At 61.8% G+C, this 45157-nt stretch carries 41 protein-coding genes and 1 pseudogene; 22 read left to right on the top strand and 20 right to left on the bottom strand.

Annotated features, from left to right (window positions below; all coding sequences use genetic code 11):
• The first annotated feature begins 3 nt into the window (after positions 1-3).
• Positions 4-99 carry an integrase core domain-containing protein gene (locus NH448_RS23705; RefSeq protein ID WP_366077885.1) on the top strand — a complete coding sequence of 32 codons (96 nt, stop codon included), beginning with the start codon at positions 4-6 and terminating at the stop codon, positions 97-99.
• A 27-nt stretch (positions 100-126) separates the two neighbouring features.
• Here NH448_RS23705 and NH448_RS17070 read toward each other — a convergent pair.
• The 3 genes and pseudogenes from NH448_RS17070 to NH448_RS17060 all read right to left on the bottom strand — a co-directional run.
• A pseudogene (locus NH448_RS17070) lies at positions 127-348 on the bottom strand (ATP-binding cassette domain-containing protein); the annotation flags it as partial.
• A gap of 223 nt (positions 349-571) precedes the next feature.
• The gene (locus NH448_RS17065; protein WP_253029106.1) at positions 572-1216 is read right to left on the bottom strand and encodes a GntR family transcriptional regulator; all 645 of its coding nucleotides are present in this window, start codon (positions 1214-1216) and stop codon (positions 572-574) included.
• A 104-nt stretch (positions 1217-1320) separates the two neighbouring features.
• Entirely contained in the window at positions 1321-2958 is a 1638-nt protein-coding gene (locus tag NH448_RS17060; RefSeq protein ID WP_124802346.1) for a BCCT family transporter, read from the bottom strand.
• Positions 2959-3286: 328 nt separating this feature from the next.
• Between NH448_RS17060 and NH448_RS17055 the strand changes: the two genes are divergently transcribed.
• The 4 genes from NH448_RS17055 (at position 3287) to NH448_RS17040 (ending at position 8829) form a co-directional block, all read left to right on the top strand.
• On the top strand, positions 3287-4945 hold the full coding sequence (locus NH448_RS17055) for an FAD-dependent oxidoreductase (protein ID WP_253029105.1): 1659 nt from the start codon (positions 3287-3289) through the stop codon (positions 4943-4945).
• On the top strand, positions 4946-6055 hold the full coding sequence (locus NH448_RS17050) for a mandelate racemase/muconate lactonizing enzyme family protein (protein ID WP_213228398.1): 1110 nt from the start codon (positions 4946-4948) through the stop codon (positions 6053-6055).
• Entirely contained in the window at positions 6052-7539 is a 1488-nt protein-coding gene (locus NH448_RS17045; RefSeq protein WP_253029104.1) for an aldehyde dehydrogenase family protein, read from the top strand. The genes NH448_RS17050 and NH448_RS17045 overlap by 4 nt, the downstream gene beginning before the upstream one ends.
• Before the next feature lie 351 nt (positions 7540-7890).
• Positions 7891-8829: a LysR substrate-binding domain-containing protein gene (locus NH448_RS17040; RefSeq protein WP_253029103.1), complete on the top strand. Its 939-nt coding sequence runs from the start codon at positions 7891-7893 to the stop codon at positions 8827-8829.
• A 171-nt stretch (positions 8830-9000) separates the two neighbouring features.
• On the opposite strand, the gene NH448_RS17035 is transcribed toward NH448_RS17040, so the two are convergent.
• The 4 genes from NH448_RS17035 to NH448_RS17020 all read right to left on the bottom strand — a co-directional run bounded on the left by NH448_RS17035 (position 9001) and on the right by NH448_RS17020 (position 12952).
• Positions 9001-10638, bottom strand: coding sequence for a BCCT family transporter (locus tag NH448_RS17035; RefSeq protein ID WP_181248556.1), 1638 nt, complete (start codon positions 10636-10638; stop codon positions 9001-9003).
• A 170-nt stretch (positions 10639-10808) separates the two neighbouring features.
• Entirely contained in the window at positions 10809-11396 is a 588-nt protein-coding gene (locus NH448_RS17030; protein ID WP_108131673.1) for an HD domain-containing protein, read from the bottom strand.
• On the bottom strand, positions 11397-12539 hold the full coding sequence (locus tag NH448_RS17025) for a TauD/TfdA family dioxygenase (protein ID WP_253029102.1): 1143 nt from the start codon (positions 12537-12539) through the stop codon (positions 11397-11399).
• Positions 12540-12757: 218 nt separating this feature from the next.
• Positions 12758-12952 carry a hypothetical protein gene (locus tag NH448_RS17020; RefSeq protein ID WP_253029101.1) on the bottom strand — a complete coding sequence of 65 codons (195 nt, stop codon included), beginning with the start codon at positions 12950-12952 and terminating at the stop codon, positions 12758-12760.
• 512 nt (positions 12953-13464) lie between these two features.
• Between NH448_RS17020 and NH448_RS17015 the strand changes: the two genes are divergently transcribed.
• The 6 genes from NH448_RS17015 to NH448_RS16990 all read left to right on the top strand — a co-directional run bounded on the left by NH448_RS17015 (position 13465) and on the right by NH448_RS16990 (position 18604).
• Entirely contained in the window at positions 13465-14010 is a 546-nt protein-coding gene (locus tag NH448_RS17015; RefSeq protein ID WP_253029100.1) for a MarR family transcriptional regulator, read from the top strand.
• A gap of 87 nt (positions 14011-14097) precedes the next feature.
• The gene (locus NH448_RS17010) at positions 14098-15294 is read left to right on the top strand and encodes an NAD(P)-binding domain-containing protein (RefSeq protein ID WP_253029099.1); all 1197 of its coding nucleotides are present in this window, start codon (positions 14098-14100) and stop codon (positions 15292-15294) included.
• A 282-nt stretch (positions 15295-15576) separates the two neighbouring features.
• Positions 15577-16437 carry a transporter substrate-binding domain-containing protein gene (locus NH448_RS17005; protein ID WP_083970166.1) on the top strand — a complete coding sequence of 287 codons (861 nt, stop codon included), beginning with the start codon at positions 15577-15579 and terminating at the stop codon, positions 16435-16437.
• Positions 16438-16504: 67 nt separating this feature from the next.
• Positions 16505-17173 (top strand): amino acid ABC transporter permease, encoded by a 669-nt coding sequence (locus tag NH448_RS17000; protein ID WP_045990953.1) that lies wholly within the window; start codon positions 16505-16507, stop codon positions 17171-17173.
• A gap of 16 nt (positions 17174-17189) precedes the next feature.
• Positions 17190-17930 carry an amino acid ABC transporter ATP-binding protein gene (locus tag NH448_RS16995; protein WP_157032932.1) on the top strand — a complete coding sequence of 247 codons (741 nt, stop codon included), beginning with the start codon at positions 17190-17192 and terminating at the stop codon, positions 17928-17930.
• A 5-nt stretch (positions 17931-17935) separates the two neighbouring features.
• On the top strand, positions 17936-18604 hold the full coding sequence (locus tag NH448_RS16990; protein WP_253029098.1) for an amino acid ABC transporter permease: 669 nt from the start codon (positions 17936-17938) through the stop codon (positions 18602-18604).
• Positions 18605-18726: 122 nt separating this feature from the next.
• Here the strand turns inward: NH448_RS16990 and NH448_RS16985 are convergent, their stop codons facing one another.
• Together NH448_RS16985 and NH448_RS16980 are read right to left on the bottom strand one after the other, a co-directional pair.
• Positions 18727-19161 carry a hypothetical protein gene (locus NH448_RS16985; RefSeq protein ID WP_045990950.1) on the bottom strand — a complete coding sequence of 145 codons (435 nt, stop codon included), beginning with the start codon at positions 19159-19161 and terminating at the stop codon, positions 18727-18729.
• A 260-nt stretch (positions 19162-19421) separates the two neighbouring features.
• Entirely contained in the window at positions 19422-20342 is a 921-nt protein-coding gene (locus NH448_RS16980) for a LysR substrate-binding domain-containing protein (RefSeq protein ID WP_045990949.1), read from the bottom strand.
• 381 nt (positions 20343-20723) lie between these two features.
• Here NH448_RS16980 and NH448_RS16975 point away from each other — a divergent pair, with 381 nt between their 5' ends.
• The 5 genes from NH448_RS16975 to NH448_RS16955 all read left to right on the top strand — a co-directional run bounded on the left by NH448_RS16975 (position 20724) and on the right by NH448_RS16955 (position 25964).
• Positions 20724-22418, top strand: coding sequence for a hypothetical protein (locus NH448_RS16975; protein ID WP_253029097.1), 1695 nt, complete (start codon positions 20724-20726; stop codon positions 22416-22418).
• Between the two features lie 514 nt (positions 22419-22932).
• Positions 22933-23079, top strand: a complete 147-nt coding sequence (locus tag NH448_RS16970) for a hypothetical protein (RefSeq protein WP_156088600.1) — start codon at positions 22933-22935, stop codon at positions 23077-23079.
• Positions 23079-24500, top strand: a complete 1422-nt coding sequence (locus tag NH448_RS16965) for a CoA transferase (RefSeq protein WP_083970165.1) — start codon at positions 23079-23081, stop codon at positions 24498-24500. Before NH448_RS16970 ends, NH448_RS16965 begins: the two co-directional genes overlap by 1 nt.
• Positions 24501-24752: 252 nt before the next feature.
• Positions 24753-25514 (top strand): enoyl-CoA hydratase-related protein, encoded by a 762-nt coding sequence (locus NH448_RS16960; protein WP_045990964.1) that lies wholly within the window; start codon positions 24753-24755, stop codon positions 25512-25514.
• Positions 25515-25595: 81 nt separating this feature from the next.
• Positions 25596-25964 carry a tautomerase family protein gene (locus NH448_RS16955; RefSeq protein ID WP_045990948.1) on the top strand — a complete coding sequence of 123 codons (369 nt, stop codon included), beginning with the start codon at positions 25596-25598 and terminating at the stop codon, positions 25962-25964.
• A 196-nt stretch (positions 25965-26160) separates the two neighbouring features.
• Here the strand turns inward: NH448_RS16955 and NH448_RS16950 are convergent, their stop codons facing one another.
• The 4 genes from NH448_RS16950 to NH448_RS16935 form a co-directional block, all read right to left on the bottom strand.
• Complete coding sequence (locus tag NH448_RS16950; protein WP_045990947.1) at positions 26161-27795, bottom strand: BCCT family transporter; 1635 nt, start codon at positions 27793-27795, stop codon at positions 26161-26163.
• Between the two features lie 167 nt (positions 27796-27962).
• Positions 27963-29156 (bottom strand): mandelate racemase/muconate lactonizing enzyme family protein, encoded by a 1194-nt coding sequence (locus NH448_RS16945; protein ID WP_231498532.1) that lies wholly within the window; start codon positions 29154-29156, stop codon positions 27963-27965.
• Positions 29153-30358 (bottom strand): iron-containing alcohol dehydrogenase, encoded by a 1206-nt coding sequence (locus tag NH448_RS16940; RefSeq protein WP_045990946.1) that lies wholly within the window; start codon positions 30356-30358, stop codon positions 29153-29155. Before NH448_RS16940 ends, NH448_RS16945 begins: the two co-directional genes overlap by 4 nt.
• Before the next feature lie 10 nt (positions 30359-30368).
• Entirely contained in the window at positions 30369-31862 is a 1494-nt protein-coding gene (locus tag NH448_RS16935; protein ID WP_045990945.1) for an aldehyde dehydrogenase, read from the bottom strand.
• Positions 31863-32035: 173 nt separating this feature from the next.
• Between NH448_RS16935 and gcvA the strand changes: the two genes are divergently transcribed.
• Positions 32036-32935, top strand: a complete 900-nt coding sequence (gcvA, locus tag NH448_RS16930) for a transcriptional regulator GcvA (RefSeq protein ID WP_045990944.1) — start codon at positions 32036-32038, stop codon at positions 32933-32935.
• Positions 32936-32974: 39 nt separating this feature from the next.
• Here the strand turns inward: gcvA and NH448_RS16925 are convergent, their stop codons facing one another.
• Entirely contained in the window at positions 32975-33874 is a 900-nt protein-coding gene (locus NH448_RS16925; RefSeq protein ID WP_045990943.1) for a LysR substrate-binding domain-containing protein, read from the bottom strand.
• Between the two features lie 111 nt (positions 33875-33985).
• Between NH448_RS16925 and NH448_RS16920 the strand changes: the two genes are divergently transcribed.
• The 3 genes from NH448_RS16920 (at position 33986) to NH448_RS16910 (ending at position 37168) form a co-directional block, all read left to right on the top strand.
• Positions 33986-34876: a phytanoyl-CoA dioxygenase family protein gene (locus tag NH448_RS16920; protein ID WP_045990942.1), complete on the top strand. Its 891-nt coding sequence runs from the start codon at positions 33986-33988 to the stop codon at positions 34874-34876.
• A gap of 35 nt (positions 34877-34911) precedes the next feature.
• Positions 34912-36162 carry a Xaa-Pro peptidase family protein gene (locus NH448_RS16915; protein WP_108131689.1) on the top strand — a complete coding sequence of 417 codons (1251 nt, stop codon included), beginning with the start codon at positions 34912-34914 and terminating at the stop codon, positions 36160-36162.
• A 142-nt stretch (positions 36163-36304) separates the two neighbouring features.
• Complete coding sequence (locus tag NH448_RS16910; protein WP_045990941.1) at positions 36305-37168, top strand: glycine betaine ABC transporter substrate-binding protein; 864 nt, start codon at positions 36305-36307, stop codon at positions 37166-37168.
• Between the two features lie 342 nt (positions 37169-37510).
• Here the strand turns inward: NH448_RS16910 and NH448_RS16905 are convergent, their stop codons facing one another.
• On the bottom strand, positions 37511-38245 hold the full coding sequence (locus NH448_RS16905) for an FCD domain-containing protein (protein WP_045990940.1): 735 nt from the start codon (positions 38243-38245) through the stop codon (positions 37511-37513).
• 289 nt (positions 38246-38534) lie between these two features.
• Between NH448_RS16905 and NH448_RS16900 the strand changes: the two genes are divergently transcribed.
• Both NH448_RS16900 and NH448_RS16895 read left to right on the top strand, forming a co-directional pair.
• Entirely contained in the window at positions 38535-39881 is a 1347-nt protein-coding gene (locus tag NH448_RS16900) for an APC family permease (RefSeq protein ID WP_045990939.1), read from the top strand.
• Between the two features lie 118 nt (positions 39882-39999).
• The gene (locus NH448_RS16895; protein ID WP_045990938.1) at positions 40000-40938 is read left to right on the top strand and encodes an acetamidase/formamidase family protein; all 939 of its coding nucleotides are present in this window, start codon (positions 40000-40002) and stop codon (positions 40936-40938) included.
• Positions 40939-41047: 109 nt separating this feature from the next.
• Here the strand turns inward: NH448_RS16895 and NH448_RS16890 are convergent, their stop codons facing one another.
• The 5 genes from NH448_RS16890 to NH448_RS16870 all read right to left on the bottom strand — a co-directional run.
• A complete protein-coding gene (locus NH448_RS16890) occupies positions 41048-41737 on the bottom strand; it encodes a DsbA family oxidoreductase (RefSeq protein WP_045990937.1) in 690 nt (229 codons plus the stop codon).
• A 93-nt stretch (positions 41738-41830) separates the two neighbouring features.
• Entirely contained in the window at positions 41831-42631 is an 801-nt protein-coding gene (locus tag NH448_RS16885) for an SDR family oxidoreductase (protein ID WP_253029096.1), read from the bottom strand.
• 277 nt (positions 42632-42908) lie between these two features.
• Complete coding sequence (locus NH448_RS16880) at positions 42909-43778, bottom strand: ABC transporter ATP-binding protein (protein WP_253029095.1); 870 nt, start codon at positions 43776-43778, stop codon at positions 42909-42911.
• Entirely contained in the window at positions 43778-44731 is a 954-nt protein-coding gene (locus tag NH448_RS16875; protein WP_253029094.1) for an iron ABC transporter permease, read from the bottom strand. Before NH448_RS16875 ends, NH448_RS16880 begins: the two co-directional genes overlap by 1 nt.
• 161 nt (positions 44732-44892) lie before the next feature.
• Positions 44893-45157 (bottom strand): iron chelate uptake ABC transporter family permease subunit (locus NH448_RS16870; RefSeq protein WP_253029093.1); only part of this gene is annotated, 265 nt, incomplete at its 5' end.

Below are 45157 nucleotides of genomic sequence, written 5' to 3'. Positions count from 1 at the left end.
ATCGTGATCGAGCGCTGGATCCGGTACTACAACGAAGAGCGACCACATCAGTCTCTGGGCTATGTGGCACCCCGAGCACACCTCGCATTAACTGGATGAGGTGTGCAGAAACCAGGGGGTCATTACAAACTGGTCCTGGCGCAACTTGCCCAGGCGAGTGGTGGCGTCCTTCATCACCTGGCCGCTGGTCGGCTCGAGGTCGCCCCCGAGGATCTTCATCAGGGTCGACTTGCCACAGCCGTTGGCCCCGATCAGACCGTAGCGGTGGCCCTGGCCGAATTTGACAGAAACGTTTTCAAACAGCGGCTTGGGGCCAAACTGCATGGTGATGTTGGCGGTAGAGAGCACGGCGGAGTATCTCGCGGGATGAACATGAATGAGAGACTTGGGCCGGCACGGCAAGGGGCTTCGACCAAAGTGGAGGGCGCATTGTACGCGTCTGACCCGGTGGCTAGCTACTCGAGAACCGGTCGGCACCGGCAGCTGCCGGCCGGCGGGGCAGGGAAGGCCTTTGAAACGCGGAGTGAATCTTGGCGGTACGTCGTGAGAGGGGAGGGGTGGCAGGCTCGGTTTAGCCTCGTGTGTTGGTGGGCGTGTGTAAACGGGTGAAGCGGTCTCGTGATACCGTCAAGTGCTTGTCCAGCTCCCGCTCGGCCAGGAAGGTGTTGCGCTTCAGGGCGTTGGCAATATCGTAGTGGCCGGCGTTGGATAGATCGAAGGTGCGGGTCATGTTGTTGCGAGCGAGGCGGATCTTGTCTGCTACCAGGCGATAGGAGTCAATGAGGTATTGATTGCCGGAAGATTCGATCAAGGTCATGTGGTATTGGTAGTCGAACGCTTCATAGCTCAGCCAGTCTTCTTTCGAGATGGCTTCATCCATCTGATGGCACAGGGTCAACAGACTGTCTGAGAGGGATAACACATCTCGAGACATGTGCAGGGCGCCAATCTCCATCATCTTTCGGTACGCCATGAGCTGTTCAAGCTCGGTCAGCGTGGGGTTCCAGATCCTGTTGCCGCTCTTGGGTGAAATGGTGATCAGCCCTTCATGCTGCAGGCGTTTCAACGCCTCGCCTACCGGGCTGCGTCCAATCCCGAGGCCCTCGGTCAATTCCTTGATCGAGATCTTCTGGTCCAGGGCATAGGTGCCTTTCAGGACGCGATCCTTGATGATGGTATATGCCTGCTGCGACATCGACTCGGCACCCTCGGCCATCCTTCTTCTCCTGTTCTTGCTCTTTAGACCGTATCCGTTCCGCCGTGACAACGGGCGAGGTGCCAATGACACCAAGCCCGTGTGTTTTACTGTCGATCGTGGACTTAGTCCAGTTCTGGCGATACTGCGCCGGTATTGACTGGTGCATCGATGCCAGTGGTGGTCGGCGTTAGATACTTCTTGCCATCGATATCTCGCACCGCCGTTTCGTTGAACAGATCCCGATTCAGCATCAGCATGAAGCTACGTCCGACGATGGCGATGACGAAGCACAGCGGGAACCCCGTCAGGATCGATATCGTCTGTAGTGGCGTCAAGCTTTCTGGATTGAGGAAGTAGAGCGCTGTGGAGACCAGCCCGACCAGCACCAGCCAGAAAGACGCGTTATAGCGTGACGCCTCCTGCTCGGGAAGCAGGGTCTTTTGCGTCGCCGAGGCTAGTGAATAGCCGACCGCACATTGACCGCTGACATAGGACAGCAGGGCTACCAGACCGAACACCACGATGAACAGTCCTGCGGCAGGCAGTTGCTCGAGCATGGCCTTCACCACCTCGCCGCGACCCGCCTCGTTCATCACCGCGATGAGGTCCAGTTGGCCGCTGGTCTGGAGGTGGATGCCGAATGCCGGAAAGACCATGTAGAACACCATGCAGCCCAGCGACCCGGCCACCAGGCCGGCGAAGACGATTCCCCGAATGGTCCTGCCACGCGATATCTTGGCGATGAAAAGTCCGTAAGGCAGGGCGTAGACGACCCACCAGGAGAAGTAGAAGATCGTCCAGGCTTGGGGAAAGCCGGTATTGCGAATAACGTCTGTGGCGAAGCTCATGTAGACGAAGTTCTGGAGCATCAGGCCCAGCCCGTCTACCGATTGGTTGAGCGTGAAAGACAGCGGGCCACACGCCAGGACGCCCACCAGCAAGGCAATATCCAGGCGGACGTTGAAATTGGACAGGCGAGCGACGCCTTTCTGCAGGCCGAGGATCAGCGCCATCATCGGAATGGCGGTCCACAGAAATATCACAAAGACGTCGAGTACCGGGTTGCCTGCCTGCATGCCAAATGCGTAGGCGAAGGTGCTCGAAATAAGCGGTGTGCCAAGGGCGATCGACGTCATGACGCCGCCGATGATGCCGAACATATACAGAAAGTTGATGGCGTGACCGACCAGGCCATCGGCCCAGCGCCCTAGCACCGGGCGAGTCAGTTCACTGAGTTTCAGGTTGCGTTGCTTGCGGACGTACATGGCATAGCCGATCGGTATCGCGCAGGCGATATACCAGGCCCATGCCGAGGGGCCCCAGTGAAACATGCCGAACGCGCTGGCCCAGCGTGCCGCCTCTGCACTACCGGGCTCGGCGCCGAAGGGAGGCGACTGCATGATCCAGATCCATTCGGCGGCGCTGAGGTACAGCAGGCTACCGCCGGTGCCCGAGGTGAAGATCATGCCCAGCCAGGTGAGGGTCGAGAATTCTGGACGAGTGTCGCGGTCTCCCAGAACCACCTTGCCGTAACGCGACATCGCCAGATACAGGCAGAAGCTGATCGCGCCGATGGTGGCCAGCAGGAAGAACCAGCCAAGTTCGTTGGTGGTGAAGGCGTGAATCTGATGGAGGAGGCTCCCACTCTGCTCGGGCCAGAGGGAAAAGACCAGAGCCAGTAGCAGGGTGAGGAGGAGTGCAGGCATGAACACCGCTGGATCGATGCCGGCGATTTCCTTTCTTATTTTCTGATAGCGCATGGGCGAAGCCTTTGCAGGTGAAAACAAAAACCCTGTCGAAGCAGGGGGCAGGCGTGTTGTGGTTATCTAAAATGCTAGTTTAGGGATTGTCTTTCAACTGCTGTGCGAGGGTGATGTCGTGTTAGAGCGAGAGATGTCACTGAGTGATCCCTTGAATTTCCATAAAAAACAAACATATGAAGGTTTGTTGTGTTTTGGTTAAAGGTTTTTCGCTACGACAAAAGTCTATGCTGCTGTGATGCGTATGACTATTTCGCGTCTTCACAACACCAAAACTAGAATGTTAGATTGTGGTCAGTCATCACCTTTCCTGGCTGGAGCAGCCCGCATGGTTTCAGAGGTCGACATCATCATCATTGGAGCAGGCTCCGCCGGCTGTGTACTGGCGGAAAGGCTGTCACAGGATTGCGATCGACAGGTGCTGGTGATCGAGGCAGGAGCACGCGGCAAGACGCCGACAATCTCGGTGCCGGCAGGGTTCGTCCATCACTTCAACAGTTCTCGCTACAACTACTGCTATCGCTCCGAACCTGAGCCCGAGCTGGGGCAGCAGCGGGTTTACCAGCCCCGGGGGAAGGGGGTTGGTGGCTCCGGTGCGATCAACGCCATGATCTACGTGCGTGGTGATCGGCGAGACTTCGATGACTGGGCTGCGGTCAGCTCTCCACGTTGGTCCTATGACGCTGTCCTGCCCTATTTTCGGCGCCTGGAGCGACACCATAGCGAGGACACACGGTATCACGGTCGTGATGGAAGCATTGGGGTCCTTTCCACCCGGGATAGTGCCCCCGAGCTTTGCCATGCCTTCTTCGCTGCCTGTGACGCGTCTGGACTGCCGAATAATCATGACTTCAACGGCGAGCGCCTGGATGGCTATGGCTTCTACGACATGAATGTTCGGGCCGGCCTGCGTTCATCGAGCGCTCGGGAATACCTGACCCCGGCGCTGAAGCGCTCGAATCTGTCGCTGATGACGCAGACCCAGGCGAGGCGACTGGTGTTCGAGGGGCGACGTGCCGTCGGTGTCGAGGTCGCGTGCGGTGGCGAACGACGCATGATCAAGGCCCGCCAGGAGGTAATCCTGTGTGCCGGAGCGGTGGATTCCCCGAAGTTGTTGCAGCTTTCTGGCGTTGGTGACGCCAAGGCGTTGGCGCGACTGGGCATCGACAGTGTCATCGACAACCCCAGAGTTGGGCAGAATCTGCAGGATCACTTGTGCGGCAGTCTGTTCTTCGAGAGTCGCGAGCCGACACTCAACGTGACGCTTGGCCGGCTGACGGGCAAGTTGCGGGCTGGCTGGGACTACGTGAGTCGCCGCCAAGGTCCGTTGGCCTTTGGCGTCAAGCACGCTGGCGCCTTTGTCCCCCTCGAGCGGACGAGGGTGTCGGGTCACGGGGAGCACTCGGTGCAAGAGAGTGGCGACGGTCACGCCAAGGCGCAGGTGTTCTTCAATCCCATCTCCTACGCCCTGCCGGAGGAGGCCGGGGGGCGCCTGGTGTTGCATCGGCACGCCGAGGTGTCGCTTTTCTACAATGTCTGCCGACCCTACAGTCGCGGCTCCGTGACGCTGAAGAGCGCTGACCCCGACGATGCGCCGGCGATTCACAATCGTTACCTGTCCGATGCTCGTGACAAGGCAGAACTGCTCGCGGCCTTTCGTCAGGTACGCAGTCTAGCCAGCGCGGGGCCGCTCAAGGACATCCTGGTCGATCACCGCGGATACGCCGATATGCACAGTGACGAGGCCATTCTCGACGACTTCCGGGCGTCGTGCGGGTCGATCTACCACCTCTGTGGAAGCTGCGCCATGGGTACCCGGCTCGAGAATTCGGTCGTCGACCCGTCACTCAAGGTTCACGGAGCCGAGGGCCTGAGGGTCGTCGACGCGTCCATCTTTCCCAACATTACCTCCGGCAATACCCAGGCCCCCACCCTGATGGTGGCCGAGGTGGCCGCCGACATCATTCGCCAGTCCTGGAACACTTAGATGAAAATCAAGAAGGTCGAATCTTTCTACAGCGAGGACGTTGGTATCGTCCGCGTCACCATGGCCGACGGCAGCCAGGGCGTGGGCCAGGTGTCCACCTACAACGCCGACATCAGTGTCGAGATCATGCATCGTCAGGTGGTTCCCTTGTTCGAGGGGCGCGACATCAACGGGATTGATGATATCGCTGACAGCGTGGCCCTGGTGCTGGAACGCCAGCACAAGTTTCTGGGCTCCTATCTCTATCGCGCGCTGTGCGGTGTCGAGACGGCGCTGTGGGACTGGCTCGGCAAGGCTCATGACAAGACGGTCTGCGAGCTACTCGGTGGTACGGTTCGACCGCTCAGGGTCTATGCCTCCAGCATGAAGCGCGACATTACCCCCGAGCAGGAAGCTGAACGCTTTCTACGCTTGCGTGATCGCCACGGCTATGACGCTTTCAAGTTTCGTGTGGGCGCCGAGTGCGGTCGTAACCAGGATGAATGGCCGGGGCGCACGGAGGCGATCATCCCGACCATTCGTCGAGCCATGGGGCCTGACGTCGACCTGCTGGCCGACGCCAACAGCTGCTTTCGCCCAGAGCGCGCCATCGAGGTAGGGCGTCTTCTGCAGGACAATGGCATCCAGCATTTCGAAGAACCCTGCCCCTATTGGGAAATGGAGTGGACTCGCCAGGTCACGGCCGCGCTGTCGCTGGACGTGACAGGGGGCGAGCAGGATCACTATCTGCCGGCCTGGCAGAAGATGATCGATGACCGCGTGGTCGACGTACTGCAGCCAGACATCTGCTACATGGGCGGCATCACACGCACCCTTCAGGTGGTGGAAATGGCCCGCAAGGCTGGGCGTGTCGTGACCCCTCACACCGCGAATCTCAGCCTGGTGACCATCTTCACCCTGCACCTTCAAGGGGCCATCGACAATGCTGGCCCTTATCTCGAGTTTTCCATCGAGGAAGACGACTACTATCCCTGGCAGTACGGCATCTATGACAACTTCCCGGTGGCCAAGGATGGCAAGGTTGCCATCCCCGACGAGCCAGGCTGGGGCATCCGCGTGCGCCAGGACTGGCTGGAATCCGCCCACTACCGAGCGAGCGAATTGACATGACAGCACTCAAGACTCTTTGCGAGAAAGCCGGCGTGATCGATCCGACGCCGCACCTTACGCCGCAGCACTTCATTGACGGGCGGTGGCATACGTCTACCTCGGGCGAGACTATCGAGGTTACCGATCCCGGCAGCGAGAGCACGATTGCGCACATCGCCAGGGGCACCCCGGAAGACGTCGAGGCTGCAGTAACCGGCAGCCAGCGTGCCTTCGAACACTGGCGCCGCCTTGCGCCTGCCGCGCGGGCCGAGCACCTCTTTCGTCTCGCCGACACGGTGCGCCGTAATAGCGAACTGCTCTCGGTCATCGAGTGTCTGGATTCGGGCAAACCCTACGCCGAGGCCGAAGCCGATATTCAAGGGGCAGCGTCACAGCTCGCCTACTATGCAGGGCTAGCCGACAAGATCGAGGGAAGCACCACCCCCCTGGGCGACGGGTTTGTCTCGATCAATCGTCGCGAGCCGGTGGGGGTGACCGCCCACGTCGCTCCGTGGAACTTTCCGCTGTTGACCGCCGTACGCGGGATCGCCCCGGCACTGGCGGCCGGCTGTACTGCGGTCGTCAAACCGTCCGAGCTGACGTCGCTGTCCACGCTGGTCATGGCGGCCTTGTTCAGCGAAGCCGGCCTGCCCGACGGTGTGGTCAATGTCGTGACCGGCTATGGTCACGATATTGGCGATGCCCTGACATCCCATCGTCTGGTTCAGCACGTGACCTTTACCGGTTCGGTTGCGACCGGGAAGCAGGTAATGAAGTCAGCTGCCGACAATGTTTCCAGCGTGCTGCTGGAGCTGGGCGGCAAGTCCCCTGCCGTGGTGCTGGCCGACGCCGATATCGACAAGGTCGCCGAGGACATGGTCTGGGCGATCTACTACAACGCAGGCCAGGTATGCACCGCCGGTTCACGCCTGGTGATCCACGAGTCCCAGCACGAAGCCTTCATGCAGGCCTTTCTGCCGCGAGTGGCGGAGCTGACATTGGGACATGGCCTCAAGGGACGAGACATCGGCGCCATCAACTCCGCCGGCCACCTGGCCAAGATTGCCTCCTTCGTCGACGACGCCAAGGCGCGCGGCTTGACCATCCGCTGTGGCGGAAATGTTACCCGTGACCCTGAGAGCGGCAAGGGGCTCTTCTTTGAGCCCACCGTGATTGATCGACTGGAGCGTGATGATCGACTGGTGCAGGAAGAGATCTTTGGTCCGGTCCTGGCGGTGCAGGTGGTCGCCAGCGATGAGGAAGCCCTCGCGATTGCCAATGGCACCGACTACGGCCTTGCCGCCTGTGTCTACAGCCGCGATGTCGCCAGGGCGCTTAGACTTGCCGCCGAGATCGATGCAGGTCAGGTCACCATCAACCAGTACTTTGCCGGCGGAATATACGCACCGGTCGGTGGCACCAAGCACTCAGGGTTTGGCCGAGAAAAGGGCCTTTTGGCACTCGACAATTACCTGAGGAACAAGAACGTGACGGTCAAGCTCTAGGGCTTGTCTGAAAAGTGCCTTCGCTCGTCGACTTTTCGGACAGCGCCTAGCGTCCCTGGACGGCTGAATGATACCGCGCCACCCGTGTGGTGGTGCGGTATCGAGCGCTGTTCACCCGTCTTCCCCATGCCAAACGCTCGGCCAGGTGGTACTTGGCCGAGCGCCCCTCTTGCCTGGCATCTTCCTGCCGGTTCCCTCACCATATCCCCTTCAGATCACCGCACCCTTCGCGGCGCGCTCGCCAACCGCCTGCCTTGCACTGGATGGCTGGTGCTATCTGCCGTTGTCTGCCGCTGTCTGTCACCCCAGGGGCATCCCTGCAAACTACCCGGCCCATCACATCTTCTGCCTATGAACCCCAACCCCGCTTCCATGAAGTCGCTGATCGCCTTTGAGGCCACGGCCCGGCTCGGCTCCATGACCGCCGCCGCGGAGGCCGAGCGAACCACCCAGCCGACCATCTCCCAGCGAATCCGGGGGCTGGAGGAATACCTGGGGTTGGTACTGTTCGACCGGCACGGCGGCCGGCTGAGCCTGACCGTCGAGGGCGAGCGCTTCTACCGCGAGATGGCGCCGAGTCTCACCACCCTCAGAGACACCTGTGATCGCTTCGTGCGCCACGGCCAGGGGCCAGCGCCAACGGTCGTCATCGCAGCCGATGCGGGTTTTACCCACCTGTGGCTGTTGCCTCGGCTACCGGCGCTCAAGCGGGCCTTTCCCGACTTCAGCTTTCACCTGATGCCGATCGACCGCTCGGACGATCCGCAGCTGCTGGCCGCCGACATCGCGATTCGTTTCGGGCCTTATCTGCCCCAGGAAGAAGGACGGCTAGTGGCCCGGGAGGCGGTCTTTCCGGTGTGCAGCCCTGACTACGCGCAGGCACATGGGCTATCCGGCCCCCTGTCGGCACAGGACCTGTCACGGCTCTCGCTGTTGCACCAGGACATCAGGAATCCGCGCTGGCTCGACTGGGCCCAGTGGTGCCGCCATGCGGGGCTCTCTCCACCCCCGGCGGAGGATATCTTCGCCTACCACAACTACGCGCTGTTGCTGAACGCGGCGCTGGCGCATCAGGGCGTGGCGCTGGGCTGGTCGAATCTGGTCGAGGAGTATCTGGTCACCGGCCAGCTCACTGCCCTGGGACCGCAGGTCACGCGGGAAGACTATGGCTACTGGCTGAGCGTCAAGCACCAGCGCAGCGCGGTCACGGAGCCGGTCAGGGACTGGCTGCTGGACGCGGTGCATCGTGGCGAGGGTGCCACCTCGGGAGACCCGGGGCGGTTGCGCTGAGGGGGCGCCAGATCGGGGTAGATAAGACGCACTGACGAAAAGCAGGGCATGCGTTGGGCGTGGATGCGTTCGCCATGGTGATGGCAAAGGTGCAGAGAGGAAGAGAGGTGACGAGGATCGAGAGGGACGGGGCACAGGACCCCGTGCCCGATGTGGGCACGGGGCGGCCTGTCAGCGCCGGCGCGGGCGCAGTCGGAAGCCTTGGCGATAGGGATCGCCGGGTTCGCGGAACAACGAGAGCAGCACGCCGAGGGTCATGACCAGGATGACCACGCTGACCGGCAGGGCGGCAGCGATCAGGGCGGTCTGCAGGGCGGAAAGCCCACCGACCACCAGCAGCACGGCGGCCACCAGGCCGATCACCACACCCCAGAAGACGCGGAACAGCTTGGGCGGATCGTCATCGCCCAGCGACAGGATGGTGGTCAGCACCAGGGTGCCGGAGTCGGATGAGGTTATGAACCAGCTCATCAGCAGGAACACCATCATGGCCGACAGCACCCAGCCGAAGACGCCGGAGCCGACGATCCCGTCCGCGGTGGCGAACAGCGCAGACGGCAGATCCCAGGCGCGCACCATCTCCATGATGCCGGCAGTGCCGGCGCCACCGGCGGCGTTCAGCTCCTGGTGGATGGCGTTACCGCCGAAGATGACCAGCCAGACAAAGGCCAGCAGCGTCGGTACCAGCAGCACACCGAGGACGAATTCGCGCAGGGTGCGGCCCTTGGAGATGCGCGCGATGAACAGCCCGACGAAGGGAGCCCAGGCGAGCCACCAGCCCCAGTAGAAGATGGTCCAGGCCTGCTGCCATTCGCTGGTACCGGATTGCTCGGCGTACCACAGGCCCATGGGAATGACCTCGGTGGCGTAGTCCGCCAGCGTTTCGCCGAAGGTCTGGATCAGCCACAGGGTCGGCCCGCCGAACAGGAAGATGCCGATCACGACTGCGGATACCCAGATGTTGAGCACCGAGATGATGCGGATGCCCTTCTGCACGCCGCTGACTACCGAGATGATCGACAGCGTCGAGATCACCGCGATCAGCACCAGTTGGGTCGGCAGGCCATCGTCGATGCCGAACAGCTTTTCCAGTCCCACGCCCATCTGGCTGACGCCGAGTCCCAGCGAGGTGGCCACACCAAACACGCAGCCCAGCACGCCGAAGATGTCGAACAGATGCCCGGCGGGCCCGAAGATGCGATCGCCGATAAAGGGGTAAAGCGCCGATCTTAACGCCAGCGGCAGGCCCTTGCGGTAGGCGAAGTAGGCCAGCGACATGCCGACGATGACGTAGATCGCCCAGCCGTGCAGCCCCCAATGGAAGACCGTCACCCGCAGCGCGTCGATGGCGCGCTCATGCCCGATGGCGGTGGCCCCGGCCATGTCTGCGTGGGGGTTGTTGGGGTAGCCGAAGGAGTCGGTATTATCGAGATAGAAGATCGGCTCGGCGACACCGAAGAACAGGATGCCGATACCGATGCCGGCGGAGAACAGCATCGAGAACCAGGCGAAGTTGCTGAACTCCGGTCGGCTGTCGTCGGTGCCCAGGCGGATGCTGCCGTAGCGACTGCAGACGATAAAGGCGCAGACCACCAGCAGGGCGACCACGGTCACCAGGTAGTAGCCGCTGAAGGTGCCCTCGATCCAGGCGCGTGCGGTGCCGAAGACCACGGCGGCGGTGTCGGAACTGAGACCGGTGAACAGTACGAAGAGCAGGATCAGCGCCCCTGACGTGATCGTCATGCCGCGGTGCATGCCCTGGAAGGGGCCGCGTTGTTCGAGTTCGGTCACCTTGTAGTCGGTGCCCATTACCGCGTGGGGATTGTCGTCGGGGGGAGACCCCGGGGAAGATGATTCTGGAGTAGCGATAGTCTGTGTCCTCTTGAGCCGGACCTCGGGCCGGCGATCCCGCTGCCGCTACCGTGAGCGGCCTTGTCGGCGCGGCGGCTCGGGGCGAGCCGCCGCGTCAGACCTGTGGCTCATGGCTCCAGCGGATGCTCCTCGCCGATCACCTCCGGATCGAAGGGCTGGCGAGCGAAGATGCGCCGCAGCATGGGCTCGAAGTGTTCCAGTGGTGGCGTCGGATAGTCCGGATCGAACGCCGCCTGATCGTAGCGTTCACAGAAGTTCACGCAACTCTGGTACCAGGGATGGTCCCGGTAGCGATCGCGTTCGTGCGGATCCTCTCCGAAGTGGTGCGCATAGTACACTTTTTGGAACAGTCCGTGGTGATGGATCACCCAGGTCACTTCGGCGCGCACATAGGGCCGGATGATGGCGGCGGCTAGCTGGGAGTGGTTGTAGGGCGCCAGGTCGTCACCGAGATCGTGCAGCAGCGCGGCCACGATCATGTCCTCGTCGGCACCGTCGGCTTCGGCCCGTGCCGCCGACTGCAGCGAGTGTTCCAGGCGCGTCACCTGGTAGCCGCTCAGGCTGTTCTCGAGTCGGCGCAGCGCGTCCAGCAGGCGGTCGACCAACCCCTGGTTGAAGTTATCTTCGAGTTGCTCGAGAAAGACGTATTCCTCCCGAGTCCCGTCCTTCATCTGGCGAAACGTGACCTTTTCCATTCAGGCGACCTCCTCGATGGACGCATGTTGCTTCAAGAGACTGGCGAAGCGCTCCCGCGGGCCGTCGGTATCCAGGTAGCAACCCTGCAGGTGGCGCTGTCCTTCGTTGCTGTCATAGCTGGTGCGGCCGTGTAGTACGCGACTGTTGTCGAACAGCATCAGTTCGCCGGCGCCGAGCGCGAAGCGTACCTCGTAGGTCGGGTCGGCAAACAGCTCGCCAAGGCGCTGGCGGGCGCGGTGGAACAGCCGTGTCTCGGCGTCGGAGAGCAGAGGCAGGCCATCCAGGCGCGGGCTGTAGTGAACGCCGGTGGGGCGACCGTCGTCATCGGTCTGGATCATGGTGCGCTGGGTCACCAGCTGGGTGCCGGCGTCGACGAAGCGAAAGCGTACCGGGGTATGTTTCAGTAGCTCGTAGCCCTCGGGGGTCTCCTGGCGTAGCCGCTCGAGAACCTTGAGGCTGTCGACCAGGGTGGACAGGCCGCCGCTGGTCTCGTTGACCAGACAGTGCAGCAGCTGGATACCCGGCACCGGGTTGCGGTAGGGGTTGTCGGTGTGGGGACCAAGCGCCACGCTGCGATAGGCTAGGTCATTGCCGCTGGGGCGTGAATAGACCTCGAAATAGCGACCGAAGTTGGTTTCCTTGACGTAGCCATAGTGGCTGCCGACCTGAAGGATGCGTTCCGGGTCGGTGGGTACCTTGTAAAGCACCAGATAGCCGTAGCGTAGATAGGCATCCAGTGACTCGCGAAAGACGTCGGGGTCGTCAAGCACCTGGGTCCAGTCAAAGCGCACCTTGTTCTGATCGAGCGAGGCGTCCCAGGGTTCGGCGGCCGGAAACAGCTCGCTCTCACCGAGTTCCTCGGCCAGGACGCGCAGGTCGTAGGTCTCGCGATGGCCGTCGCTGAAGGCCAGCGCCACCTGCTGCTCATCGACCTGGGTCGCCTGGGTCAGCGCCAGATTCGCGTCGATAGCATGGGAGTCGAACAGCCGTTGCTGGGTCATCGGCTCCAGTTGATCCGGCGCCTGGGTGCGTTCGCGCAGCCACAGCGGGCTGATTTCGCGGGACTGCTGGCCGTCGATGACAACGATGGCCGGGGGCTGTTCTTGGATGACGAACTCAGGGCGGGAGGTTGGCTTTCGCATCGCGGGTCTCCGGTGTCTGGCAAGCGTTCGGCGCGCATGCTGAGCCATCTCCCGGCGACGGAGTAGAGGCGCTGGCTTATCCTCCACCATGCATTTTCTTTATACCCGTGATGGCAAAGCGCCCGGCAGTACCGGACGCCTGAGGGAGACGCTGTAATACGCACAGATGGGTTCGTGGCCGTCAAGCTAACCTGGATTTGGCTCCAGGCGACAGCTCTCTACGGCCGCCAGTTGTCGCGAGTGTTATCCGGTGTCGAGGGGTGGCGTAAGCGGCTGTCGAGACCCGCAAGAATCACGTCGTTGCGAAATTCCGCGCGCACCAGATCGTCCTGTGTCAGACACAGTGTCTTGAGTTGGGCGGACGGCTTGGAAGAGGTGGTGAGGCTGCGAGCAGGGCGGGTGGAAGTGGTCATGTCTGTCTCCTGGTCCCCTTGTGAGTCGGCAAGCGCCGACCCAGGGGTTAGGAGTCGCACGCCGCTTTAGCTGCACTTGTATTCCGCCCGCAAGTTGGTGCTTAAATCGGCGGCGTTACGTTGTTCGGTAATAAAAAGTGTTCGGGCAACAAAAAACCCGCTCAGCAATAGCTAAAGCGGGCCTCTGGCGTCGCTTTAGCTGCATTTTTTAAAGCGCCCGCAAGCTGAGATTCAAATCGGCGCAGACCTCAACCTATCCCGCAGGTGACCGGCTGTCAATGAGGTCGTAGCAGCTTGCTTGAGCGTTCTCTCGTTCCCTTCTATATGGCGATGCCGCTCGCCGAAGGCGCGGAGCTATCGAATCATCAGTGCGTAGCTCGGCCCGGGGGGCGCAGGACCGGCAACAGGCGCCCGGTGTGAAGAAAAGGGGAGAAGGAGGGGCAAGAGAGCGGCTTGACCCACGCAGGGCCGTCATTTACGTTGCAGATACCAACTAAACTGCCTGAGACACGATGCCTCTCCAAAGCGATAGCGACAACCAAAGCGATAGCAACAACCCTCTCGACCTCCCGAGCGGTGAGAACCTCGATCGGGATGCTCGAGCGCTCTATGACGCACTCAATCAGCTGATTCGGGTCCACCAGTTTCGAGATCGCGATCGCATCTGCGGCTATGACCTCTCGGTGGCCCAGTGCTATGCCCTGGAGACCCTGGTCCATCAAGGGCCATTGCGCCTGCAGGGGCTGGCAAGCGAAATGTACCTGGACAAGAGCACGGCGAGTCGCGTGGTGGACGCCCTGGTACGCAAGGGACATGTCGACCGGGTTGCTGATCCAGTAGATCGACGTGCCGCACTGATTCGCCCCACGGTGCAGGGAGAAGCGCTGTACCAGACGATACGCGCCGACCTGATCGCTGAAGAGCGGGCGATGCTCGAAGGACTCACCCCGGATATGCGTCAGGCGGCGCTGACCCTGATACAGCAGTTGACCCAGTCCGCGCAACGGCGCTGTGGTCCGGGGCCTGGGACCCTGAGTGCTGTCGAGGACGAGACCTGAGTTTTTTTGCCCATATCGTTGGTACTAACAACTTATGTCGGGTTCGAGGCACTCCCGCCTAGATGCCACTCATTGAAGGAGCGATAGATGAATCAGACAAGCGGCAGGATCGCGATTATCGGAGGTGGCCCCATCGGGCTCGCCGCCTGCGCCCATGCGCTAGCGCATGGACTCGATCCGGTAGTCATCGAAGCGGGTACGGGCGTCGGTGAGCATCTGCGGCAGTGGGGGCATGTGCGAATGTTTACGCCCTGGGAATGCAATCTTGATCATGACGCTGCCGCACTGTTGAAGGCTTGGGGTTGGCAGCCACCAGGCGGCAATGCATGCCCGACCGGCCAGGAGCTTGTGGAGCACTATCTGGAGCCGCTGGCGAACTTGCCTGAGCTCCGAGACCGCGTACACCTGCAAAGTAGAGTTGTGGGCGTGAGTCGGTCCGGGATCGATGTGCTGAAGGACAAGGGGCGCTTCGAGGCGCCGTTCGTCCTGAGGATCGAAGCCCCCGATGGCGAGCGCGACCTTTTGGCCGATGCGGTCATCGACGCCTCCGGTACCTTCGGCCAGCCCAACTGGATGGGGGCCCACGGCATGCCAGCGCTAGGGGAAGCGCGATGGGCACAGCGAGTGACCTACGGTCTGCCGGCGGTGCTGAAGGAGGGGCGCGATCGCTACGCCAACCGTCGTGTGCTGGTGGTCGGCGCCGGGCATTCGGCCTTCAATCTACTCCGCGATCTGGCCGAGCTTGGCGAGGCAGCCCCGGATACCAGGGTGCTGTGGGCGATCCGTGGTGATTCACTGGCCAGGATGTTCTGCGGGTGTGCCGACGATCCTCTCGAGGAACGTGGTCGGCTCGGGCTGGAGGTTCAGCGCCTGGTGAGCGATGGCAGGATCGAGGCCTATCCCGGGGTCAGGATCGAGCGACTTGAGGAGGGGGCCGATGGTCTGCTCATCCACGGGGAAGGTCAGAGCCTGCCGCCGGTAGACGAGGTCATCGTCGCTACCGGCTTCCGGCCGGATCTGTCGCTGTTGTCCGAGCTTCGCCTCGAGCTGGATCCGGCCACCCAGAGTCCGGTTCGTCTGGCGCCGTTGATCGATCCCAACGTCCACAGCTGTGGCTCGGTACCCTCCCACGGCGCCGAGGAGCTCCGCCATCCGGAGCAGGGGCTGTATATCCTGGGCATCAAGAGCTACGGCCGTGCCCCCACCTTCCTGTTGAGGACCGGTTACGAACAGGTGCGCTCGGTGGTGGCAACGCTGGCGGAAAGAGCGGCACAGCGAGAGTAGGGCGGGGCATGCCGGATGGTGAACTGCTCCGGGGTATGGCTGTCACCGTGGGTGAGTGCCCAAGAAGATGGCAAGGAGCGCCAGCCTGCCATTTTTTTTGTCGGAGCAGCAATGAGTATGGATTTTTTCTGTATTTAGCGGGAGAGCAAAGGTTTTTTTGTTTTATTCGCGATAATGCATAAACTCATTTTTAACGAAAGGTCGCTGGCTTGACATGCGGCCTTTATAGCCACCATATTGAATTGGTTAATCGATAAATTCGTTAGACAATATGAGGCAATTATGAATAACAAGAAGCCATCCTGGGTCACCTATTTTGCTCTAGCAGCAGTGGGTCTTGCAGGAACGGGAATTTCCTCGACGGCATTGGCTCAAGACCCATATACGGTGGGTATTGAAGCCTCCTTTCCGCCTTGGGCATATGTAGAAAGTGGTGAGTTCAAAGGCATTGCCATCGATGCGATGAGTGCTATCGCTGAAGATCAAGGCTTTGAGATTGAATTTCAGGACATGCCGTTCCCTTCTCTGATTCCAGCGCTGGCGGCTCAAAAGATTGATATATTGGCGACTGGGCTGACTGTGACAGAGGAGCGGGCAGAGGCCATCGATTTCAGTATACCCTGGTGGGAAACCAACGATGTTGTGTTGGTTCCTGAAGACTCTGACGCCAATGTCTTTACGGCAGTCTGCTGTGGCGCTAGTGTCGGCGTTCAAGGTGGTTCGTCCCAGCAGGCATGGATGGAAGAGAACGTTATCAACAATAGCGATGTTGACGTTTCTCTCTCCAAGTACGACAGCTATGTGACCGCTGTCGATGACATGGCGATCGGCAGGATTTCATCGGTCATCGTGGACGATACGTCGGCTCAGGAATATATCAACTCTGGCCGACCGGTAAAGATGGCTGGCAAGATCTATATTCGTGCTCCTTTGGCGCTGGCTGTCACCAAGGATGATCCGCAGGAGGTCCTTGGAAAGTTGAACCAGGGTATCATGAATATTTATGACTCTGGTGAGTGGCAGGAAATCGTAAGCAGCTATATCCCCGGGGTTGTGGCGCCTGCCATTCCTGGCCATATGCCGGATTTCGTAGATACCTATGACAAGCCGGTGAGTGGACTTCCCGAGCTCGGAAACGAATAAATCTGGCGTTATATTGCTGTAGGCGCTTCCTCGACCGGAAGCGCCTTTTTTCATCGGGGCCGATGTCATGGATATCTATGATGTACTTATTAGAGACTTTCCCTTTCTTTTGAAAGGGCTGGGGGTCGCGATTGCCCTCTTGTTCTGTCTTTTGGTTATAGGTTTATTTCTTGGCCTAGCTATATGCTTGATACAGCTGTACGGGCCACGTTCTCGTTTTGTTCAGTGGCCGCTGATCGTCTACGAGCGAATTTTTCGTGGTATTCCAATCATTATAATGCTGTTCATTTTTTTCTATGGATTATCTGGGGTATACGATATCTCCGCTTTCGCTGCAGCAGTTTTGGCAATGGGGCTAAGGTCTGCTGCTTATCAATCTCAGATTTTTCGTAGTGCCTTCCAGTCTGTTCCTGAGGGCCAGATGCTGGCTGCAAGGGCGATGGGAATGTCTAGTTCCAAGGCGATTGCATATATCGTTTTACCTCAAGCCATACGACATGCAATAGGGCCTTGGACAAACGAGTTTTCATCTCAGATAAAGGAAACGTCGCTGGCGTACGTGATCGGTGTTGTCGAACTGACGCGTCAAGCTCACTATATAATTACCAGTACCCAAGGAAACGTCCTCATCGTATTTGCGGTAGTCGCCCTTCTCTATTTTATTCTAAATAGAGCCGGGAATAGTGCCCTTTATGCTTTTGAAAGGAAATTGTCGGTTCCGGGGTTCGAAAAATAAGATGAGAGATAATGTTATGGACAGCGATCTGGTTCTCGATGTAAAAGGTGTGAAGAAAAGCTATGGCGGTGTAGAGGTCCTGAAAGGTATCAGCTTTTCTCTTCATCGGGGTGAAACAAAAGTTCTTATTGGTCCATCCGGATCAGGAAAAAGTACGCTTTTGCGAAGTATCAACCATCTCACTAACCCCGACGATGGCAAGGTCTACCTCAAGGGAGAAGAAGTCACCGACAGTAATATCGACAAGATGCGGGCGCGGATCGGCTTTGTTTTCCAGGATTTTAACCTGTTCTCCCATCTCACCGTCTTGGACAACGTACGAATTTGCCAAATCAGGGTAAATGGAGTCGAGCGAAATAAGGCGACTCGTCGCGCCTACGAGGAGTTGGAGCGAGTGGGGTTGTCGGACAGGGCAGATGCTTATCCGGCAGAACTCTCGGGTGGTCAGCAGCAGCGTGTGTCTATTGCAAGGGCGCTGGCGATGGACCCTGACGTGCTGCTGTTTGATGAACCTACATCAGCGTTGGACCCGGAGTTGACGGGGGAAGTGGTCAAAGTCATGCAGCAACTCGCCAGTGACGGGATGACGATGGTCGTGGTAACTCACGAGATGAGTTTTGCACGTCAGGCTGCCGACGAGATCATCTTTATGGAGAAGGGCTATATCGTTGAGCAGGGTGACCCGCAGACCCTGTTCACAGGCGCAGAGAATGAGCGCACCAGGGCTTTCCTCAACGTCATCGCAGAGCATGGGTGAGCGCTATGATGGATTTTTTGAGCTTTGGCCTTGAGTGGCTGCCGCAACTCCTCACAGGGGTTCCGATCACCCTCGCCCTCTGGGCGATTGCGATCACGCTCGGTTTCTTTCTCGGGCTTGCGCTGTGTTGGGCGCGTGTCTACGGCGGGCGAGTCTGGTACTGGATCAGTACCGCATATATAGAGCTTTTTCGCGGGACGCCGATGCTGGTCCAGATGTTCTTTATTTATCTGGGTCTCCCCCACGTAGGCATTGTCTTTGATGCTTTCACCTCCGCGGTGATCGCCATCACCTTGAACAGTGCCGCCTACCAGGCTGAGTACTTTCGTGGTTCGATCCTGTCGGTGCCTTCAGGGCAATTGACCGCCGCAAGGGCGTGCGGGATGATCAAATGGCAGGCTATCCGACACGTCATGTTGCCGCAGGCGTTACGGCGGGTGATACCTCAGTGGTCCAACGAAGCGATCATCGAGCTCAAGTTCACTTCCATTGCCTATACCATAGGCGTGGTTGAGATTACTGCAATTGCTCAGGATATCGGCTCGCGAACATTGGACTTTTTCCACGTGTTTCTTTGGGCGGGGATCATCTATCTTGTGCTGACGTCCAGTGTGGCAAGCCTGCTTGGCTGGGTCGAGCGGAAGACCTGGGTGCCTGGGGTGACCACTCAGTGAGCCCGAGAGGCGTCTGGAGCCTCGCAGTGGACCAGTAGTGAGCTACCGAAGTCGCTACATCAAGCGCCCCCGGTGAGCAAGTGGTTGCTCATCGGGGGCGCGTCTGTTCTGGCGACGTCGCCTCAGGCGGTGGCGAGGGGCGCCGGGCGTTCCAGGGTCAGCAGGGTGTCGTGGTCGCGCAGTCGATAGAGGGTGTAGCAGGCGGCCAGCATCGGCAGGGCGGCGAAGAACAGCATATGGCCGAAGGGATCGGTCACCATCGCCGGGATGGTCACCAGCGTCGAGACGCCGTGTACCAGCAGCACGCCACCATAGCTTATGCGCTTGAAGCTGCCGCTGACGAAGGCCAGGATCAGCACCAGTTCGAGCACACCTAGCGCCACCACGACGGCGGTGCCGACGCCGGCGATGCCGAAGTACTTGTCCATGATCCCGCTACCCTGGCTTGGGTTGATGAACTTGCTCAGGGTCCAGACCAGCAGTACCAGAAAGATGCCGATACGCATCGCCAGCAGCCCGCCCTTGAGGCCCGCCATCTCGTTTCCTTCAGTGTGCATCTGAGCTTCCTTGGTCGTCTTCTAGGGGGTGGCGCTCGATGGGCGAGCGCCGTGGGAGGCTGTGTCGCATCTGAAAGCGGGACCTTACAACCAGAAGAAAACTTTTCGTGCAGGAGCAGCGAAGGGGCCAGGCCATGTGCCGAGCCACCGAAAACGGAGGGTCTCAGCCGGCGACGCCCCTGGTAGCTGCTCGGACGGGGCTTACTCGGATGGGGCTTACTCGGGCGGAGCTAGCCCGGACGGGGACTACTCGCGGGGGGCTACTTTGACCGGGCCTGCTCGGACGGGGCCTGTGGCGCGGCGCAGCCTTTGAGGTGGTCGACGAACTGGCGCACCTTGGCGAGCTCTCCCAGGTGCTCGGGATAGACCAGGTAGTAGGCGTTGGGACCGCGCAACAGGGTGGGCCAGGCGGGGACTAGGGCGCCGGCTTCCAGTTCATGGTCGATCATGAAGCGTGGAATCAGGGCAAGGCCGCCGCCGGCCATGACCGTGCGAATCAGCGTCTGAAAGGTCTCGAAGCGGATGCCGTGGTAGCTGCGATCGGTGCGAATGCCCTGTTCGTCGAACCAGCGGTGCCACGCGTCGGGGCGGGTCGACAGGTGCAGCAGCCGGCAGTTGGCCAGATCGGCGGGGCTGTCGATGCGCTGGCGCGCCAGATAGCCGGGTGCGCCGACCGCCATGACTTCTTCCTCGAACAGCTTGTGACACTCGAGGTTGGGCCAGCTGCCGTGGCCGTGGAAGATCGCTACGTCGATGCCTTCGTTTTCCAGATCGAAGGTCTCCACGCGGTCGGACAGGTGCAGGGTGATACCGGGGTGAGCCTCGAAGAAGGCCGGTAGCTGCAACGACAGCCAGCGCGTGCCGAAGGTGGGAAGCGTGGCCACCTTGAGCACGTCACCGTGGCCGCTGTAGGTCATGATGGCGTTGGCCGACATCTCGAGGTGGGCCAGGATCTTGCGCACCTCGGTCAGGTACAGCGAGCCTTCCGGCGTCAGCACCAGGGTGCGCCTGAGTCGACGGAAGAGCTTGTGCTGCAGGTAGTCCTCGAGCTGGGCCACCTGCTTGCTGATGGCGCTCTGGGTGATGCTCAGCTCATCCGCCGCCCGGGTGAAACTCAGGTGCCGGGCGGCGGCTTCGAAACACTGAAGCGTGGTGGTCGAGGGGAGATGACGGGCCTTCATCGAACGCTGGCTCCAGCGTAAAAAACGCCATTCTACCGCAGTCGAGGCACTACCGTTGAGGCCGATACCGGCTGCAGATATACGCCAGCAATGGCCGGCCAGATGTTTTTCAGGCCATTGCCAGGGCACCGTTCGGGCACATCTACGCAGCGATCGACACTGGTTCCGGCATGGTGGTCCGGTAAAACTCATCGTCTTGATAGCTCGTAAAATACAAGATGGATGGGAGGAATCTTCTTTCCATATCGCTTCTTTTTTCGACGCTTTATCGCAGCTGCTTTGCCTGAAAAGTCGGTGAAGCAATGATGGGGTCGGAAAGCGTAGAAACTGGGCTAGGCTGTTGTCTTTTCTTGTGCTGAAGTTCACAGGTGAGGATGTTCTATGCCACTTTTTACGATCTCCGGGCTTGACTCGTCGGCCTCTGCCGAGCTCGCCGTCACCTCGCATGCGCTGGCGACCTACTCGCAGACAGACCGTGCGCTCGGGCTTCCCCTCGGGCAGATGCTGGTGACCCTGGACAACATCGCAGGACCGGGGACCTTTTCAGCCAATCAGGTCACCAGTGGCCTACCGGGAGGCTGGCGAGAAGTCTCGGCCAGCGAACTGGGGTTGCCATCCTCTCTGGTGGACGTCGATGGCTACATCACGCTTCAGAGCCCCTTGCTCGGCAATGTCTCCCGTGGCCCCCAGCTCAAGGTCCTGGCCGAGCAGGACGCCCTGGGCAACATCAGCCGCGTCAGCGTGTCCTATGCCGGTACCAATGCCCCGGTAGATATCGTCGACTACTCCTTTCTGAATTCCGGTAAGGAGATCGCGAAGACCATGGCACCCGTGCTGTCCGGGGTGGCGTCGTTCATGGACCAGCATGGGCTTGAGGGTGATGACGCCATCATTACCGGCTACAGCCTGGGTGGAGCGCTGGCCAATATTCAGGCGCGCTTCTCGGATCAGTTGGCGGGTGGGTTCTTCGCTGACAGTCACTATCTTGGCCATGCGTCACCGCTGATCTTCGAAGCCGACAACGTGCTCAATATCGGTTTCGAGAACGACGTCATCCATCGTTTCGTCGGTGACCACGAGGATCTGAAGTCGGCGCTCGAGGGCTTCGATGGCTTTCTGGAAAACAACGATGAGAACTACTCAAGCTCCGTGGACAATCTGGTGCTGTTCGATGCTGTCTACAGCAAGTCACCCTGGCTGTTAGCCAGCGACAGCGGGCTGAACCCTTTCGCCTGGGGCGCGCATCTCGGTGGCATCACATCGGACGCGGTCGCGCGCATTGTCTCCTCATCGTTTTATGAGCTGATGAGTCAGGACAGCGTAGTGGTGGTGTCCTCGCTTGGTGCCGCTGGGCGCGCGATACACTGGGTGGGCGATATCGACTCGCCGACATCCAATCACGCTGGCGCGCCGGCCTTTATTGTCGGCAGTGTCTTTGACGACCTGCTGCGTGACGGCGCGTCCGATGATTACATCGAAGGCTTTGCTGGAGACGACCAGATCCGGGTCTCGACCGGCACCAACCAGGTCGAAGGGGGGCAGGGCACCGACACCCTGTTATTCGAGGGAGAGGCGGACGACTACGAGGTCTACCGGCTGGATGATGGACGGATTGGCGTGTCCGGCCATGATTCCCTGACCCTGGCGGGCGGCATCGAGCGCATCGAGTTCGAGTACGGCGGCGGCTTTCGCGGTGCCGGTCCCGGCCTGCGCTACGTTATCGAAGACGATCGTCTGGAAGACGAGTTTCGATTCGATTGGTTCGATCGCGATATTGCCTTCGTCGATGCACCTCAGGACGGCCAAGGCGGCGAGTGGTCGAGGGAAGAGGTCGCGCTTGCCGATGCCGGCGATAGCGTCTCCTCGGCCGGGGCCCGTGATGACGCCCTTCACCTTGGTGACCTGTTCGATGACGAGGCTTCCTTCAGCGCTGAATCTTCTCGTGCCTCGGGCGAAGGCATCTTCGGTTGGCATGGTGGCGCCATGGCGCTGGCCGGACTCGAGGCTGCCGCCTCCTTTGTCGGATCGGCAGTGAGTGGGTATGTGGAACTGCCGGAGGCATGGCAGGCGATTTAAGATCTGCAACAGGGCGCGGCTGGGGCCTGAAAGCGATTCCTCAGACCGTCCGCGTCCGTTTTCAGGCCATGAAGACACATCGGCCTGCTCGACAGCCCCCACGGCAAGCCCCTTGCGGTAGTTGTCCGCCCCCTGCACCCCGATGGCCAGGCAACGGCGCTCGAACACCATCCCCAACCCGTGCACGCCCAATACCGCCCGGTCCCCCGGGCGTCGTTGTTTGTGGCTTCAACTTTAGATGCAACGCCAGGACATGTTCACCAGCGGAAGATGCCGTCGTGATATCGATCGGCTGGGCACACCATCGTGATGATGGCGCGCCTCGGGCGGTGAGTACCGTATCGGGTTCTCACTTAGCGGGTTTTGATATTTTCAAAACTTATATCTGGATTGCGAATAACTGAATTGTACTGGTCTGTAGTCACCATATTCTGGGGCATAACCAAGAAGGAGCCCCACCAAGGGTCGATTCCCTCGGTGCAGATTAAACAAATTTTATAAAGGGCCGATCCCCATGACCGCTATCGCTTCCCATCTCGTCGCTGGCCAGATCGGTGAACGTGCCTCTCCGGGCCATCAGCACGCCTGCCACCGTGCCTCCGGTGTGGCCAGTCGCCAGCTGACGCTGGCGCTCGATACAACAACACAGGAGACAAGTTGATGGCCAACACACCACTGGACGAACCAAAGAAAGGGCCTCTGGACGGCGTGACGGTACTGGACTTCTCGCGGGTGCTTGCAGGGCCCTACTGCACCATGGTCCTGGCGGACCTTGGCGCCCGCGTCATCAAGGTCGAGAAGATCGGCACCGGTGACGACACACGAGAGTTCGGCCCCTTTGTCGAAAACGAAAGTGCCTACTTCAGTTGCTTCAATAGAAACAAGGAAAGCATCGTACTGGACATCAAGTCGCCGCGTGATCGCGAGTTGCTGGAGCGCCTGCTGGACGAGGCCGATGTGCTGGTGGAGAACTTCAGACCCGGGGTCATGGAGCGTCTTGGCTATGGTCCGGAGCGCCTCGCCCAGACCCATCCTCACCTGATCTATTCCTCGATTTCAGGCTTCGGCCACACCGGCCCGTTCAGCGAGTTGCCAGGCTACGACATGGTGGTGCAGGCCATGGGCGGCGTGATGAGTCTGACCGGTTGGCCGGACGGTGAACCGGCCCGAGTCGGTACCAGCTTTGGCGACCTGAGCGCGGCCCTGTTTGCGGCGGTGGGCATCATTTCTTCGCTGTATAGCCGAACCAAGGACGCCCAGGGGACCCGTGTCGATATCGGCATGCTGGACTGCCAGGCGGCGATGATGGAAACGGCGCTGGCACGCTACGACATCGAAGGCGTCGTACCGAATAGAACCGGTGATTGCCACCCGTCGCTGGCGCCTTTCGAAAGCTTCAAGGCCGAGGATGGCAAGCTGGTCATCGCCGCCGGCAACGACACCCTGTTTCTGCTGATGGCCGATGCCATCGGCGCCTCGCGACTGGCCTTCGATCCCCGGTTCATCACCAATGATCTTCGCTGCCAGAATCGCCCGGCGCTGGTGGAGGAGATGGAGCGCATCCTGACGACCAGGCCCGTGCAGCACTGGGTCGACCTGCTCAACGAGGAAGGCGTTCCCTGCTCACCGATCAACACCATCGACAAACTGCTCGATCATCCCCAGTTGAAGGCGAGAAACATGATCGTCCAGGTCCAGGGAAGCGCCGGGAAGCCCTTCAGGACGGCGGGCAACCCGATAAAGATGACCGGCAGGGTGGACCTTGGCAGCGACACACCGCTGGTGGCGCCAGGCCTGGGTCAACATCGACAGGCCATTCTCGATGAGTTGATGGCGCGTCACGGTTCCTATTGCCTGCCTTCCACGCCAGGGCAAGCCGGCAAGGCGCGGTCGGCCAAGGCCGGCGCGACATCTTCGGGGCAACGTCAAGGAGCCCAGAGCGATCAAGCAGCGATGGCCAGGCAAGACTCGCGCAAGGCGAGTGGCAGCGCCGCCACCCGGATAAAGGGTGGCCAGTCGGCCTCCGACAAACAGGGTCAAGAACCCGCTCGAGATCTGGGCAAGCGGGTCGGAAAACCATAGTCGTCAGACGCGTTTTTTCATCAGATGTACGCCGCTTGGCGATATCGGGTCGTGAATATCCGGTGTGGCGCGGCGCAGTCAGGTCGCATCACGACCAGGCGAGGTTGCGGCCGCAGGTGGGAGCGTATCGAACCGATACGTAGCTGGTTTACGGGTAACGTCAGGAGACAAGAGATGAACAAGAAGGTCGAAGAACAAACACGGAATGTTGCCTCCGAGGCTTCGTTTGAGGCAGGTAACGGTGAGCCAGAGATGATCGTGGTGGAACGCCGTGAACGGGTCGGGCTGATCATCCTGAATCGCCCGAAAAGCTTGAACGCACTCAATCGCCAACTGGCGGAAGAAACGCTAGCGGTACTGCGCGAGCTGGACGCCGACCCCGGCATCGGTGCCATCGTGATTACCGGCAACCCGAGAGCCTTCGCGGCCGGCGCCGATATCGAGGAGATGGCCGAGAAGTCGTTCACCGATTTCTACATGGATGACTTCCTGGCCCCCTGGGACGAGGTGCGCCAGATTTCCAAGCCCATCATCGCTGCGGTGGCCGGCTTTGCGCTGGGCGGCGGCTGCGAGCTGGCCCTGCTGTGCGACATGATCATCGCCTCCGACGACGCCCAGTTCGGGCAACCCGAGATCAAGCTGGGGATCCTGCCCGGCATCGGTGGCTCCCAGCGACTGGCACGTTCGGTCGGCAAGGCGATGGCGATGGACCTGGTGCTGACCGGTCGCAACATCGGCGCCCAGGAGGCCAAGGAGATCGGGCTGGTGGCGCGAGTCGTGCCGAAGGATGAGCTGATGCAGACTGCCCTCGAGGCGGCGCACACCATCGCAGGCTACAACGCGCCAGCCGTCAAGATGGCCAAGCGAGCGGTCAACGCGGCCTTCGAGACCCCGCTGGCGGAAGGCCTGCGCCAGGAGCGTCTACTGTTCCAGGCGGCCTTTGCCACCGAGGGGCAGAAGGAAGGCATGAATGCCTTCGTCAAGAAGCGTGCGCCGGTCTTCCGCCATCGCTAGACGTCGGCCGAGCTCGCGACGAAAGACAACCAACAGCGTCGAATACAGAGCGTCAATCATTGACCGGGGCAGGAGGGGTGGATGCCGTTTGTGACGATCAATCTAGTGAAAGGGAAGTCGAGAGACTACGTCAGGGCCGTGGCGGATCAGGTTAACGCCGCCGTCATCGATACCATGGGCTTCCCCGACGACGATCGCTACCAGGTGATCAATGAGTGCGAGCCGGAGAACCTGCAGTTGCAACGGCGTGATTCTGATCGCGTCATGATGCACCTGGTGATGCGAAGTGGCCGTCCGGACGCCGACAAGAAGGCGTTCTACGCCAGGGTCGTCGAGTCACTTGCCGAAAACCCCGGCATCCCCCCGCATAACGTCATGATCACCATCACCGAGAACCAGGACATCGACTGGTCATTCAGGGATGGTGTGGCGCAGTTCTGTGAAACCTGAAGACGGACGCGCCGAGACGACCATGGCCCGCGAATAGCGGGCCATTTTTTTAGGCGTAGAAAGCCAAGACGTGATGGCGGCGAAGGGGCGAGCCGCCCGGCATCGAGGTTGCCTGGCGAACAGGATGCGGGAGCCGAGGCTCTCAGTTTATGGGGCAGGCCTTGCCTTGGCCTGCCTGAGAATCGGGACAGAGGATTCACTGGTTATCGGGCGGTACGGCCTCGTTGAGCTGCTGGTGTCTTTGCCAGCGTTCGTGGGCCTCCTGTGAGTAGGTGCGCGAGGGGGTGCGTTCCATGCCTGCGCCAGCGGTACCCATACTGACCAGGCGCAGCAATGACGCCGTGGCCAGGATGACGATCAGCAGTGCCGGGAAGCCGCCCAGGTTGGACAGCATCTTGATGCCATCAACGCCGACGAAGCTGGTCATGATCCAGGCGACCGCACCGATGGTGCAGCCCCACAGGATCTTCAGCGGAAGACGGTAGCTGGCATTGTCATCGTTGCCATCGCCGGCGAGGGCGGCCTGGCTGTCGTTGCTGCATAGCTGGCTGATGGCCTCGGTGTTGGAATCTGCGGCGGTGACGTAGGAGAGAAAGGCAATTGTCAGAAAGGCGATGGCGCTGAGCCCACCCAGCGGCAGCTCGTCGAGGAGCGCGTAGACCATGGCCCCGGGACCGCTTTCCTGAAGCAGGGCATGCATGCTGCCGCCCGAGCTCAGATCCATGTGCAGGATGCTGCCGCTGGTGACAGAAACATAGGCAATGGCGAACAGTGCGGGGGCGACCAGGTTGATCAGCATGAATTGGCGCACCGTGTAGCCTCGCGAAATGCGACCGAGGAACAGCGCCGTGATGGGCGCCCACGCCATCCAGTTGGCCCAGTAGAAGATGCTCCAGTCCTTTGGCCAGGGGTCATCGGCCAGGGCGCCGGTAAACAGACTCTTTTCGATGAACTGGCCGAGATAGGCACCGCTGGACTCCACCCCGTAACCGAGGATGTCACGCGTCGGCCCGAACAGAAAGATGAAGGCCATGAAGGCGAAGAAGGCTCGAGCGTTGAGGGCTGACAGCATTGCGATACCGCGTTGCAGACCGCTGGCGGCGGAGGCTGTGAACACCGCCACGATCGCCAGGGTCACGATGCCCAGTGCCAGCGGCCCGGTTCCCGTGCCGAGGAAACGGTCGACACCACCGGCCAGGGTCATGGCGCCGGTGCCGAGTGACGACGCCATGCCACAGACCAGTGCAAACAGCGCCAGCGCATCCAGCAGGCGCCCGGGGCGACCAATAAGGCGATCGCCCAGGATAGGGGTGAACAGGGAACCCAGCGAGAAGGGCTTGCCCATGTTGTAGTGGGCGATGGCGAACATCACTGCCGGAACGGTATAGATGGCATAGGGCGTGAACGACCAGTGCAGGAACATGGTCGACAGCGAGAAGCGGGTCGCATCCAGGCTATTGGCGGTGATATCCAGCGACGCCGGAGGGTTATGCAGATGATAGAGCGGCTCGGCCGTCGACCAGAACATGATGCCTACCGCCACCGTGGTGCACAGGGTGATCGAGAACCAGCGCCACGGCGAGAGGATGGGAAGGGCGTTTTCGCCGCCGATCCGGGTTCGTCCCAGAGGGGACAGGAAGACGATCAGGCAAGTCATCACCATCACCAGTGAGGTAAGGGAGAACAGCCAGCCGACGTTGTCGAGAATGGCGCTGTTGAGGCCGCCGGTGACGTCCAGAAAACGCTCTAGATCGAGCATGCTGGCGGCGAGCGACAGAATCAGCAGGATGAAGGGGGGCCAGAAGACCAGAGGTCGCATCCGATGGAACATAGCGACTCCTTTTATTGTGGAGGCGAGGGCGAAGCCCTGGCAGGACGCCACGGGGCGTCCTGCCAGAGTCAGTGGAGCGGGGAAGCCAGGCGTCGACGCAGGACGGCGTGGTGCAAACTCGGCCGAGTTGGATCTGTGCCAGCCTTGTTGAACGACTGTGGGTCGAACTACTGGTAGGTGGCCTGGTCGGCACGGTTGGCGGCCAGGCGTTCTTCGTCCAGGTCAAGGCCGAGGCCGGGAGCCTCCGACAGCGTCAGCCATCCTTCCTTGTCTGCCAGTAGTGGGCTTGTCAGCGGGAAGTCGCGCTTTTCCGGTGTCCATTCCGGTGGGTCGAAGGGATACTCCAGATAGGGCGCGCCGGCCGGGCCGACAGCACCGGCGGTCAGGTGCAGGTTGGCAATGACGCCGATGCCGTTGCCCCAGGTATGTGGCGTGAACAGCTTGCCGGCGTCGACGATCTGACGGGCCAGGCGCGCCAACCCCAGCATGCCCACCGAGCAGACGGCGTCGGGCTGATAGACATCGAGGCATCCCTGACGCAGCATTTCAGTGAACTCGTAGGGTTCTCGTGTCATTTCGCCACCGGCGATGTGCAGCGAGGTCGCCTCGTTCAGTCTGGCCATACCCTCGTAGTCGCCGCGGTACAGAGGTTCCTCCATCCAGTAGACGCCCTGGTTCTCGAGCTCCCGGGCCACTTCCAGCGCCTGGGAAAACTGCCAGGGTGCCTTGACGTCCCAGGGCATGCGCCATCCCTGGTTGCAGTCGACCATCAGCTCCAGTGCATCGCCGACGGCACTGCGAACGGCGCCGAGCACGGCCAGATCCTCTTCCAGACGGGGACGCCCGAAGCGTAGCTTCAAGGCAGCAATGCCTGACGCCTTCACTTGTTCTGCCAGAGCGACCACCTCGTCGAGGGGACGATGGGTGCCGCTCGAGGCGTAGGCACGCAAACGGTTCGAGACACCGCCCATAAGGCGCCAGACCGGGGTCTCGAGGATCTTGCCGGCGAGGTCCCACAGGGCGACCTCCAGGGGCCAGCAGCGGCCAGCGTGGAAGCCGATGTTATCGATCACGCCAGCGTGGCGCTCCAGATCGAGTGGATCCTCGCCGATGAACAGATGACGAAAGTCATCAAAGCCGTACATCACATCCCCGGAGCCGATCCCTTCGCGTCCTTCGCTGTCGATCACCCGCACCAGGGTCGCCGGGAAACGACGGCGCGGTTGGCTGTCCCAGGCTGCGGGAAAGGGGGGATCAAGCTCGAACTGGTGATGGCTGATCTCGATGCGTGCAATTCGACACGCCTGGCCGGGGGCGGTGAAGAGCGGGGTCTGCATATCGTTGAGTCGCGGCGTCGTCATGCGAGTGCCTCCTGCGCTTCGGCGGACGAACCCTGCTGCAGACGCTGCCGGCGACGCTGGAAGCTGGTAACGGTGAGTTCCGCCAGGGTCTGCCAGTCATCACCTTCGGGTCGGCGTGCCGCGTTGTTGGCCATCGGTGCGTTGGCCTCGTCGCGCATCTCCTCGGCCAATCGCGAGGCGTCCATCTCGACGCCGGTAAACGGCGCGAGTGCCAGGTCGAAGGCACTGGCGTCGGCGAGTTCGCGGATCAGCGCCGGCAACTCCTCGGCACCGCTGCCAGGCAGCAGCGCATGGGCGCTGGGGGCGAAGATGGCTTCATGCCCGGTGACCGACCAGCCAAGCGTCGCCTCGACGGCGATCGCCACCGCCACTCCGTGGGGCAGATGGTAGAGGCTGCCCAGGGCATGACCGATGTTGTGGGCGATGCCGGTGCCGCCGTTGTCGATGGCCATGCCGGCGAGGCAGGCGGCTTCCTGAAGCTGTTGGCGAGCCTGGAGGTTGTGCGGGTCATGCACCGCCTCGGGCAACGAGGCACCAATCAGGCGAATGGCGGCCAGTGCCTGGCTTTCGATCAGCCGGTTGCGATTGCGGCCGGTGGTCGCCTCCAGGGCGTGGACGAAGGCGTCCAGGCCCGTCGCCGCGGTCAGCGGGGCAGGCAGCGAGCAAGTGAGTCGCGGGTCGAGCAGCACGGCATCGGGCAGCAGCTCGTCACCCCAGGCCCACATCTTGCGTCCGGTGTCGTCGGCCAGTATCGAGGTGCGGGTGACTTCACTCCCGGTTCCGGAGGTGGTGGGGACCATCACCGCCGGTGCCCTGCCACACCACGGGCTGCGGCCCAGCAGATACTGATCCATTTGTCCGGGGCTTCCCGCCAGAGCCGCCACCAGCTTGGCGATGTCCAGTGCGGTGCCGCCGCCGATGCCGATCACCAGCGGAGCGTCGAGCTCGCGGACCACCCGAGCCGCCTGGTCGACGGTCGCCACGGTAGGCTCGCCAGGAGGAGCGACGAAGCGGCTAAGCGCTGCATCCTGCTCCAGTTCGGCCACAAAGGGGGCGAGCACACCGCTGGCCTCGAGTCCGGCGTCGGTAATCAGCAGGTAGCGCTTGGCTGCGTGCTGTCGACGCAGTTCCGGGAGGCGAGATAGGCAGCCGGGGCCTGCGAAGACGGGAGCCTGGCGGCCGTTTGCGTAGTCCTGTCGCATGCTGGGCTCCTCAGATCTCGATCCAGGTGGTCTTGAGTTCGGTGTACTTGTCGAAGGCGTGAAGCGACTTGTCGCGGCCCTGTCCCGACTGCTTGAAGCCGCCGAAGGGCGCGTTGATGGAGGTGTGGTCATAGCAGTTGACCCACACGGTACCGGCGCGCAAGGCCTTGGCGGCGCGATGGCCGTCGCTCAATTTGTCGGTCCAGATAGCGGCGCCCAGACCATAGTCGGTGTCATTGGCAATGGTGATGGCTTCATCGAGTGAATCCACGGTGAGCACCACCAGTACGGGACCAAAGATCTCCTCGCGGGCCACACGCATATCGTTGCTGACGTCATCCAGCACCGCCGGTGTCAGGTAGTAGCCGCCGCTGTCACGGTGAACCCGTTCACCACCGAAGCGTAGCCGCGCGCCTTCCCGCTGGCCCTCGGCCAGGTAGTGCTGGACCTTTTCCAGCTGGGGCTGCTCGATCATGGCGCCGATCTGATTGGCGGGGTCGAGGGGATCGCCGGGTGCCAGCTTGTCGGCCCAGCTTTCCAGTCGTTCCAGCAGGGCTTCCTTGACCTCGCGGTCGACGATCAGTCGCGTGCCGGCGTGGCAGGTCTGGCCCTGGTTGTACCAGACGCCGTAGGCGACATACATCGCGATCTTGTCCAGATCCTCGACGTCACGAGTGACGATATGTGGGCTCTTGCCGCCGCACTCCAGGCCGACTCGCTTCATGTTGGATTCCGCCGAGTAGGCCAGAAACCGCTTGCCGATCTCGGTGGATCCGGTGAAGCCAACCGCATCGACGTCCATGTGGCGCCCCAGGGCTTCACCGGCCTCGTGGCCGAGTCCGGTGACGACCTGGAAGGCACCGTCGGGAATACCCGCCTCGGCGGCCAGCGCTGCAACCTTCAACGTCGCCAGGCTGGACTGCTCGGCGGGCTTCAGGATCAGGGAATTGCCTGCACCCAGCGCCGGGCCGATCTTCCAGCCGGCGATGATCAAGGGGTAGTTCCAGGGCACTACCGCCGCGACCACGCCCACCGGCTCCCGGTCGATCATGCACACGCTGGAAGGTCCATTCGGGGCGGTCTCGCCGTAGAGCTTGTCGAGGGCCTCGGCGTAGTAGCGCAGACCACCGATCAGCCCAGGGATATCGACGCTGGTGGTCTGAGAGATGGGTTTGCCGGTCTCGAGGGTCTCGAGCAGTGCAATTTCGTCGGTGTGTTGCTCGATCAATTGCGCCCAGCGCAGCAGATAAGCCTTGCGCTCGGTGGGTGGCAGGTCGCGCCAGGTCCCCGCATTGAAGGTGTCACGGGCAATCGTGACGGCACGATCGACGTCTTCTGCCTGGCAGGCGGCGACGGCGACGAGGGATTCGCCGGTGGCGGGATTCTCGGCGGTGAAGGTCGCCCCACCGGCCGCGTCACAGAACTGACCGCCCAGGTAGGCCTGGTGCGGCAGGCTCAGGCTACTGGCCAGTTGCTGCCAGTCGGTCAATGAGCGCTCTGTCATCGTGTGAATCTCCCGAGGTCATGAACTGTAGTCGGCATCCTAGGCAGCAGCAGACGCTGCAACAAACGACCATTTTGCAGTCGCACCATTCGTAAAAGTCATGAAGATCGGGGTATTCTTCGATGTTTTGTGCAGAATTGATGATTCGTCACGAGTTTTTCTAAGGGGAGCCCATGCAGCGTTCACTACCACCACTCAACGCCCTCAAGGCCTTCGAGGCCGCCGCCCAGTGTCTGAGCTTTACCCAGGCAGCGACCCGCCTGTGTGTGACCCAGAGCGCCGTGAGCCGCCAGGTCAAGCTGCTCGAGGAGCAGCTCGGAGTGGCGCTGTTCGACCGAAGTGGCGGGCAATTGCGGTTGACCGCTGCAGGCAATCGGCTGCTGCCGGTACTCAGGCAGTCCTTTGATCGGATCGCCTGGACCGTCGGTGCGCTGGAGGACCAGCAGCAGTTATCCCACTTGAGGATCAATGTGCCGCCGACCTTTGCCAGTCGCTGGCTGGTGCCGCGGCTCGGTCGGCTGCACGCGCTGCACCCCTCGCTGGACCTGTCGATCACCACCCGATTCGAAGATGATCTGTTGAATCATGCCGAGATGGACGGCGTGATTCGCTTCGGCGCCGGCGAATGGCCGGAGCTCGACGCCGAGCTGCTGATGCAGGAATCCCATGTGGCGGTGTGTGCCCCGCAGTTGCTGGAGGGGCGGCGAGGGCGTGAGGTGGATCTGACTCGTCATACCCTGCTGCATGTACTTCGAGACGATGACCGTTTCCAGACCTGGCAGCACTGGCTGCGAGCGGCAGGCATCGAAGGCGTCGAGACAGATGGGGGGCTGGCCTTCGACGTCCTCGAGCTCGCCATCCAGGCGGCCATCAATGGCATCGGGGTGGCGGTGGCCGATCGCCACATGATCGGCCGTGAATTGATGCGCGGGGATCTGGTGCAACTGCTGGACGTCGAGGTCACCGGCCATCAGTCCTACTGGCTGGTGACGCGTCAAGAGCAGCAGGATTCCACCAACATGGCGCTGTTTCGTCGCTGGCTGCGCCAGGAGATCAGCGATCCACCTGCGTGAGTGTGGCGTCGATGCTCACTGGAAACGCGCCAATTCGCTTCAGCCGATCGTTGTGTCAGAGGTCAGCAGTTCACGGATCAGCATGATCAGTTCGTCCCCTGCGGGGTGCTGGAAGCTTGGCGAACGATGGAGCTCGAGCTCGGCCGGTGGCAGCGGCGGGAGGCCATCGGTGTCGCCGAGTATGCGCCAATCATCGGGTAGGGTGCGGCGATCAGCGACGGTCACTGCGTCGCGCTGGTTCACCGCCATGCGCAGGCCGGTGGGGCTCTGGCTGGTGTAGTGCAGCGACCACTGGCGACCTTGGCGCGTCAGGCTGTCGAGGGCGCGTTGCCGGTAGGGGCAGTGGTCGGGGAACAGCGCCAGCGGTAGCGCTGCCTGAGGGTCGTGATCGAAGTCGCGATGGGCGGCCCACACCAGGGATTCGGCGGCCAGGATGTCCCCATTGCCATGATTGGCGTGACGCACCGTGAGCGCCAGGTCGAGTTCGCCGGCCTCGAGTGCCTCTATCAGCTCGCTCGACATGCGGCAGTGGATATGCGGGCGAATACGAGGATGGCGCTGAGCGAAGCGATCCAGCAGTCGCGGCAGCCAGATCTCGGCGTAGTTTTCAGGCAGTCCGAAACGAATCACCCCGTCGCGATCCCCATGACCGAGAGCGCTGATGGCTTCGCGCTGCAACTGCAGCAGGCGGCGCGCGTAGACCAGAAAGATCTCGCCATCCTCGGTCAGGCTGAGTTGACGGCTGGTGCGATATACCAGCGGACTGCCTACGCGCTCTTCCAGGGTGCGAATGCGCTGGCTGATGGTCGATTGCGTCTTGTGCAACTGCCGGGCGGCCGCCGTGAATCCCCCATTCTCGATCACCGCCACGAAGGCGCTGAGCAGTTCGGTGTCCAGGATCGGCAGGCTATGCCCATCGGTTTTGTCGATGGAATGCATCGGAACGAATCGTTTCCTCGATGATTGAAGTTTCCCCACTATGCCGCTGAACCCAAGACGAGACCAGCGTCGACTGGTCGTCCCTTCCCCGGCTCACCGAGGAGAACCCTGATGCTTACTGCACAGCAACTGGCCGATGCCGAACGCCATGACCTGACAGACCTGGTCGATAGCGAACGCTATCCTCTCGATCGTCCTGATGATCCTGTCCTGCTGTCGGCCATCGCCACGGCCCGCAAGGACCTTGATCGCGAGGGCTGTGCGGTGCTTCGCGGTTTCCTGCGCCAGGACCGACTGGCGCAGATGCGCGAGGAGTGCCATGAACTGGCGCAGAAGAGCTTCTACAACAGCCGTGAGGTGAACGCCTACTTTACCGCTGACGATCCCGAGTTGCCTGAGCAGGATCCTCGCCGGCTGTTCATGACCCGCACCAGCGGTTTCGTGACCCGCGACATGATCACGGCGGATCGCATCATGCAGCGCATGTACGTTTCGCCAGGCATGAAGTCGCTGGTCGCCCGCTGCCTTGGCGAGGACAAGGTGTATGAGTATGCCGATCCCTATGCCGGGCTGGTGCTCAACGTGCTGCCCGACGGCACCCAGCAGCCATGGCACTACGACACCAATGAATTCATCGTCACCATGATGACCCAGGCGCCAGAAGAAGGCGGCAGCTTCGAGTACTGCCCGGACATCCGTACGCCCCAGGAGGAGAACTACGAGGGAGTCGGCGCGGTGATTCGCGGCGAAACACGTGAAGGCGTGCGTCGCCTGGACCTGCAACCCGGTGATCTTCAGCTGTTCAAGGGGCGCTTCAGCCTGCATCGCGTGACTCGTGTGGAGGGTGACACGCCGCGACTGACGGCGATCTTTGCGTATTCCAAGACGCCTGGCGTGGTCGGTCGTCTCGAGCGCACCCGCCAGCTGTATGGCCGGGTGTCCGAGCTGCATATCCAGGCCGAACAGGATCGGGCCGAACGCGCCGATGGCCTGCTCGACTGAGCCTCTTCGCCATTCAATCCCAGGGAGCAACGCTGATGAATATGGATCTGGACGCAATGGGCATCCTGCCCCCGACCCATCGCCCCGAAGACTGTGAACCGACGCAGCAGGAGATCCCGCAGATCCTGCTTGACCGGCTTGCTCGCGTACGGGCTCAGCTCAAGTCGCGCGACATTTCAGCCGCGGTACTGTTTGACCCGGCCCATGTGCGCTATGCCACCGGTTCCAGAAACATGCAGGTCTACAGCTCGCGCAACCCGGCGCGCTATGCCTTCGTGCCCGCCGAGGGGCCGGTAGTGTTGTTCGAGTTTTCCGGGTGCGAGCATCTGGCCTCTCATCTGCCGACGATCGACGAGATCCGTCCGGCGAAGGCGATCTCGTACTACTTCAACGAGCGTAATACCCACGCGGTCACCGAGGCCTGGGCCGATGAAATCGACGACCTGATTCAGCGCCAGTGCGGCGGTGGCGGCAAGGTGGCACTGGAGAGCGCGACCTCCCAGGCGGCGTTTGCGCTGAAGGAGCGTGGTTACCGGGTGCTGGATGCCCAGGAGCCACTCGAGCAGGCCCGTGCCTACAAGGTGCCCAATGAGATCAAGATGATCCGCTCGTCGTTGCGTGCTGTGGAGGAGGGCGTGCGTCAACTTGAGGCCAGCATTCGGCCCGGCGTGACCGAGAACGAAGCCTGGTCGAAGCTGCACCAGCATATCGTCGCGACCGATGCGGATTTTATCGAGACGCGTCTGATGAACTCCGGGCCGAGAACCAACCCCTGGTTTCAGGAGTGTTCCGACCGCCGTATCCAGTCAGGAGAGCTGGTAGCGCTGGATACCGATGTGGTCGGACGCTACGGCTACTACGCCGACTTTTCGCGCACCTTCCTGTGCGGGCGTGATGCCCCATCTCAGACGCAGAAAGATCTGTATCGCATGGCGTACGACCAGATTCAGACCAACATGGCTAATCTCAAGCCTGGGGTGAGCTTCAAGGAATACGCCGAGCGTGCCTGGGAGATTCCTCCCGCCTACAAGTCTCGCCGCTACTTTGCCCTGGCTCACGGGGTCGGCATGAATGGCGAGTATCCCTACATCGTGCACCGCGAGGACATCGACGATAAGGGCTACGACGGCGTTATCGAACCCGGCATGACCCTGTGTGTCGAGAGCTTCATCGGTCATGAAGCTGGGGGCGAAGGGGTGAAGCTCGAAGAACAGCTATACGTCCGCGAAGACGGCCAGGTGGAGCTGCTGTCGGACTATCCATTCGATGCCCGTCTGCTGGGCTGACGATCCCCAGGATGCGCCACCGATCGTGGGTGGCGCATTCCGTTAACTCATGCAAGGTATGAGAAATGCGTCGGCTTGATCAGCATCGTCTCATGCTAGGCTTTTCCACTTGCCTTGCCGACAATCAGAAGAAGGAGTTTTCATGAAGAAATTTTCCGTAACTCTGCTGGCGCTGGGTGTCATGTCTGCTGGCAATGTGTCCGTTGCCGACGACAAGTCACTGACCATCGGCACCAACAATTGGGCCGAAAACATCGCCGTTGCCAACATGTGGAAGATTCTCCTCGAGGAGGAGCATGACTATGACATCGAGCTGTCGGATGTCGGCAAGAGTGTGCTCTACAGTGGTCTTGCCAGTGGCGACTTCGACCTTTCACTCGAGATCTGGTTGCCGACCACCGATGCGCCCTTTCTGGAACCATACCGCGATCGCATCGACGTCCACGATGTCTGGTATCGCGGGACTGGCCTGGGGCTGGTGGTCCCAAGCTACGCCGATATCGACAGCATTGCCGAGCTGAAGGAACAGGCTGAGCGTTACGAGTATCAGGGCGGCCCCTCAATTCTTGGCATCGATTCGGGGTCTGCCATTGCGGGCCTGACCGACGACGTGATCAGCGCCTATGATTTGCCCTTTGACCAGATCAATAGCTCTGGACCGGCGATGATGGCGGCGCTTGATGGTGCCTACAGCCGCGAAGAGCCGATGGTGGTGACGCTGTGGAGTCCTCACTGGGCCTTCGCCGAGTACGACCTCAAGTACCTCGAGGATCCCAAGGGGATCTATGGTGACAACGAGGACATCTACTGGATGGCACGCCCCGGTCTGGACGAGGATGATCCCTGGCTGACATCGGTGCTCAATGCCTGGCATATGGATGATGATAGCCTTGGAACGCTGATGGCTCGGATAGAGGAAACAGGGGATCCCGAAGAGGGTGCCCGGGACTGGATCAACGACAATCGTGATCTGGTCGATAGCTGGATCGACGACGCCTCCGGCTAGCCCATTGCCTTGAAGGGCCGTGCGCAACCGGCCGTACCCGAAGACGCGATGGGAGAAAAGGCGACGTCGCCGGCCCGCTTCGCTATCGTCGTCCCTGGGTGGTACGGCCATCTGTGGTCATGAAGTCGACCGACTTTTCTGTTTGAAGAACGTTTTCAAACGACCAGGGTTCCATCTCGTCACCATGACAATGGTGGAGGTGGAGCCCCACCAGGGAGGTGCCATTGAGGCTAGTGCGACGTCCCTACCGCTTGGCCAGTATTCCCCCTTCGTTTACGCCTGAGCTCTGCGCCAAAGCCCTTCATCAAACCCCTCACCAAAGCCGCTTTCCCGGGAGTCGGGCTAGAGCGGTCGCCCATCCAGTGAATGTTCCATGATCGCAAGCGTCAGTGTGAAGTGATGCTGGGCGACGCTGAAGGCGTCGTCTGCGCGTCGTTCGAGGATGGCCTGGACCAGTTCACGATGTTCCCGTCTTGCCCTTGGCAATGATTCGGCGGGGTAGGGTTCAGAGCCGAATCCCAGGGTGGCTCGCGCCGTCAGTTGGCGTGACTGCGCGACCAGATGGTGATTGTCGGCCATCTGCATGATGCAGTCGTGAAGGCGCTCATCGAGTTGGCGGGCGACGGAGGCGTCGTCGGTGTCGCAGAAGCGGTCCAGCAGCGCCTGCAACGTTTTGGCCTGGGCCTCGTCGTGACGCTCGGCGGCGGTTCTGGCCACCAGCCCCTCCACCAGACAGCGATAGTCGAAGAAGTCCCTGAGCTGGGGCAGCTCCTGTCCGAGGATACGCTGGGCGGTGTTGGGCGAGGCCTCGTCGACCCGTTTGAAGGTGACAAAGGTACCGCCATCACGACCACGGCGGGATTCGATCAGGCCAAGCTCGCCCACGATCTTCAAGGCGCCGCGGACGGTGACGCGACTGACCCCCTGGCGCTCCGCCAGGTCGCGCTCCGGCGGCAGGCGATCCCCGGGGGAGTAAGCGCCAATGGCGATCGCCGTCACGATCCGGTCCGCCAGCTCCTGGGTGGCCGAGCGGGCGCCGCCGGCGCCTGGCAGGTCGGTTCGAGACGGTTCAATCATAGGGTTCTCTCCAAAAGGTATTGTCACAATACCTTTAAGTGTGATTTTCTAAAAATGAAGCGGCCAACGTCGCTGTGTCCGGCGCACTGTCGCAGGTCGCGAACCGCGTCCGGGTCTGCTGGCGGGTTCGAGTATACACGGCGCCGTCAGATTCTTGACCGGCCAAGGGAATGCACAGCAAGAGGCCGCCCAGTGTCGCCACGCAGGCAGCCTCGACCCGGTGGACGTCTTCGACCGCTCGATGGCGGGAGATCCCCGCCTTGCCAACTAGAACAAGAGGAAATCACCGATGAGTGACAATACCCTGGAGAGTCTGGGCTACACCCAGGAACTCTCACGAACGCTCAAGCTGAGAGATCTGGTGATCTACGGCCTGATCTTCATCGTGCCGATCGCTCCCTTCGGTATCTTCGGCCACGTCATGAGCGCCAGCGGTGGCATGATCGTCACCGCCTATGTCATCGGACTGGTGGGGATGCTGTTTACCGCCATCTGCTACTCCCAGATGGCCAAGGAATTCCCGGTAGCAGGCTCGGTGTACTCCTACGTGTCCCGCGGGGCGGGCAGCTTTGCCGGCTTCGTCGCGGGCTGGATCATGCTGCTGGACTACATCCTGATTCCGGCGCTGTTGTACGTGGTGGGGGCGCTGGCGATTCACGACATCTTCCCGTCGCTGTCACCGATCCTGCTGGTGGTGGCCTTCGTCGTATTCAACACCTACATCAATATTCGCGGCATCAGCTTTACCGCCGCCTTCAACCGCTGGATGCTGGTGGCCGAACTGCTGGTGCTGGCGGTGTTTCTGGTGGTGGGGGTGGTGGCCATCAGCAACAACGTCAACGGTGCCGTCTTCTCGATGGCCCCGGTCTACGATGCCGATGACTTCTCGCTGGGGCTGATCATCTCTGCGGTGCCGATCGCGGTGCTCAGTTTTCTGGGTTTCGATGGCATCTCCACCCTGGCGGAAGAGGCCAAGGGCGGTGGCAAGGCGGTCAGCAAGGCGATCTTCCTGGTGCTGTTGATCATCGGTGGCCTGTTCATCGCCCAGACCTGGGTGGCGGCGCTGATCCAGCCCGATCCCGCCTCGTTCAACAATCTCGACACCGCCTTCTATGAAACCGCACGTATCGCCGGGGGCGGCTGGCTGGCGGTGCTGACCGCCGCGACCACCGCTATCGCCTGGGGCGTCGCTGACTCCCTGGTGGCCCAGATCGCGACCGCGCGAATCCTCTACAGCATGGGCCGTGATCGGCTGCTGCCGGCGCCGCTGGCTCGCGTTCACCCGCGCTTCAAGACGCCCTACGTCAGTGCGCTGCTGGTCGGTGCCGTGTCCATCGTCGCGGGGATCGCTTTCATGCAGCAGCTGGCGTTGTTGACCTCCATCGTGACAATCGGCGCCCTGACCGCCTTCATCATTCTGAACATCACCACGCTCTACTACTTCGTGTTCAAGAAGAAGGCAGCCAATCCTTTCCTGCATATCCTGTGTCCGCTGCTCGGCCTGGCCGTGGTCGGCTACATCTGGAGCGGGTTCGAGTCCTATACCGTGCTGATCGGGCTGGCATGGGCGGTTGTCGGTGTCGGCGTCTACGCCTTTGCCAAGCGCGGTGGACGTGCCGTGCAGATAGAAATCTAAGGCTTGCCTGAAAAGTGCCTGCGCTCGTCGATGTTGAGAACAGCGCCCAGGGCCAATTGAAAACACTCGAGGCGTCGGTCGGCGGAGACGACCGGCGCCTCGAGGTGGAGACACAAGAATGAAGATCAAGACGATACACGACGTTCATCACTGTTTTGACCACGCCCTCGAGCCGCAGGAAACGATCAGTTCCGGTGATACTCGGCGCTTCGATATTCTCGATGCCAGCGGTGGCTTGATTACCCGACACAGCCAGGCCGACGCGCTGACCCGGCTGCCGGCAGGGGAGCTCAATCCGGTGTGTGGCCCCCTCTATATGGAGGATGCCGAACCCGGCGATGTGATCGAGGTGGAGCTGGTCGACTTCGAACCGGGGCAGTGGGGCTGGACGGGGTTGATCCCGGGTTTCGGGCTGCTGGCCGACGATTTCACCTCGCCCTGGCTCAAGGTGTCGGAGTACGACAGCGAGTCGGTGTACTTCGACGAGGACATCGTGATTCCGTTTCGGCCCTTCGCCGGTACCATCGGGCTCGCGCCTGCCGAGCCGGGGCAGCACTCCATCGTGCCGCCGCGCATCTGCGGTGGCAATCTCGACATCCGTGACCTGGTAAAGGGAGCTCGGCTGTACCTGCCGGTGCAGGTCAAGGGAGGACTTCTGAGTATCGGCGATACCCACGCCTGCCAGGGCGACGGAGAGGTCTGCGGAACCGCGGTAGAGACCCGCATGGCCGCCACGGCCACATTGCGTCTGCACAAGGCGGGCAATATTCCTGCGCCGATGTTCGACGTGCCGCCGGGAGCGTCGAGCGAGGAAGATGCGGGCTTTCTGGTCACCACCGGGGTGGGGCCGGACTTGATGCAGGGCGCCCGTGACGCGGTGCGCTTCATGATCGATCGGTTGCACCGTCAGGCCGGCATGGATGAGCAGCTGGCCTACGCGCTTTGCAGCGTGGCAGGGCGGCTACGGGTCAGCGAGATCGTCGATCAGCCCAACTGGGTGGTGTCCTTCTACATGCCTCGGTCGATCTTCCGCTCGAAGAGTCTTAGAGCCATCTAGGTGTATGATCCCGGGTTGAGCTGAACTGACCTTTCCGTTCGTCAGAACGTAGGGTCAGGCCCGCGGGCCTGACCAATAACGCCGGGTGTTGTGGCACCCGGCGTTGTCGTCATGACGTCACTTCGGCTCGCTCGGCGGCCACCTGCGCAAGGACTTCCTGGTAGTTCTCGACGCCCTGGGCGCCGGTGACCAGGTAGCGGCGGTTGAACACCATGGCGGGTACCCCGCTGATGCCCTGCTGTTGCCAGAAGGCCTGGCGCTGTCGCACCGATTCGCCGCGCTCGCCCGACTCGAGTATCGTCACTACTTCGGCGCGGTCATGGCCGAGACTCGCCGCTACATCGGCCAGCACGTCGATCCGGTGGAGGTCACGACGTTCGGTGAAGAAGGCGCTGAACAGGGCCTGCTTCATGCGGTGGCCTTCGTCAGGAGAGCGCTGCTCCGCCCAGTCGATCAACTGGTGGGCGCGGAAGGTATTCACCATGCGCATGTCATCGGTGTAGTTGAAGGTGAAGCCGAGGTCGGCGCCCATCTGGGTGAGCCGTTCCCGTGCGCTGCGCGAGTCCTCATCGCTGGTGCCGTACTTGGCGGCGATATGCTCGCGCAGGTTTTCGCCTTCCTCGCCCATCTGCGGATTGAGCTCGAAGGGGTGCCAGTGCACCTCGATGTCGATGCCGCTCTGGCGCGCCGCCTCGGCGAGCTGGCGGTAGCCGATGATGCACCAGGGACAGACGACGTCGGAGACGATGTCGACGGTGATGGTGGTGTCGCTGTCGCGGCTATCTGGGGATGTGGGCATGTCGGCCTCTACTCCTGAAGAAAGGTGTCCCGGATTGGTCGTTAGCAGGGCAACCAATCTTACAGGCCCCGGGACACGATCAACAGACAAGCCTCAGATGAGTCGATCCCACAGCCCATCCTGATATTCCTTGGCACTGGCCTCGAAGCTGTCCGGGTAGACATTGCGGAAGCGGTGCTCGTCCAGCGGGATCAGTCGTGCCATCTCGTCGATCATCGCCGCCGGGTCCTGCTGCAGGTCGTCGCCGGCAAACTGCTGCTGCACCGAGCGAATCGGTTTTTCAGGGGTGAAGCAGGCGTCGGGGTCGTACCACTGGTCCAGGGTGTTGTACATGCGGTCGTTGAAGCCGGTGCGGAAGGGGCCGGGGTTGATGGTGGCCACCTTGACGCCCAGCGGGGCGAGCTCTTCGTAGAGCAGTTGCGCCATGCCTTCGAGGGCGTGCTTCGAGGCGACGTAGGGACCGAGGTAGGGGAAGGTGGTGAAACCAGCGATGGAGGAGGTCAGTACGATCTTGCCCTTGCCTCGCTCGACGAACTCGCGGGCGTAGGGCTGCACGAATTCCAGGGTCGAGAAGACGTTGGTCTCGAACACTCGGCGTACCCGGTCGACCGGGATCTCGGCCAGCGCGCCGGTCTCGCCGATGGCGGCGTTGGCCACCACGATATCGACCTGGTGTCCGTAGCTGGAAAACACCGCGTCGCGGTCGCGCTTGTCGGTGATATCGAGCTTTTCGACGGTGAGCGTCAGTTCCTGCTGCCGGGCCTTTTCCTTGAGCGAGGTGACCTGGGGCCAGATCTCCGTGGTAGCGATGACCTTGTGTCCCGCCCTGGCCAGGGCCAGTGCCGTACCTTCGCCGAGTCCGCTGCCGGCGCCGGTGATCAGAATGGTCTTCATCATCGTGCTCCTGTCTGGGAAAAGGAACGGTCGCGGCACGCCTGGGCGTAGCGCCTGACAAGGCCATTGGGCGCTTGCCTCTGGGTGCTTGCCTCTGGGCGTTTGACAATCCGGGACCCTAACGTGCCGCGACGGCGCTGCTCAACCATCGCGCCAGCATCGCGTCGGCACCCTGGCCCGTATCCTGGCCAACATCATGGCCAACATCATGGCCAGCATCGTGATCAGGGCGGCCGACCGTCGCCACCGCGAGTCCCAGCGTGCTGCCGAGGTCATGTCACGATGATGACGCTTCGGTGTCGGGGACCGTCGATCGACGATCCTTGTGCACTGCCCTTGCCTGCGAGTGTGGCCTGCGGTCCTGTCGACCCAGCGGGACCATCATCGGGCGGCCGCTGACGGGATCGGCGAAGACGTGGCTGTCCAGTCCGAATACCTCCCTGACCATGGTGGTGGTCATCACCTCACTGGCCGGGCCGCTTGAGTAGACCTTGCCGGCGGCCATGGCGATCAACTCATCGGCATAGCGCGCGGCAAGGTTGAGCTCATGCAGCACCATGACGATGGTGGTGCCGCGCTGGCGGTTGAGGTCCTCGAGCAGATCGAGCACCTCGACCTGGTGGTGGATATCGAGATAGGTGGTGGGTTCGTCGAGCAGCAGCACGTCGGTGCGCTGGGCCAGGGCCATGGCGATCCATACCCGCTGGCGCTGGCCGCCCGACAGTTCCTCCAGCACACGCTCGGCGAGGCCGGTGGTGTCGGTGGCTTCCAGCGCCTCGCTGACGGCGTCATCGTCTTCGCGGCTCCAGCGCTGAAACATGCCCTGGTGGGGGTGGCGGCCACGGCTGACCAGCTCCAGCACGGTGATGCCTTCAGGGGCGAGTGGCGCCTGAGGCAGCAGTCCCAGGCGCTGGGCCAGGCGCCTGGCGGGCAGCCGGTGCAGGTCGTGGCCGTCGAGCAATACCTGGCCGCGCTGCGGCGCCAGCAGGCGTGACAGCGAACGCAGCAGGGTCGACTTGCCGCAGGCGTTGGCGCCGACGATGGCGGTGATACCCGCTGGCTTGACCTCCAGATCGATGTTGTCGAGGACCGCTCGGTCACGGTAGCCGGCGGTCAGGCCTCGGGCACTGAGTCGGGTAGGCGTCATCAGGTGGATCCTCGGGCGTTGTCGCGCATGACGAGGGTAATCAGGTAGGGGGCGCCGATCACGCCGGTGACCACCCCCACGGGATAGCGGGCCGGCAGCAGATGCTGGCCGATAAAGTCACCCAGCAGCACGAACAGGGCGCCGACCAGGGCGGCGGGGATCAGCACCGAGCCATTGTGACGGATCAACCAGGCGGCGACCGGGCCGCTGAGGAAGGCGACGAAGGCGATCGGCCCGGTCACCGCGGTGGCAAAGGCGACCAGCCCCACCGCCGCGATCACGATGCCCAGGCGGGTGAGCGACAGCCTGACACCGAGCCCCCGGGCCATGTCATCGCCCAGGCGCATCGCCTCCAGGTCCCTGGCGAAGTGAAGTAGCGGCAGGCCAAGCACGACCAGCGCCAGCAGCAGGGGCAGGCTCTGATCCAGGTGCACGCTGTTGAGGCTGCCGGTCATCCAGCGCATGGCCTCCTGCAGTGGCCAGGCCGGGGCCTGGGTCAGCAGGTAGGCGATGGCGCTCTGGAGCATGGCGGCGAGGCCGATGCCGGTCAGAATCAGGCGGGTATCGGCGACGCCGCGGCGCCACGACAGGGCATAGATCAGCAGCGCGACGCCAAGACCGCCGACGATGGCCACCAGTGCCACCGGAGCGCCACGCAGCGACAGCATGACGATGGCGAAGACCGCCGCTGCGCTGGCGCCGGCGCTGATACCGATCACGTCGGGACTGGCCAGCGGATTGCGCAGCATGGTCTGGAAGGCGGCGCCGCCGAGGCCGAAGCAGGCCCCGGCCAGTACGGCGATCAGCGCCCGGGGCAGCCTCAGCTCCATCAGGGTGAAGGAGGCGCCGGGCACCTGCTCGCCGGACAGCACCGCGATCACCGTGGCAGGGTCGATCCATGACTGGCCCAGCATCAGGGTGAGGCAGACCCCGGCAAGCAGCGCACACAGCAACAGCGCAATGATCCGCCGGCGCTGGCGTTGGCGTTGCCGTCGCAGTTGTCTGACGGTCGACGGAGCGGACCTTGCTTGGGTGGACCTTGCTTGAGAGGACGTCGCTCGGGGGGACATGGCTTGAGTGGCCGTCGCTCGCGGGGAGGTGGTCGGTGTCGTCGTCACAGTGACCTCAGCGTGTGGCGGCGGACGATCCAGATGAAGACCGGACCGCCGAGCAGGGCGGTGACGATACCGACGTCGAGTTCTGCCGGACGGACCAGCACCCGGCCCAGAGTGTCGGCCAGTATGACCAGCAGGGCGCCGCCGAGGGCACACAGCGGCAGCAGGCGGCGGTAGTCGGCACCGACCAGCAGGCGCAGCGCGTGGGGCACTACCAGGCCGACGAATCCGATGGGACCACAGGCCGCGGTGGTCGCCCCGCAC

The sequence above is a fragment of the Halomonas sp. OfavH-34-E genome (assembly GCF_024124525.1).
GTDB lineage: Bacteria > Pseudomonadota > Gammaproteobacteria > Pseudomonadales > Halomonadaceae > Halomonas > Halomonas litopenaei.
Note: the sequence above shows the minus strand (reverse complement) of the source record. Positions and strands in the feature narration are given on the sequence as shown.

Coding starts and splice junctions, on each gene's coding strand:
- NH448_RS16955 (WP_045990948.1), top strand. CDS start 25,596: ATGCCGTTTGTGACGATCAATCTAGTGAAAGGGAAGTCGAGAGACTAC.
- NH448_RS16905 (WP_045990940.1), bottom strand. CDS start 38,245: ATGATTGAACCGTCTCGAACCGACCTGCCAGGCGCCGGCGGCGCCCGC.
- NH448_RS17035 (WP_181248556.1), bottom strand. CDS start 10,638: ATGGGCACCGACTACAAGGTGACCGAACTCGAACAACGCGGCCCCTTC.
- NH448_RS16995 (WP_157032932.1), top strand. CDS start 17,190: ATGGACAGCGATCTGGTTCTCGATGTAAAAGGTGTGAAGAAAAGCTAT.
- NH448_RS17055 (WP_253029105.1), top strand. CDS start 3,287: ATGGTTTCAGAGGTCGACATCATCATCATTGGAGCAGGCTCCGCCGGC.
- NH448_RS16990 (WP_253029098.1), top strand. CDS start 17,936: ATGATGGATTTTTTGAGCTTTGGCCTTGAGTGGCTGCCGCAACTCCTC.
- NH448_RS16910 (WP_045990941.1), top strand. CDS start 36,305: ATGAAGAAATTTTCCGTAACTCTGCTGGCGCTGGGTGTCATGTCTGCT.
- NH448_RS17000 (WP_045990953.1), top strand. CDS start 16,505: ATGGATATCTATGATGTACTTATTAGAGACTTTCCCTTTCTTTTGAAA.
- NH448_RS16890 (WP_045990937.1), bottom strand. CDS start 41,737: ATGCCCACATCCCCAGATAGCCGCGACAGCGACACCACCATCACCGTC.
- NH448_RS16915 (WP_108131689.1), top strand. CDS start 34,912: ATGAATATGGATCTGGACGCAATGGGCATCCTGCCCCCGACCCATCGC.
- NH448_RS17040 (WP_253029103.1), top strand. CDS start 7,891: ATGAACCCCAACCCCGCTTCCATGAAGTCGCTGATCGCCTTTGAGGCC.
- NH448_RS16920 (WP_045990942.1), top strand. CDS start 33,986: ATGCTTACTGCACAGCAACTGGCCGATGCCGAACGCCATGACCTGACA.
- NH448_RS16965 (WP_083970165.1), top strand. CDS start 23,079: ATGGCCAACACACCACTGGACGAACCAAAGAAAGGGCCTCTGGACGGC.
- NH448_RS16925 (WP_045990943.1), bottom strand. CDS start 33,874: ATGCATTCCATCGACAAAACCGATGGGCATAGCCTGCCGATCCTGGAC.
- NH448_RS17025 (WP_253029102.1), bottom strand. CDS start 12,539: ATGCGAAAGCCAACCTCCCGCCCTGAGTTCGTCATCCAAGAACAGCCC.
- NH448_RS16985 (WP_045990950.1), bottom strand. CDS start 19,161: ATGCACACTGAAGGAAACGAGATGGCGGGCCTCAAGGGCGGGCTGCTG.
- NH448_RS16880 (WP_253029095.1), bottom strand. CDS start 43,778: ATGACGCCTACCCGACTCAGTGCCCGAGGCCTGACCGCCGGCTACCGT.
- NH448_RS17015 (WP_253029100.1), top strand. CDS start 13,465: ATGCCTCTCCAAAGCGATAGCGACAACCAAAGCGATAGCAACAACCCT.
- NH448_RS17065 (WP_253029106.1), bottom strand. CDS start 1,216: ATGGCCGAGGGTGCCGAGTCGATGTCGCAGCAGGCATATACCATCATC.
- NH448_RS16895 (WP_045990938.1), top strand. CDS start 40,000: ATGAAGATCAAGACGATACACGACGTTCATCACTGTTTTGACCACGCC.
- NH448_RS17010 (WP_253029099.1), top strand. CDS start 14,098: ATGAATCAGACAAGCGGCAGGATCGCGATTATCGGAGGTGGCCCCATC.
- NH448_RS16945 (WP_231498532.1), bottom strand. CDS start 29,156: ATGACGACGCCGCGACTCAACGATATGCAGACCCCGCTCTTCACCGCC.
- NH448_RS17050 (WP_213228398.1), top strand. CDS start 4,946: ATGAAAATCAAGAAGGTCGAATCTTTCTACAGCGAGGACGTTGGTATC.
- NH448_RS16935 (WP_045990945.1), bottom strand. CDS start 31,862: ATGACAGAGCGCTCATTGACCGACTGGCAGCAACTGGCCAGTAGCCTG.
- NH448_RS16900 (WP_045990939.1), top strand. CDS start 38,535: ATGAGTGACAATACCCTGGAGAGTCTGGGCTACACCCAGGAACTCTCA.
- NH448_RS17060 (WP_124802346.1), bottom strand. CDS start 2,958: ATGCGCTATCAGAAAATAAGAAAGGAAATCGCCGGCATCGATCCAGCG.
- NH448_RS16940 (WP_045990946.1), bottom strand. CDS start 30,358: ATGCGACAGGACTACGCAAACGGCCGCCAGGCTCCCGTCTTCGCAGGC.
- NH448_RS16975 (WP_253029097.1), top strand. CDS start 20,724: ATGCCACTTTTTACGATCTCCGGGCTTGACTCGTCGGCCTCTGCCGAG.
- NH448_RS16885 (WP_253029096.1), bottom strand. CDS start 42,631: ATGAAGACCATTCTGATCACCGGCGCCGGCAGCGGACTCGGCGAAGGT.
- NH448_RS16960 (WP_045990964.1), top strand. CDS start 24,753: ATGATCGTGGTGGAACGCCGTGAACGGGTCGGGCTGATCATCCTGAAT.
- NH448_RS16980 (WP_045990949.1), bottom strand. CDS start 20,342: ATGAAGGCCCGTCATCTCCCCTCGACCACCACGCTTCAGTGTTTCGAA.
- NH448_RS16950 (WP_045990947.1), bottom strand. CDS start 27,795: ATGTTCCATCGGATGCGACCTCTGGTCTTCTGGCCCCCCTTCATCCTG.
- NH448_RS17005 (WP_083970166.1), top strand. CDS start 15,577: ATGAATAACAAGAAGCCATCCTGGGTCACCTATTTTGCTCTAGCAGCA.
- NH448_RS17030 (WP_108131673.1), bottom strand. CDS start 11,396: ATGGAAAAGGTCACGTTTCGCCAGATGAAGGACGGGACTCGGGAGGAA.
- NH448_RS17045 (WP_253029104.1), top strand. CDS start 6,052: ATGACAGCACTCAAGACTCTTTGCGAGAAAGCCGGCGTGATCGATCCG.
- gcvA (WP_045990944.1), top strand. CDS start 32,036: ATGCAGCGTTCACTACCACCACTCAACGCCCTCAAGGCCTTCGAGGCC.
- NH448_RS17020 (WP_253029101.1), bottom strand. CDS start 12,952: ATGACCACTTCCACCCGCCCTGCTCGCAGCCTCACCACCTCTTCCAAG.
- NH448_RS16970 (WP_156088600.1), top strand. CDS start 22,933: ATGACCGCTATCGCTTCCCATCTCGTCGCTGGCCAGATCGGTGAACGT.